The organism is Adhaeribacter terreus (assembly GCF_042657365.1).
In the GTDB taxonomy this organism is placed as follows: domain Bacteria; phylum Bacteroidota; class Bacteroidia; order Cytophagales; family Hymenobacteraceae; genus Adhaeribacter_A; species Adhaeribacter_A terreus.
Genome location: NZ_JBHSKT010000013.1, coordinates 1 through 57,671, shown reverse-complemented (window position 1 = coordinate 57,671; position 57,671 = coordinate 1). Strand labels below are relative to the sequence as shown.

Here is a 57,671-nt window from a genome sequence, read left to right as displayed (position 1 = left end):
CGGGCGTAACGCTCATTCACGTTATAACCCACCAAAGTAGTTAAACGCAGATCTTCGTTGATGTTGTTGTTTGCTGTTAAAATTAAGTTAGCATCCAAATCACGAGAGAAACGGTTTCTTTCAGTAACACGACCCGGGATGTCTGTGTTAGAAGAGTTAGGGCTGCCTGGTGTATAAGTACCTTTGGCAATCCAGTCCTGAATAACCGAATGCGCTACGTCACCACCACCACGTAAGGTAGCAGTTAACCAATCGGTAAAGTTATAGCTGAAGTCAACACCACCAAAAATACGGTTTTCGTCGAAATCGTTACCGTTCTGGGTTAAAGACCAGTAAGGGTTCTGCGCATAAGGGGTATAGAAATTATCCAGTGTGTTAAAAGGATTGTTTAAGTCCTTATAATCAACAATACTGTGGTCAACCGGAATCTGGATCATTTCCTGGAATAAGGTCTGGCCTTCGCCACCCTGACCGGTAGTTACTGCTTTCGCATCTTTTCTAACGTAGTTCAGGTTAGAAGAAATAGATAATTTATTTCCTCTGGTAGAACCACGTAATGCTAAAGTGTTACGTTTGTAAGAGTCTGCATCTGTTGGTACTACGCCGTTTTCGCTAACATTACCATAAGAAGCATAGAAGCTTGTCTTTTCTGAACCGCCAGATAAGGCAATGGTATTGATGAAAGATTTACCGGTTTCGTAGAAGTCTTTCAAATTGTCTTTCTGCGCTGAGAAAGGCTTAATTTGTTGTGAGTTGTTTACAATATTACCCCACAAACGATCTTTACCGTCCAGCATTGGTCCCCAGCTACCGTTTTCTTCAGAAGCGAAGTGACCGTTCCAGCCTTGACCGAAAACCTGTTGGGTTTGTGGCAAGCGCAACGGACGGGAGAAAGTAGCAGAAGTAGTATAATCTACACCGATCTTTTCAGAAGCTTTACCTTTTTTAGTTGTGATGATAATTACACCGCTGGCTGCACGTGAACCGTAAAGCGCAGTTGCCGAAGCACCTTTCAGGATCGAGATCGATTCGATATCGTCCGGGTTGATGTCGTTGGCACGGTTACCAAAGTCCTGCGTACGGTTTACCGTGTTGGTACCTTCGTTCAGGTTGGTAGCAGAGTTGTTCATCGGAATACCATCGATTACATAAAGCGGGTTGTTGTTACCTGTAATAGAGGAGTAACCACGAAGAATAACTTTAGTTGATGCACCAGGTGAACCGGAAGCAGCCGATACGTTCATACCGGCAACTTTACCCTGCAGGGCGTTCATCGGGCTCGAAGTACGTCCTTTTGTGATCTCTTCCGACTTTACTGAAGTGGTTGCATAACCTAAACCTCTTTCCTGGCGCTCAACACCCATTGCCGTTACTACAACTTCGCCTAATTGCTTGGCATCAGTATCCATAGTAACGCTGATGTTCGATTCCGTGCCAATGGTACGTTCCAGGGTTTTGTAACCAATAAAACGGAATTCGAGCGTGTTTGAACCTGCTGGCACACTTAACGTGTAGCCACCATTTACGTCCGTAGCAGTCCCGACACCAGTAAGGCCTTTAACAGAAACGGAAACGCCCGGTAAACCAGTGTTTGTCGCCTTGTCAATGACCGTACCCGAGATTGTTCTGTCCTGCGCCATTGCCTGATGCAGCAAGGTAAACACCAGGACCAAACTCATTAAGAGTAGTTTTTTCATTGTGTTTGTTTTAGGGTGAATAAATAAATTTAAAAAATTGAACAGTTTGTCAAGTCAATGTTAATTAAAAGTTTGAAATAAACAAAACGCTGCAAGCATAATTTTATCGCGCCTGTAATGCATTTTGAATAGATAAGATGAGTAGAGAATGGAAGGTTGGGGCCCGGCATTTTTACAGTTTCGGATAACGTATTCATATAGAATAAATTATATGTAGCTTGGGAATAATTCTGTACTTACAGAAACTTAAAAACCGGGTAATAATACGGGATAAAAAACTATAAAATTTTTGAAGATTTTTTGATTTTAGTGAGGTGAAAGGTACTTTCCTGTAAGCCATAAACGACGAAAAGCCCGGTGTATTGCCGGACTTTTCGCACTACGGAAAACGTAGATTTTAGTTTTGCATCAGGAAGCCTCTTATATACTCATCCAGGTCGCCATCCAGTACTTTCTGTACATCGGTACGTTCAATGCCGGTGCGCAGATCTTTAATGAGTTTATAAGGATGAAGCACATAATTCCGGATCTGCGAGCCAAAATCGATGCGTTTCTTAGTACTTTCAATTTTGTCGCGTTCTTCATTCCGTTTATCTACTTCAATCTGGTATAAACGGGAGCGGAGCATATTAATTGCGTGCTCCTTATTCATTAACTGAGAACGCTCGATCTGGCATTCGATCACAATGCCCGAAGGTTTGTGTTTTAAGCGAACAGCCGTTTCTACTTTGTTTACGTTCTGGCCACCTGCACCTCCGGCCCGGTAAGTGTCCCATTCAATATCGGCCGGGTTAATTTCTATGTTAATGGTATCATCTACCAGCGGGTAAGCAAAAACTGAAGCAAACGAAGTATGTCTGCGGCCACCGGAATCGAAAGGCGAAATACGGACCAGGCGGTGTACTCCAATTTCCGATTTCAGATATCCGTAAGCAAAGTCGCCCTTAATTTCCAGAGTAGCAGATTTAATTCCAGCTCCATCGCCGGGCTGGTAGTTTAGCTGGCGCACCTGGAAATTATGACTCTCGGCCCACATGATGTACATCCGCATCAGCATTTCGGCCCAATCCTGGCTTTCGGTGCCGCCGGCGCCCGGGTTTATTTCCACAATCGCGCTGAGCTGATCCTCTTCATTGCTGAGCATGCGTTTGAATTCAAGTTGCTCAACGGAAGTTTCGGTGGCTTTAAATTCAGCTTCAACTTCTTCAGCGCTGCCTTCGCCTTCTTTAAAGAATTCGTAAAGCGTTTCGAAATCTGCTAATTGGGTTTCTACGGCTTCGTAATCGTCAGTCCAAATCTTTACCGATTTTATTTCGCGCAGAATGGTTTCAGCTTTTTTAGAATCGTCCCAGAAGCCGGGTGCGGTAGTTTGTTTTTCGGTTTCTACTACCTGCGCTTTTTTGGCATCGTAGTCAAAGGTACCTCCTCAGGGCCTCTACGCGGCCTCTTAGATCTTTTACTTGTTCGTTGGTCATAATTTTATTTTAGCCGAAAGCAGGAACGGAAGTTTATTACTGCAATTAGTTTTGTTTAAATGCGAAATTAAAACGGTACGGTTTCAGGCTGAAAAAGTGTTTTGTACAGCGGATCTTTTAGCCTTACAAATTAAAAAACGGTAGCGTTTCCCGTCCTAAAAGCCAGATCTTTTACCCGGAAAACGCTACCGTTTTAAGCTTAAAAAGTCTTTCAGATCTTCATCATCCAGTTGTGCGTATCGGGCGCTTCGCCGGTTTTAATCTTGTCTAATTCTACCGAAACTTTATTGGAGAATTTGCGGGTTTCTACGGCCGGCAGCTCGTAATCTTTTCCTTCGTAGCCAATAGCAATGATCGGGGCGATTACCGCAGCGGTGCCGCAACCAAAAGCTTCTTCCAAAGTTCCGTTGGCGTGGGCTTCAATTATTTCATCGGCCGAAATTTTACGTTCTTCCACGGTCATTCCGAAGTCGCGGGCCAGTTGCAAAACGCTGTCGCGGGTAATGCCGGCTAGAATAGAAGTGCTTAATGCCGGTGTGATCAGTTTACCATCTATAACGAACATCAGGTTCATGGTGCCGCTTTCTTCCAGGAATTTATGTTCTTTGCCATCGGTCCAGATCAACTGGTGGTAGCCTTGCTGTTGCGCTAATTTAGAAGGCAACATGGAAGCTCCGTAATTTCCGGCTGCTTTTGCAAAACCGGCGCCACCTTCTACCGAACGGGTATATTCGGTTTCAATTTTCACGCGCAGCGGATTGGCGTAATAACCACCCACCGGGCAGCAGAAGATCATGAATTTATAGGTAGCCGAAGGACGTACGCCCACAAAAGCATCGGTCGCAAACATGAACGGACGAATGTATAAAGCGCAACCTTTGGTTGGCGGTACCCACTCAGCATCAAGTTTCAGTAATTCGGTAAGGCCTTGCATAAAAATCTCTTCCGGAATGGTTGGCATGCACATGCGTTCAGCCGAAAGGTTCAGGCGGCGGGCGTTATCCATTGGGCGGAACATCAACACTTCACCATCCGCATTTTTATAAGCTTTCATGCCTTCAAAAATAGCCTGGCCATAGTGCAGTGCAGAAGTTGCCGGGCTAAGCGAAAGATCGCCATAAGGCAAGATCTGGGGCGTTTGCCATTCACCATCCACAAAATCTACCATAAGCATGTGGTCGGCGAAGATTTTACCGAACTCAATATTATTGTAATCTAACTCCGAAATGCGCGATTGCGGGGTTTTGTTTATATTAATAAAGCAGGTCTCGATCATATAAATTAATTATTGAATTACTGAATTATAGAATGGTTGCTTTTCGGAAAAGATTTCCGGAATAGAAAGTGAAAACAACCGGTTCTTTAAGATCATAATTGAAATTAGCCAAAATTGTTTAAAACGGCAAATTCAGCACTGAAAACGCTATGGTTTTGGGCTTAAAAAGTCAGAGAAAGTAATTGAAATTCATAGCTTTGAAAAACTCATTAATTCTCTCATTCACTCAATCAATCATTCCCTCATTTCAAAACTACATCCGCGGTTTCCAGGGCACTTCTTCGGCGTTCAGTTCGTGGGCCATTTGGCGGCTTAATACAAACAGATAATCCGATAAGCGGTTCAGGTATTGAATAACCAGTTCGGCTACAAAGCTTTCTTCCTGCAAACCAATTACCAGACGTTCGGCCCGACGGCAAACGCAGCGCGCTAAATGACAAAACGAAACCGACTGATGGCCTCCCGGCAAAACGAAAACCCGCAAAGGCGGCAATTCGTCGTTCATCTTGTCAATTTCGTTTTCAAGCAAGGTAATATCTTCTGCGTGCAGGTCAGGAATTTTCATCTTCGATCTTTCCGGGTCGGAAGCCAGCGAAGAACCGATGGTAAAAAGCCGGTCCTGAATTTCTTTTAAAAGATCTTTGCGGTTGACGTTTACTTCCTGATCACGCACCAGTCCAATGTAAGAATTCAGTTCATCTACGGTACCGTAAGTTTCTATGCGCAGATGCGATTTTTTAACGCGGGTGCCGCCAATTAAAGATGTTTCGCCTTTATCGCCGGTTTTGGTATATACTTTCATTAGTGTTTCGGGGCAGTTTGTTGTAAATGCGTAGCTACTTCCAGGTTTTCAAGGTCACTTTCTATTAAACCATCGCGCAGACGTACAATACGGTGCGCGTATTTGGCTATGTCTTCTTCGTGGGTAACCATAATAATGGTATTGCCTTTTTCGTAAAGCTTCTCGAAAAGGTCCATAATTTCGTAGGAAGTTTTGGAATCGAGGTTACCAGTCGGTTCATCGGCCAGAATAATGCTGGGGTCGTTTATCAGCGCTCGCGCAATGGCAACCCGCTGTCTTTGCCCGCCGGAAAGTTCGTTGGGTTTGTGCTTGGCGCGATCGGCTAAACCTACGCTGGCAAGCGCCGCCATGGCTTTTTCATCGCGCACCGATTTTTTATAACCAGCATAAACCAACGGCAAAGCCACGTTATCCAAAGCAGAGGAACGGGGCAATAAGTTAAACGTCTGGAACACGAACCCGATCTCTTTATTCCGGACTTCGGCCAGTTCATTATCGGTCATATTGCTTACGTCTTTTCCGTTCAGAATATACTGGCCGGAAGTTGGCGTATCGAGGCAACCTACAATGTTCATTAAAGTAGATTTTCCCGAACCGGAAGGCCCCATAAAAGCTACGTATTCGCCTTTCTGAATATTGATGGAAATGGAACGGAGCGCGTGAATCGTTTCGCTACCCATCCGGTAAACCCGGGAAATTTCGTTCGTTTGAATAATGGTTTGTGCCATGGTTTCGCGTTTATTCCCAACCAGCGGATATTTCCTGAATTTTGGCCAGTTCTGCCTGGTAAAGCTGGTTAAAGGTAGCGTATTCTTCCGGGCTAAGCAACGGCGTTAACTGTTCCATGCCGGAGGCTGCGTAACTTTCGAAGCCGCTTTTTAAGCTTTGCAGCACATAAGCCTTATAAAGTGCCACCGAAAACGGATTGTACGTGATGCCGGTCATTAGAATATTGTAAGCCTGCATATCGTCTTTCTGCTGGTCGCGGTAAAATCTGGCCGCCGCCAACAGCGCATCTTCGTGGTAAGGCAGCACTTTTTCAACCTTATCGTATAGCGTTTTGGCTTCTTTCAGTTTGTTCGAATTTTCGGCTAACAGCGCTTTGTAATAAATTTTTTCACCCTGGAATTGTGGTTCGAAATAAAGTTTATTCAGGTTCTGCTGCAGCGCATTTACGTTTTTCAGTTTCGCCCAAACCAAAGCCTGCAAACGATTTCTATCCGATTGTTCCACGTTTTTCGCCGCAATGTCGGTTGGGTGCGCTTGCAGGAATTGCTGCGTGGCAACTGCATTATTTTGCTTCAGATAACGCGAAAGCAACACATTTTCAGCCGCAGTTTTCACGGTTTCGTTTTCAATGGAAGCAAGTAAACCCGTAAATTCAATTTGTTCCGAAAGCGGCTGCATCTGCATGAATTTTACCTTATCAGCTTCGTATTTAAAAGTAAAAGCTTTCGGCAGATCAGCTTCCAGAATTGCCAGCAAATGCGCCGCTTCTTTTACCGTTTCCGGGTTTTCGGCGGTTTGTAAATTGCGGGCAGCTTCCATGGCTTCAGATTTTTTTCCGGCAAATGCCAGAGCCCAGGCTTCATGAATTGGTGCTTCCGGGAAATTATTGCTTTTAGCTTTGGCAAAATAATCGGCGGCCGCTAAATAATTTTCCTGTTCCAGCATCCATTGCCCCAGAATATCCTGGTAATAACCTGTTCCGGCGGAAGTGGTGCGGCTCAGATTTTCCAGCGTTTCTTTGGCGCGTAGTGGTTGCGCATGATATTGTTCCAAAGCGCCTTTTAATAACGTGAAATCTTCGGCGTGCGGGGCGTTTTCTTTCGTCTGGATATAGCGTTTTAAATGCGTAATAGCGCTCGAATCGGTGTGTAGGCGGTTTAAAACGGTATGGTAAAGCAGCGTAAAAGTCGGAGTATCAAAAATGAAATCAGCAGCCGGATATTCTGGTTTTGGAGTTTCCTGGCCCAGCAAATGCTGCAATAAAACGGCGTTGCTTTTCAGCGGAACGTAGCCGGTTCCGGCGTTTTCTTTGGCTACTAGTTGCGCTTGTTCCGGTAAACCGTTTTTGATGTAGAAAGCCAGTTTATTGCTCGTAATTACTTCCTTTTCCTTGCTGAAATTTTCGGCCAGATCGTAGTAAAAATGCGTGGAATCGAGCAGAGCAGTTTTATTGAAATGCAGCGCCATATTGTTGTTTAACCGCGCACTTTCCGGGAATTTCTGGAGCGCTTCTTTCAGCACAAATTGCTGCTCAAAAAAGTATTGCTTGTCTTCAAAAAGCGCCGATAAACGGGCGTAAACTTTCTCGCTGGGCCGTTTGGTAAGCGCCTCTTTCAGGTACACAATTTCGGTATTCCGGAAATTCTTTTTGCGGCTGATGCCAGCCAGGCTGTAATTGGCTTTTACGTTGTGATGCTCCAGAATATCGCTTTCGCGATAAAAACGTTCAGCCAGCAATTCTTCACCCGAAACATTGTACAAGTCGCCGAGATAGTTGTAAAAACCGGCGCGCACCTGGCTGTAAGTAAACCACTGCGTTTTCGCAAAAAGGAACAGCATCGCAATACTGCCCATGGTAATTACGGTGAAAAACGGTAGCCTTTTCGGGTCGTAAACTACTTTGTAAACCTGCAGTTTCTGTCCCAGTAACCTTCCGAAATTCACCATTACATACAGGAAAAACATGAAGCCGTAACCCAGATGCGCGTAGATGATCAAAGACTTATAAGCAGCAATTAAAGGGTCGTTGGCGGTAGCAAACACGTAACCGATATTTAGGAACGTGATGCTGGCAAAGATCAGGAATAAAAATGCAGCGCCCGGCCAGAAAGTAACCATGCTGCCATAGATTTCTTCGCGTTTGCGCAAGCCCCAGAAACCTGCCAGCGCCGATAGAAACAATACCAGAAACGCGTTTACCTGCAGAATATCGATGTCGTAAACGCCTGCTTCGTTCAGAAAAAAGATGGTGAGGCTGGCCAGGTAAATAAGCGTGATGAACATGAACTGCCACATGCCGTGCCGCCGTTGCGGATTCTGCGCCTGCGTATTTACCCAAACCAGAAAGTGAATAATTTCATACGCCACCCAAACAATAAACAAAATAGAAGCAATGAGCAAAGCAGGTGCCGCATGGCTGATGATGTGCAGCGAAGTTATTTCAGGAGAATAAATGCTGGCGCTGAAAATAAAAATGCCCAGTAAACTCACCAGCAAAGCAAAAATACCCAGCCTTTTAGCAAAAGAAACGGTAGGGTAGAAGGCCTGAAAAGTATAAGCCGGCCCGGCCAGAAACAACATAACCGGCAGCAGAATAAATGTACGGCCGCCCGGAATCAATTCCAGCCCTTCGAGCGTGGCCGTTACCAGGAAAAACATGAGCAGCAGCATGGCTGTCAGAAACGGCCAACGTTTTAAGGTAGAAGCAACCGTAAGAAAATACACCAGCAACACGCCCAGAAAAGCCAGAAAAATATGCGCGGCGAAAACATTAATGTAAGGCAGGCTTGCATCGTAGCGTTCGGTTAGTAAATAGCCGTTGGCTTTGATCGTAAAATTTTGCTGCGCCTGCGTAAACTGGTTAATTAGGGCATCTACCGGCTCCAGTTGCGAAACAGTTTCCCAGCGGATCATGGCATTATCGGCAGTGAAATATGCGAAAATGCCCAACCCGGCAGCTGCAAGGCTTATGAAAAGCAGCACAAAGTACGGATACTTCAGGCCCGGCGATTGAATTTGTAGAAAATTGGTTGTTCGTTGTTGGGTATGGGAGGGTGGTGTTTTACTTTTCAGGGGTAAAAGCATAGCGTTTTTGGCAAAGAATCAAGTAAAATTTCATTCAGAAAGCCGGCCTTTTAATAACCAGCTTTCTGAACCTCGAAGTTTACGTAAATTTTTGTCCCCCTTTGGAGGGGGTAGGGGGATGATTTTTACTGTTTGTCATTTCGACGCAAGGAGAAATCTCTTGAGGAAGGTAGGGTAGCCAGAATAAATGCTACTACCAACCTGATGAGATTTCTCCTTGCGTCAAGATGACCTGATAACCTAAAAATCCTCCCCCAACCCCCTCCAAAGGGGGACTTTTCTTTTAATAACGTAAACTCCTTGAATAACAATTAACGAACAAGGGGCAATAAAATTATTCCAGCACTTTCGGCACCCGGAAGTAATCGGAGTCTTTTTTAGGTGCGTTGCGCAGCGCTTCATCGTGAGTAACAGTGTTTTGAGCTACGTCTTCGCGCATTACGTTCACTTCTTCGCTCATGTGAATAAGCGGCTCCACGTTGTCGGTATTCAGTTCGTTGAGTTGCTCCATCCAGTTCAGGATCTTGTTCAGATCCGAAAGCATTTCCTGCTCTTTGGTTTCGTTAAATTCAAGCCGCGCTAAGTGGGCCAGACTCCGGATGGTGTTTATGTCGGTCTTCATGGATATCGGTTACGAATTCGGTTTTTATAATGTGGTAAACTTTTTCTTTCAAAGCATCAAGATCGGCCAGCGTCATGTTGGTGGTATCTATAGGCTCGTGGAAAACGATCTTGAGCGGATGCCGGTTTACAATGAACTGGCCTTTTGCATCGGGTAGAAAAATGTGGTTGAATGGCATGGTAACCGGCACCAGTGGAATTTTACGTTCAATCGCCAACCGGAACGGACCATCTTTGAATTCAGCCAGTTCTTTGCCCACGTTCTCATCCGGAATTTTTCCTTCGGGGAAGATCACCAGGCTGCGGCCTTCGTCTAAGGTTTTGTTAGAATAAAGATACGTTTTAGCGCGGCTCATCCGGCTGTCGCGGTCCACGGAAATGTAAAGCGCTTTGAAAATTGGTCCCCAGAGCGGCACGCGCGTAAGCGAGGCTTTGCCCACAAAATTCAGGAAACCCGGCACGGTGCTGAGCAGCAGCGGAATATCAATATAAGACGAATGGTTGGGCGCGTAAATGTATTGCGTTTCGGGGTTGTAATTGCCTTTGCGCACCACTTCTACCCGCACGCCGTACATGCGCAGCTGCAGCCAGCTCCAGAAACGGTTCAAAAGGCCGGCATATTTATACCATTCCTTCCGAAGAATAAAAAGCCGGAAAAACGGCAACAAAATGATAAATGGCAACAGGAAACTGAATACGCACCAGGCCCTGTAAAGATTATAGCCGAACTTTTTTAAACCACGCATAAGCCCCAAATTTACAAATAAATTGGGGTTCTCTAATGCAATTCCATCGGCGTTATTGGTTTTTCCGGATTGAAAGGTAGATGTTTTCATAGCTCCCGCACTTTTTATGTTCCAAACCCTATCGTTTTTCTATATTTAAATATACTTTTTTAAAAGTAATTGGTTGAATTTCAGGAATGTGATTTTTTATAGTTTCCTGAAAATTTTGACCAATGAATAACGAAAAACGATAAGCGGTTTCTACAAGCCTAACAAACGGGCAGCCTTCAAAATTCCGGCAGCGCTGATGGCATCGGTAATTTCATCGCGCATCACCATTTCCACGGCTTCTTTTAGCGGTAATTTCCTAAGTTGCAGGTCTTCGGTTTCTTCAAATTCGGTTTCGCCGGCGGTTAATTCCTGGGCTAAAAAAACAAAACCTTCTTCGTCAGTAACGGAATTGGAAGTATGTAAACGGCTGATTTTGGTCCATTTGTCGGCGGTAAAACCGGTTTCTTCTTTCAGTTCGCGTTTGGCACTTTCCAGAATGTCGCGTTCCAGTAAACCGCCGCCCATCGGAATTTCCCAGCTGTATTCGTTCAGCGCGTAACGGTATTGGCCCACGAGCCAGGTATTCATTTCTTCATCTACCGGAATAATGCCGAGCGCCTTGTTTTTAAACGAAACCACACCGTAAATACCGTTGCCGCCTTTTGGGTTTATCACCTGGTCTTCGCGCACGCTGATCCAGGGGTTTTTGTATATTTCTTTGGTGGTAAGCGTTTGCCAAGGATTTTTAACCGTTTCATCCATAAGTTTCTGAGCTGTTTTTTTGCTACAAATAACGTAATTTCGGGCTGAATTATTTACCGGTTTATTTTGTCTGAAATACATGTTGCTGCCAAATTATAGCGGAAATTTGCTGGAAGCCGGCCTTGATGAAGCTGGCCGCGGTTGTTTAGCCGGTCCGGTAATGGCCGCTGCTGTAATCCTACCGCCAGATTATCACCATCCGCTGCTCAACGATTCCAAACAATTAAGCAAAAAAGACCGGGAATTATTGCGGGAAGAAATCTGCAAAGAAGCCGTGCAATGGGCTGTAGCCGAAGTTTCGCACACCGAAATTGACGAAATAAACATTCTGAACGCATCTTTTCTGGCCATGCACCGCGCCGTAGCGCAGTTCCAAACCCAACCTGAATTCTTAATTGTAGACGGCAACCGATTTAAACGATACCAGGAAGTTCCGCACGAATGCATCGTAAAAGGCGACGGAAAATATTTCTCCATTGCTGCTGCTTCGGTTCTGGCCAAAACCTTTCGGGATGATTTAATGGATAAACTGGCGCTGGAATTTCCGGCATACGGCTGGCACACGAATGCCGGTTACCCGACCATTAAACACCGGGAAGCTATTTCTAAATTCGGCACTACGCCGCACCACCGCCTTACTTTTAAATTACTAGCCGAAGTTCCGGAATTAACTCTCTGAAAACGGTAGTGTTTTAGACTAAAAAACTCACAACTTTTAAGCTGATCTCCGTCCGATTTTCAGACTGAAAACGGTATCATTTTCAGCCTGAAAACTCAGCTGTTTCATCCGGTAAATACTTCTGTAAATCTGCAGATCTACTACGGGTAGCGCGCAATTAGCAATTCTAATTAAAATTCCTCTATTTCTGAAAGCGGTTGTTTACTTACCTGCAGCCCGAAAAGCATGATGAGGCCCGTAAGAATAATTACGAAAAACAGGACGCCTTCAGAAAAATTCGGGATCAGGAATTTAGGCGGAATGCTGTAAAATAATAAAATGGTAATGAGGCCTTTGGGCGCCACAAATAATTCCGGAAAAAGGCTGGACCGTGAAATGAAGCGCAGGTAAAAAAAACGGATCAGGGTAAGTGTGGTAATAATCAAGCTGCCAATAAAGAGCATTTCCACATCCAGCAATTTAATTAATTCGAAAGAGAAACCGAACAGTAAAAAGAAGAACGTGCGTACCAGAAAAGCCGATTCGGCGGTAATGATCTTGAGCTGATTAACTTCTTCTTCCAACCGGTCGGTACTGATAAAATTGCGCAAACGTCGCTTTACAAAAACGTCAGTATTATTCAGAATGAGGCCAAATGCCAGCACCAGTAAAAGGGGCGACAAATGGAAGATCTTCGAAACCGAATAAATGAGCACCAGCATGGCCAGGATCAGGAAAAATTTAGTGTGGTGCGTGATCTGGTTGATAAAAAAGATCAGCAAAATGCAGCCAATTACCGAAACGATCAGAATCAGTAAGAGGTCCCAGAGAAAGGTGAAAATGGAAATAGTTTGGGCAAAATTATCCTGTATGGCAAAATTGAAGACCATAATGCCCAGAATATCCGAAAAGGTAGATTCGTAAATAATGAATTCTTTTTTGTCTTTGGTTAGGTTAGAAACGCTGGGAATGGCAATGGCGCTGCTGATCACGGCTAGCGGAATGGCATTTACGAGGCATTGCTGAAAAGGCAGATCGTTGTTGAACTGAATGATAAACGCTATGGAAACAGCCGATAAAACTAAAATAAGCAGTGCCGCTAAAAAAGATTTCCGCACAATAGGCAGTTTTTCGCGGGTAAGCTCCAGATCCAGCGAACCTTCCAGCACGATCAGGATCAGACCGATTATACCGAAAACTTCCAGTATTACGCGAGGCAAAATAAATTTAAACCCGAAATATTCGGCAGCATATTGCAGGCCGATACCACAAGCCAGCAGCATGAGTACACTCGGAACCTTGGTTTTTTTAGCTAGCAGATCGAACCCATAAGAAATAATAACCAGTAAGCTTAAAAAAATAAGGATCGAGTATGGATTCATAAAAGAGAATTAGGTAAAACGAATTTTAATTTTCCTTTTTGAAGGAAATTTAAAAAATAAAAACCTGTTCATCCAAGCCGCAGATCAGGAACATTTTCCCGGGCAGATCGGATAAACAGGTTTTAAAGATAGCTTTTTATTTCAAAAAGCCGGAGTGCAAGCCTGAAGTTTTATTTGATCTTCAGCAGATCGAGCATTAAACTGAAGCTATCGATTGTAGAATTTTCGCCGCCGAATTTATCGAAGGAAAGCGGTTTAACAATGTAGCCGGTAGCGTTCAGATTCTGCGCAGCCAGGCGGTCGCTTTCTTCGTTCGAAGTTGTCATAATAAAAACGTTCAGATCGCGGAATTCAGGATCTTTGCGCACTGCTTCCAAAAACTCGATACCGTTCATTTTAGGCATGTTTATATCCAGGAGCACCACGCTTGGTTTTGGCAGAATTTTAGTAGCTCCAGCTTCGCCGCGTAATAAGTTTAGCGCTTCGCGGCCGTTACGGGCTACGTGCAGGGGAAGATTTATATTAAGTTTCTTCAGCTCGCGTTCAACGTTCATGATGTCTAAATAATCATCTTCCACAAGCAGAATACTAACTTGGTTTTCGGTCATGTTGGTAGGGCAGTTAAAATTTTAAATTAAATACTCGAAATTATAGAATTGGTTTCCTGCGGCGCGGTTTTGGGCCAGTTAAATGTAAAAGTGGCGCCTTTACCTGGCTCAGAATCAACGGTTATCGTGCCGCCTTGCCGTTCTATAATTTTTTTCACAATGGCCAGTCCCACGCCGGTGCTTTCTAATGCGTCGCGTTCCTGCAGGGTCTGGAAGATCACGAATATCCGGTCGTGATATGCCGGGTCTATGCCTGGGCCATTGTCTGTAAAAGAGAACGAGTAGAACTGGCTCGTTTCCAGGCAGGAAATGGTTAACAGGCCTTCCGGTTTATCGTTATATTTTATGGCGTTGCTGATCAGGTTCGAGAAAACCTGCTCCAAATAGATCCGGACGGTGTAAATATGGGGCATTTTATCCGGAATTACTATTGAAAAGTTTTGGGGAACGCTGATAGAGTCTAAAATATCCAGCACTAATTGGCGTACATCTACCAGTTCTTCCATGCGTTTGGTCCGCCCGATCCGGGCCAGATCCAGAATGCCGTTGATCAGGTTTTCCATGCGGTGTACGCGCACACGCATCATCATTAAATATTCCTGGATCTTGGTAGGCAAAGAAGTACCCATATCTTCTTCGATCCACCGCGAAGCATTTTCAATGCCACGCAACGGCGCTTTCAGGTCATGCGAAATTACGTAGGCGTATTGATCAAGCTCTTTGTTTTTGCGTTCCAGTTCAGCAATGTTCCGGTCGATGGTGCCGGCCATTACGTTCAGCGATGCAGAAAGCTTACTGAGTTCATCGTGTTCCGTATCGTTGATTTTGGTCTTATAATCGCCTTTGGAAATTTTATCGGCCAGCCTAACCATAACCATAATGCGGTCGGAAATGATCTTGGTGATATAATAAGCCCAGGCCAGACCCAGAAGCACCGAAAAAATAGTGAGTGCGGTAGAAACGTTGCGGGTATAGTTAATGGTCTGGTTCAGGCGTTCGGTACGTTCTTCGCGAATCTGATATTCAATAGCATTGAAATTTTTGAATTGTTCCCGGATAGAATCGTTCAGGTCTTTACCGTATTTAGCTCGCAGTTTATCTGCACTTCTCAGCTCTGCCAGGCCGGAACGCGGTTCTTTTTCCATTTGTTCACGTTTCTCCGAGATCAGTTTTTCGGCAAATTCATTCAGCCACTGGTTGTGCAGCGTGCGGATTATCTGCAGATATTTCTGTTGTCCCGGAGAGTTTACCGTCATTTCCGCCAGGCTCTGAAAAAGGGGTTGTACCTGGTCTTTAGATTGTACATACGGTTCCAGAAACGCTTCCTGGCCGGTAAGCAGGTAACCGCGTAAACCAGATTCCATATCGGAAATATTGCGTTGCAGCGAAGCCGAATTCCGGGTTATAACCTGCGACTGCGAAACCCAGGAGCTACTGGCCAGTACATCCTGAGAGAGATTGTAGTTGATATAAGTTACCGCCAAAAAGATGAACGATACAATAGAAAAGCCGGCAAACAGCTTGGTAGATAACTTCATGGGGTAAAAGTATAAGAAACAAGTTAACTATGCAAACCTGTAAACGCTAGGGTTTTAGGCCAGAAAAGTGCTTCTTATTATTAAATTATAGGTTTAGGGTGGACTAGGTTTCGGGTTGAAGCGGTAAAAGAAAATGCAGTTCTATAAGGAATTCAGCACTTCATCCGGAGCTTTATGGGCCGTAATTTTATCCAGAAGCTGCAAGCCTTTTTCGGTGAGCAGGCCGCGCAGGTAATATTCAATAGCCAGCTTAAAAACTGCGTTGAAATTGTCTTCTTTATCGTTCAGTACATTGGTTTCTAATATGGCATAGGTTTGCGCAATAAGCAGTTGGCTAACCAAAGTGGTATTGATTTCCGGGTTAAAGAGTTGTTGCTTTTTGCCGGCACTAAACTGATTTTCTAAAGTATCCAGCAGGTAATTATTAGAAAATTCCTGCATTTTATCCCAACAGGCGGGGTAGGCCGTTTTCAGATCGGGCAGGAAAGCCGGATGATGGCCGGAAAGTGCTTTCAGGTTGGAGTGGAGTAATTGCATAATGGCTTCTACCTCATTGGTGGCAACTTCTACTAAGCCGGCAAAATGTGCCTGCCGGCTTGTTAAGGCTGCATCTACACATTGGTCCAATAACGCTTCCTTCGATTTGGCAATGCCCTGTAACGTACCTTTTGAAATATCGAGGTGGGCTAATATGGCCTCCATGGTCAGGTTTTTGATGCCGTGCCGCTGAAAAATATACATACCCTCTTCTAAAACCGTCTGCCTGAAATCCATAATTCAAAAAAAAATAATAAAACCTTAAAAGCGTATCCCGGAACCGGAATCAGCCCCGAGTTTTTCAGCATAAAACCCTGGCGTTTTGGCCTGAGAATCAGATCAATTTAAATGCATATGTTTGAATATATGCCGTAGTTGATATGATGGGACGCTTTTTTGCTCCTTTTTTTACGGGATTATTTGCACCGGGTTTTGCTGATTTTTTAAGAATAATTGTGCTGAAGCCCTAAAGCCCTGAGCAATAGCCGGAAAGCTTTTTATAGCAGATTCAGCGGAAGCCTGATATTTTTGTAGTGAATTGGAAGGTAATTGTATAAAATTCAGAAAGTAAGCGAATGCAGAAGGTTGAAAAATCGGGTTTCAGAAACAATTTTAAATCAGTACTTTTGCGCATAATTACTAAGCCCCTCTAAATCTCCTTGAACCATGGAATTGAAAAAAGTTGCTCTGAACGATGTGCACGAAGCGTTAGGCGCCAAAATGGTGCCCTTTGCCGGTTACAACATGCCGGTGCGTTACAGCTCCGATATTGAAGAACATAAAACGGTACGCGAAGCAGTTGGTGTTTTCGACGTATCGCACATGGGAGAATTTATGGTGAAAGGCCCGAAAGCATTGGATCTGATCCAGCGCGTAACTTCTAACGATGCTGCTAAACTGGTTCCCGGCAAAATTCAGTACTCTTGTTTGCCAAATGAAGACGGCGGAATTGTTGACGATCTGCTGGTTTATTGCATGGCCGAAAATGAATACATGCTGGTGGTAAACGCCTCCAATATTGATAAAGACTGGAACTGGATCTCTAAATTCAATACCGAAGGCGCGGAAATGGAAAACATTTCGGATGAGATGAGCTTGTTTGCGGTGCAGGGCCCGAAAACCGCCGATGCGCTGCAAAGCCTGACCAGTCTCGATCTGCATAATATGGTATATTATACCTTCGAGAAAGGCGAATTTGCCGGCGTACCGAACGTAATTGTTTCCGCTACGGGTTATACCGGCGCCGGTGGTTTTGAAATTTACGTACCGAACCAGAATGCCAAAGAAGTCTGGGATAAAATTATGGAAGCCGGAAAGGATTTCGGGATCAAGCCAATTGGTTTAGGCGCCCGTGATACTTTGCGCCTGGAAATGGGTTACTGCTTATACGGCAACGATATTTCAGACTCTACTTCGCCGCTAGAGGCCGGTTTAGGTTGGGTTACCAAATTCAACAAAAACTTTACTAACGCCGAAAACCTGAAAGCGCAGAAAGAAGCCGGCGTGAGCCGCAAGCTGGTTGGTTTCGAAATGGTGGAGCAAGGCATTCCGCGCGCGCATTACGAAATTGCTGATGCCGCCGGCGAAACGATTGGCGAAGTTACTTCCGGTACGCAAAGCCCGATGTTGAGCAAAGGCATTGGCCTGGGTTACGTGAAAACGGAATTTGCTGCGCCGGGCTCGGAAGTTTATATCAAGATCCGCAACAAAGCCGTGAAAGCCAACGTGGTAAAACTGCCATTCTACAAAGCATAACCTGATCTTATGGCCTCGCTTTGCGGGGCTGTTTTTTTTACCAGTATATCCGAATTCTTACTATTTAATTAAAATTTTATGTTAACGGTTGACGTTTGTTTCAGCCCCGAATTATTACACTTATATAATTTGCAGGGCCGTGTTGTTGTGGTGGTAGATATTCTGCGGGCTACATCCAGTATGGTTACGGCTTTTGCGCACGGCGTAGAAAAAATGGTGCCCGTAAGCAAACTGCAGGAATGCATGGCTTACCGCAAAAAAGGTTTTTTAACGGCCGCCGAACGCGACGGACAGAAAGCCGAAGGGTTTGATCTGGGCAATTCGCCGTTCAGCTACATGGAAGAAAGTATTAAAGGCAAAGCCGTGGCTATTACCACTACCAACGGTACGCAGGCCATTCGTCTTTCTATTTCTGCCGATACGGTGGTAATTGGTTCGTTCCTGAACATTGCTGCGGTGGCGAAGTTTGTGCAGATGCAGCAGAAAAGCGTGATTATTGTGTGCGCTGCCTGGAAAGGAAAATTCAACCTGGAAGATACGTTGTTTGCCGGCGCTTTAATTGAAAAACTGGGCAGCGAATTTGAACCGGAAAACGACTCAACTTTGGCCGCTACCGTTTTATGGGATTCCGCCAAAGCCGACCGCCGCACGTTCCTGAATAATAGCAGCCACGTGAAACGCCTGGCCCGCCTGGATATTACCAAAGACGTAGATTTCTGCCTGCAGGACGATGTGTATGACGTGGTTCCGGTTTGGCAGGGCGCTTATTTAACCAAAGCCGTTCCGGTGCTGGTAGATTAATCTTTGAGTTTTTAAGGCTGAAACCATAGCGTTTTGCCGGCAAACCTGTGAGGTTTTTAAAACCTCACAGGTTTTTTTATGCAAAAGCATACCGTTTTTAATCGCAGTTTCTGGGCAGGAACGGATAGCGTTTTTCGGCAGGAAGAAAGATTTTTGCTAAGGTAATTTTTGTTATTTTGCATCTTTTACAGCTTGCCTGACTGATATGGAAAAAGTTTACGCCCTTTTGCTGCTGGTTTTATGTTGCTTTTCCCCGGCAAAAGCCCAGCAATTAGAAGGCGCCAATTGGTTCTTTGGCGGTTGGGCACAAACAAGCATTCCAGGGGTGCATCTGGATTTTAAGGGGCAAAAGCCAGTAGCAGTGCCATATAATTCCGATTTTAGCCTTGGGGCAGGCGTCGCAACTATTAGTGATAAAAATGGACAGTTACTTTTCTTCAGCAATTCCGGAGTTGTATTTACCAGGCAAATCCAAAATAACAAATACCTGGAGATGCCTAATGGGAAGGTTTTTCAAACTGAAGATTTTACTACCTCCGAATTAATAACCCAAAGCCCGGTTGATCCGCAGGTGTATTACGTTTTTATTGTAAGGGGAAATTGGGCTCAGGGTAATAGAAAGCTTTATGTCGTTCAGATTGACATGCGTTTAAATAACGGGTTCGGGGATGTGGTTCCTAATTCGTTTCAATTATTAAAGCGGGAGGTTGGTCCCGGGCTGGCGGCCATGTTGCATGCAAATAATCGCGATACCTGGATCGTGAGTTATATCAATACCACCGATTCTGTTCAGGCTTATTTAGTGAACCCAACCGGAATTAGTCCGCCGGTTATTTCTACTACCGGTAAGGTGCTCAGTCATGAAGGCCGGATCAAAAGTTCTGCTAATAGTGCGTTGCTGGCCGCCGTTGGGCTGCAACAGATCGAGGTTTTTCAGTTTAACCGCAGTACCGGCGCGGTTTCCTCTTTGCATTCGCTTATCTTGCCCAACCCGACGAAACAAACGGGTTGGGCTTTTGCTTTTTCTCCGGATAACACCAAGCTTTATGCCGGTACCAGAAAGCCAAGTCCTTCGCCTTCTAATGCTATGTATTCCATTGTGCAATATGATCTGGCTGCCGGAAATACCGCACAAATTCAGCTATCGCTCAATACAATCTACAATCCGGGAAGTAGTGAAAATGGAAGTATAATCATGGATATGCAATTGGCGATAGACGGGAAAATTTATGTTTCAAGGTTGGATAGCCTCCGGCATTTAAGCATTTTAACCTGCCCGGATAATTACGGTACAGCTTCAAATTTTATCTTGCGCGGGGTAGATGCTTTACAAAAATATTTTGGTAATGGTACAACCCTTCCTGCCCTCAACCAAACCATCTTCCGCAATGCGGGCATTTTGCAGGCGCAGGCTTTTAGAGATACCATTTGCTACGGCGATTCGGTGCAGCTTTCAGCCTATGGAGCAGGGGCAGAGCATTTTCAGTGGCAGGTTGCTAATGGCTTAACTGCAGTATGATACTTTAGCTAATCTTTTTGTGAAACCTACGCAAACTACCACTTACACAGTAACCGGTTCGAGCGTTTGCAGCCAAAGCACGGCTTCGGTAACGGTGGTGGTTTTGCCTAAGCCGGTGGTTACAATCAGCGGTTCGGCCTCGGTTTGTCCGCAGGTGCAGGGTGTTTGGTACAAGGTGCAAAACCCGCAAAGGCAGCAAGTAAACTGGGGTGTTAAAGGCGGTACAATTTCAACTTCATCCAACGACAGCATTTCCGTGAACTGGGGCAGCGCCAGCAATACCGCGCAGGTCTGGGCTTTACCAAAGAATAGTTTAGGTTGCCCCGGCGATACGGTTTTCTTCCCGGTAAGCATTAACGTAATTTTAGCCACCGAAAAACCGAAAGGAGCCGATACGCTTTGCTTGAACGAAGCTAAAAATATAAGTTACCGCATTAATAAAACTACCGGTTCTGTTTACACCTGGGGCATAAAAGGCGGAACCATTGTAAGCGGGCAAAACACGAATGCCATAAAAGTAAACTGGCTGCAAACCGGAAACGGTAAACTTTGGGTGCAGGAAGAAAGCCATACCAGCACCTCGCACTGCTTTGGCGTTTCCGATACCATACGCGTGATCATTCACCCTGCACCCGATTCTGTTGAGAAAATTTCTGGTCCAATGCAGGTTTTTACTTTAGCCGAAAATCAGGGTTATGCAGTAGAGGATCCGCAGTTGGGTTTGGTTTACAACTGGCGGGTAAGCGGCGGAGAAATTGTTTCCGGGCAAGGCAACAGCAGCATAAAGGTAAACTGGGAAAATGCAGGAGCGGGCCTGGTAGAAGTTCTAGCTGTAAACGGGCAAGGCTGCCAAAGCAAGAAAACGGCATTAGAAGTACAGATTTCCGGTGCACCGCAACCTGTTTTCTACAATATTTTCACGCCAAACGCTGACCATAAAAACGATGCTTTTGTAATAGAAAACCTGCAATGGTATGCAGAAAATGAACTGGTAATTTATAACCGCTGGGGCGTAGAAGTTTTCCGGAAGCGGAATTATAAAAACGGATGGAAAGCTGAAAACCTAAGCAGCGGCACTTATTTCTATCGGTTTCAATCCGGCAAGCAGGCCTGGAAAGGCTGGCTGGAAGTGGCGTATTAAATTGTTGAATGGTTAAATTGTTGATCGCAAAACGGTAGGTTTTAATCGTGAAAAACTGCTTCACGCCTTAAAAGTCGTGGCAATTAAACTATAGTGCCGGGTCGGCCTGAGAGTATAAATAAACAATTTAACAATTTAACCATTTAACCATTAAATTACTGCAGCTTCTCGTTATTCTTATGCCGTTCGGCGTCGCGGGTGGTTTTCTTTTCGAGGTTTTTTTGCAGGGCTTCGGTTAAATTTATGCCGGTTTGGTTAGCCAGACAAATCACTACAAAAAGCACATCGGCCAGTTCATCAGCCAGGTTTTTGTCTTTATCCGAAGGTTTGAACGATTGTTCGCCGTATTGCCGGGAAATGATGCGCGCCACTTCGCCCACTTCTTCCGTAAGCATCGCCATGTTGGTGAGTTCGTTAAAATAGCGAACTCCGGTAGTTTTGATCCAGTTATCTACAGTTTGCTGCGCTTCTTCTATGGTCATGTTAAATTGTTTAATTGCTTAATGGTTAATTTATTTAATGGTTAATTTGGCTAAATAGTCTAATTATTTTTTTTACTCTCAGACCGACCCGGCCCTACAGTTTAATTGCCACGCCTTTTAAGGCGTGGAGCACTACAGTAAACCCTACCATTTCGAGATCAACAATTTAATCATTTAGCAATTTAACCATTTAATCATTTAATCATTCCCGCTGCTGCGAATCGATGATGATCGTAACCGGGCCATCGTTTACCAGCGAAACTTTCATGTCGGCGCCAAATTCTCCGGTCTGAATAGGTTTGCCCAGATCAGTTTCAAGTTGCTTTATGAATTGCTCGTAGAGCGGAATAGCAATGGTTGGCGGCGCGGCATTTATGTAAGATGGGCGGTTTCCTTTTTTGGTATTGGCAAAGAGCGTGAACTGGCTGATAAGCAAAATTTCGCCGCCAACGTCTTGCACGCTCAGGTTCATTTTATCGTCAGCGTCGCTGAAAATGCGCAACTGCACCAGCTTTTTCGAGATCCAGAGCAGATCTTCGGCCGTATCGGAAGCGCTGAAGCCTGCCAGTACCAGCAAGCCTTGGCCGATCGCGCCTTTTAGTTGTCCGTTAATTTTTACCGATGCTTCGCTTACGCGCTGAATAACTACCCGCATTAGTGTGCTGCTTTCTGAATGTAAATTAAGATATCCGGCAATGAACTGGCAATTTAGAACCAAAAAGTTATAAAAAAAGCCAGCCTGAAATGCAGACTGACTTTTTTCATATAAAACGATACCGTTTTTTAAAGGCCCATTGGCTGATAATCGTTTACGTTCACTTCCGGGATCTTCGTGCCAAAACCACTGAACTGAGGGATTTTCGGCAATACTTCCTGGTTCATGGCCTGAATGATCTTGTTGGCAACAATGGCCTGGCCGCGCGGCGTCAGGGTGAAATTATCGAGGGAGAAAACGCCGCCTTTTACTGGAGCAAGGTCATATTTTACCCCGTTGTAGATCACGCCGTTACGAAGGGTACCAAAAAGCTGCTTCATATCAGCTACAATTACCTGATTAGCATAAGCAGGATTTTTTACAATGTCGGTGATCTTTACATTGTAACGGTTCATGCGGGCGCTCAAATGTTGAATTTCCTTGTAATTCAGCACCTCGTCGGAATGCAGCGGATCCTGTTTGCTGAAGCCGTGAGCTTGCACACCTAAGGTAGCTTTACCTTTCGGAGTTAAAATATCTTTGGATACGACGGCTACAGTATCTTCGCCCTGGCTAGGAACGTTCATGTTTTTCAGCACTTTCACCCAAATGGTTAAATTACTGTTACCGGTTTGCGTGCGCAGATCGGCCTGAACTTTTACCAGATCGGTAACATAAGCGATAGGGAAATCGTCGTAAGAAGGCAGGTTTAGAATTACCCCTTTTCGTTCTGCTTTGCCGTTTGGCTGCCGTTTGGTCAGGTTGTCGAGCAGGGTGTTCATTTCCGTTGTAAATTCAGCTTCTTCAGGAAGAGTGCCGCAAGTGCCGCCACTCATAATATACGTGATCACATCGCTCATGCCAAACCACGTAGTAAAGAAAGTAGGATTGCTGGCTGAGGCCACTTCCAGGTAACTGCGGTTATCGCCGGTTGGTAAAATGCGCTCAAAATAAGGGTTAAAACCTGTAGTATTCTGATTGCCTGAATTGCCAAGGCCCGGAGTTTTAAGCTGCTTTATTTTAATTGCCGGAACACCAAAATTCTGCAACGTAGTAAGATCGCCGCCATACGGTTTGTTGAGGCTTGGCAAGCCCGCGCAGTCTGCCAGTGTAAGTTTTACGAATTCTTCCGCATTACGAATAACCGGTACGCCGTTTTCAGAAGCAAGCGACATCATAGGAGTGCCTTCGCCAGAAAAATACGGTTGTTCGAACGTGGTATTTGCTCCGAACAAAGCAAATTGTTTAGCCAGAATGGCTGGATATGCGGTTTGCTGGCTTTCGCGGGAAAGGCCGCCGTTCATAAAGCCAGCCGTAGCATAATCGCCGAACGCTACGTATCTGCTCAGGTTCAGGTCTGCGGCACTGGCCGTGGGCTCTTCTATATTAGGCTGGCAGGAAACCGTCAGAACCGATAATGCAAGGCCGGGAATTAGATATAAAAAACGTTTCATCTTCAGAATTAAAACTTATAATTAAGGCCTAAACCTACGCCATTTACCAACGTGCGGTATTTACCGGCCACATTAGAAACATCGGTTTTAGTAAAATCAGCTACGGAGTTGCGTTCGGCAACTTTCTCGAACAGATAAGCCGCATCGAGCTCAAAACGTTCCGAAAGTTTATAAGAAAGCCCGGCGGTTAAACCAATGCGGCTGCCGTCCGGAAGTTCCGGCGAAATATATTCGTCGCGCACCGGAGTTTCGTCGTAGAAAAGGCCGCCCCGGAAAGTCAGGTTGTCGTTATGCGTGTATTCGGCTCCCACCCGGAAAGCCATGGCATCTTCGTATTTGCTGCCGGCTTTGCTGTCAGGCGTTGAAGCATTTTCGAAATTGAAGTTCAGTGAATCGTAGCTCGACCAGCCGGTGAGGTTAAATTCGAAAGCCACTAAAACTTTCTGATTAATACGATTCGTAAAACCAACTGATAAGGTAGAAGGCAGCTCGAGTGTAGATTTGAAATTCTGAGCCGGGAACTGGCTGCTTAAGCTGGCCGGCACGTTCGTGAAACTGGCTTTGCCGTTATCCAGGTCGAATTTTACGTTGGAGCGGTAGGTAATGCCGAACGAAAGTTCATCCTGAATTTTACCAAAAACGCCGGCGTTAAAACCAAAGCCAGAAGCAGAGCCAGTTAATTTGGCGTTGCTGTTAATTTCCCCAACCTGGCGGCGCACCAAAACATCGCCGTAAGCATAAACAAAACCGGCGCCGGCGCTGAAATTATCGGTAATGCGGTAAGAAAGCGTAGGTTGTACATAAAACGTTTTCAGGTTCACTTCCTGGCTTACCGAACGGCCTTCCCAGTTATCATCCCATTTGGTACCCAAACCGTAAGGGCTATTCACGCTTAAACCCGCTGTAAATCTTTCGCTTACCGGAATAGCAGCGTACAGATAAGAAGGGAAAAATGGTTGGCTTTCCATTTCAAAAGTAGTGGCCGTATTGGTAGAAAGGAAAGTGGTTTTGGGCATCAGGAACGTGGAACCAATGCTGATGTAACGGCCCGAATCGAGCATGGCTAAAGCGCCCGGGTTGTAAAAGGCGGCGGAAGCATCTTTGTTGTAAGCGCTGAACGCACCGCCCATGCCGAGGGCTTTCTGCCCCTGCGTATTTACCTGGAAACCACCGGCCTGAGCCAGCATAGTGGTCGAAAACAGGTAAACTGCTAATAAAATTTTCTTCATTTGTTGGAATAAACGCAATTTGGCGCAAAGTTACGAAACCCTGCGCGAAACCTTTGCACTTTCCGGTATTTTATTGTTATTTGATTGGTTCGTTTCTGAAAACCTTTATAAATGAAGAAGGAGATAACGCATTTTGATGAAAGCCGGAAGTAAGAGCTTTCAGCATTGCAAAGCACTTTTTCCGGTCAAAACCCTACCGTTTTCAATCTTAAAACGCTATGGTTTTGGGCTGAAAAAGTGGTGAAATTTATCTTTACCGGAAACTAAATAGTAAATCAGAAATCACTTTTATCGTACCAGGAGCGCATTTTCCAGTTGTCCTGACGGGTTTTGCGGGTAAGTACCACGCGGGCTGAACCTACGCCGCGGTAAATGGTGGCGTCGTCCTGGTTTATGGTGAGGTTAAAGGCGCGTTCGGCAATGGCTACGGTATCGGAAATGGCAGTATCGGCGAGTATGTATTGGTTCCATTGCAGCGAAGTGGCGCGCACGCCCCGGAAAAGCTTGTAAGTAGTATTCATTTCCACGTCGCGGGGCCAGCTCACTTCAGTATTGTTGGTAAAATCGAAATACGTGAACCGGAAATCGGGCGCAACGATCTGGCCATATAAAGTAGAGTCGCGGAGCTGGTAGGAATTCCGCCACCATTCGAAAAAGCCGTTCACGGTTTTGCGGTCGCCGAGTAATTTGTTCGGGTCGGTTACGGCGTCATCGAGTTCCGGGGCAAAGGGGTTACAGGCTGCCAGCGAGGCTACCAGAACCAACGGCAAAAACCGGGTCAGCGTGCAATAAAATGTTTTTTCAGATCGCTCCAGCATGCCTGGTTTTCCCGGTTATCTTCCCATTTGGCAATAAGCCACTCGTTATTTTTTCGCGTAAGTACCAGCCGCATCGTGCCCGTAAAATCGTGGGGCTTGAGGGTGGTATCGGTGTGAGAAGTACGTAATTTATAAGAAAAAAATTGTTCCAGCGAATCGGCCCGGAAAAAATTCTCGCGCGTTTTGGTCAGGTCCAGCAAGTTGAGGGCATTAGTCGCGCTTTTATTTTTCAGGCTGTTAAAGTAATCGCGTTCTTCGGCAGCGGTCCAGTTCTCGAATAAAGCAGTATTGGCTCCAGCCGTGGCGGGATCGGCTTTGAACCGGAAACCGGGCGTAAAGCAGCGGCTGTAAACGGCAATATTCAGGGTGCGGACGGCTTTGGTAAAATTATCGGTTAAAATGGAAGGTTGGGTAGGAGGGGTCCATTCGCTTACGGCATCGGGTTTTTCGGGCTCGCGCACGTTAAAGCAGCCGCTGCAAAGCAACGCAAACAGCAATAAACCAAGCACAGACCGCATTTGCATATAAAGATAATTTCTATAAAAATAAGAAGAATTCCTGAATCGGCCAAGCCACTTTTTTAGCCCCAAACCCTACCGTTTTTAGGCCGTTTCTAGTTTATTGCGTAATAGGGGAGCAGGCATTTATGCTGGCTAAAAACTTTGCGGCGGAGAAAATTTAGCTATTTTTGCCCTTCAACTTTTTGCGCATGCCGAAGAAATATATTCTTTATTTGGTGGGATTGTTGGTGCTGGCCGGGCTTGGTTATTACGGTTTCAGCAAATGGACAGAGGCCCGCGAAAAAGTAGACCTCTGGACGCTGGTACCCGACGATGCCGTTTTTGTAATTGAAAGCGGTAATCACGCCGATATGATTGACCGCCTGAAACGCACCCAAGTCTGGGAATCGTTGTCGGAAGTTACGTATCTGCGCCGCCTGGAAGAGAATATGGTGCTGATAGATAGCCTGGCCGATAACCGCGAAACACTTTTTAAATTTCTGGCTAGCAAAAGGGTGTTGAGTTCGGTGCACGTTACCAGTAAGAACGATTTTGAGCTGGTTTTTTACCTCCCCATCAGTACCGTAAAAGAGCACCGCTACATGCGTACGCTCGTAGAAAACCTGGAAAAGAACGGGGAATTCGAGCATAGCACGCATCAGTACCAGGGCACTACCATTACTGAATTCAGAAACCCGGCGACCCGGCAAAGCCTTTCGTATTTTACATATCGCAACAACCTGATCATGAGCCCTTCGGCGGTATTGCTGGAAGGTATTATACGGAGGATCAAGCGCAAGCAATTCGTTTCAGTGGCTGCGGATTATAAGAATATCAATTACCTGAACCAGGAGAAAGTTTACGCCAACGTATTCATTAATTACCGCAACCTGCCGGCTTTCCTGAATATTTTTGTGAAGCAGGAACTGCAGCCGGACATGGAATATTTGTGTGGCCTGAGCCGCAACAGCATGCTGGAATTCAAGCTGGAAAACAACAAACTTTTCCTAAATGGTTTTTCGAACCCCGAAACGCTGAGCCAGACTTTTTACAATCATCTTTCCGGCCAAAAGCCCAGACCTATGGAGCTGGAGCAACTTTTATCCAACCGGATTGCTTTATTCCTGCATTTCGGGCTCGATAAAGCGCGGCGGCTTCGCCAGTATAACGGAGCCAAACTACCTGAACTACGGCCGGAATTTAAAGCCCAAACCGATACTCTTTCGCAATTGTTTGGCGGCGAATTAGGGTTAGCTTATATGCAAACCTATAACCCTAATGCGTCGCCGGAGAAAGTTGTTTTTGCGGAGGCTAAAGTGCCGGACAATGCCATAAAACGCCTGAATACGCTGGCTTTAGAAATTAACCTGCTGAACAAAACAGTACCTTATAAAGAGCAAAAAGGTAATTATACGATCCGGATGGTGCCGGTTAAAGAATTTCCGCAACGGCTATTTGGCAAGTTATTCCGCGGGTTTGAGCAATGCTATTTTGTGGCCATGCAGCAATACGTGGTTTTTGCCGATAACCCGGCCACGCTGCGTAGCGTGATAAACGATTTTGAAGCCGAAAATGTGTGGGGAAAATCGGTGGCACAAAAAGCATTTCTGGAAGAGACCCAGCACGAAGCTAATTTCAGCGTTTTTCTGAATTCAGAAAATGCCTGGCAAATGCTGAGCCGCTATGTGAACAACGAAAAACGCGAAAGCCTGCTGCGCAACGAAAGCCTGATCAAAGATTTCAACCAGATCAGTTGGCAGTTCAGCCAGGTAGAAAAGCAATATTATACCAGCATTTTACTTCGTCAGCAAGATGCGCAGGCTACGGAAGATCTGCCTTCTGATACCTTGGAAGTTGAGAAAACAACGCCTTTCCCGAGCAAACTCACCGCCGGGCCGTTTGCCGCCCGAAGCCCTTTAAACCGGGGCCTGGAAATGCTGGTGCAGGATTCGAATTTTGTATTGCACAATATTTCCTACGAAGGCCGCATTACCTGGTCCGATTCGCTGAACGAAGCTGTGAAAGGCGAAATCTTACAGGCACCATTTGGTTCGGATGGAAAAACAAAATATCTGTTTGCTACTTCGCACAGAATCCATTGTCTGGACCGGAGCGGAAAAGAAGTTGAAAGCTTCCCGTATTATCTGCCCGATTCGTTGCGGTTACAGCGCCTCACCATTTTAGATTTTAATAAGAACGGCGACCATAAGTTGCTGGTAGATGATGATCTGGGCAATCTGTTTATGTTCAACGAAGCAGGGGATTTGATGCCGGGGTGGGAGCCACTAAGCCTCGAAAGCCGCGTGGCGATTGCACCACAACATTTCCGGGTGGGTAGTAAAAATGTAATTGTAGTGGTGCTGGAAAACGGGCTGGTTTATGCTTTAGATGAAGAAGGCGAAACATATCCGGGATTCCCTTTCAGCATTCGGGCAAGTGTCCGTTCCGGCATGTTCGGGAAGGCAGGTAGTAATCTGCGTAAATCGGAAGTTACGCTGGTAACCTTGCGCGGCGAAGTGATTACGTTTAACCTGGCCGGTGAAATTCTGAAACGTCACCAATTGGTACGGCCCGAACGCAACGCAACGTTCGAACTGATTCCGGAAAACAGCGGAAAATCGTACCTGATCGCGCGGCAAAGCCTGGGCCGGGTAACGTTGCTAAGTCCCGATTTTAAATTGTTGCTGGAGCGGAATTTCTTTACTTCTTCGCGAAAAATTGTGCAGTATTTTCTGTTTGGCGGCGATAATGTGATATACGTGATTACGGAAACCGGCCCGCAGAAAACCTATCTGTTCGATGTGAAAGCGCAACCAGTGGGCAATCGCGTGATCGAAAATCGTAACCCGGTAAAGTTGGTTTACAACGATATTACCCGCGAGTTTCAGCTCTATAAAATATTCGGCAGTGAACTGAAAAAAATAACGTTCGAACGTAAGAATTAAACGCGGGTTTTTCAGGTGAAAAACATACCGTTTTTTGCTTTTTTCAGGCAGATAAAATTAATATAGTAATTAGAAATAAAGACTTGCTGATTCGATAAAATGCTATGCTTTCAGGTTAAAAAACTAATGAGCAAGCGCTATTTGAACCAGCCTTTCCGGTAGAAAAAATAAATCTGACCTATCACCAAAACACCCATCAGAAATAACAGCACCACGTAGCCGTAAGGTTGGTAAAGCTCCGGCATGTTGAGGTAATTAATGCTGCCATCCGGGTTTTCGCGGGAAAAGTTCATGCCGTAAATGCCCACAATAAAGCTGAGCGGAATGAAAATACTGGAAATAATGGTGAGCACTTTCATGATCTCGTTCATGCGGTTATTTATGTTCGATAGATAAAGCTCCACCAAACTGCCCGACATCTCTTTGTAGTTTTCTACCAGGTCTATTATTTGTACCGAATGGTCGTAGGTGTCACGGAAATAGATCTTCAGGTCATCCGGAACTATTTCGGTTGGGAAGCGCAATAACTCGTTTATTTTGTCGCGTTCGGGCCATATTATGCGCCGCAGCTTCACAATTTCGCGTTTTACCGACAAAATTCTGCTGAGTATTTCTTTTTTTGGTTGCTTGAACAGGCAATCTTCCAGTTCTTCGAGGTAGTCGCTCATTTCAGCTAAAACCGGGAAATAATGGTCCAGCACTACGTCCATGATCGCGTAAGCCATATAAACTACCGGCCTTTTCCTTATAATGCCTTTTCCGCCCCGGATCCGCAGGCGCAGCGGGTTCAGGCAATCGTCGTAATCGCTCTGAAAAGTGAGCACGTAGTTTGGGCCGGTAAAAATGCTGAGCTGATCGTCGTCTATTAATTTTTCGGCGGTAAAAGAAACCATGCGCGAGATCATGAAAAGCGAACCGCTTTCTTCTTCCACTTTTGGCCGCTGGTAATCGCTGATCACGTCTTCGAGCTGGAGCGGATGAATGTTGAAATCGCGGGCAATATTCTCCAGAATTTCCAGGTTTCCGTAGCCGCGCACATCGACCCAGTGGCGCTGGTGCGGCCGCTGCTGCATATAGGCAAAAAGTTCGTCGTAGTTTTCGTATTCTTTTTCTACCAGCTCAAACTCATCGAAAGAAACCAGGAACATGCGGGTATCGAACGCGTTTTCGGGCCGGAAAAGGAAGCCGGGTTTTTGCCCGACTTTGGTACTGACTTTGTTTTGCTGCAGAATGCGCGGTTTTACCATAAAAAAGGATACCGTTTTTAAAAAGCAAACGTCCGGAAAAGCCAGCCGTTCTTAGTTTTTGCGTTTAGAAAGATAGCGTTTTTAGCAAAATTAAGTTACAAATTATTCCATAATGGCGGCCCGGACATTATCCAGTTTTTCGAGACGCGCCATTATTTTTTCGCTCAGCTGTTTTCTTACTTCCACCGTTATTTCGCAACTTATTTCAAAATGCTGGCTGGCCATCTGCAGATCAAATTCCTTTATCAGGCTCATCACATCGTTCATTTGCGGGTACGAAAATTCGATCTTTATAAAAGCCGTTTCGTGTTTTTCTACGGTTCTTGCCTGGTTCAGGGCTTCGGCGGTGGCCGTTTTATACGCATGGATCAAACCGCCTACGCCCAGCTTGGTTCCACCAAAATAACGCACCACAATTACTAAAACGTTGCTCAGGCCCGAAGACCGGATCTGCCCTAAGATCGGATCGCCGGCAGAGTGGTTCGGTTCGCCATCGTCGTTGGCGCGGTACACTTTTTTAGCAGCGCCCAATAAATACGCATAGCAATGGTGGCGCGCATCGAAATAAGTTTTGCGCACTTCGACTAGTTTTTCTTTTATGTCGTTTTCGGTGAAAACCGGAAAAGCGAGCGCAATAAATTTGCTGCCTTTTTCTTTGTAAAGCCCTTCGGCCGGTTCGGCTAGCGTGGTATAAGTATCAGGATTTTCGGCAACAGTCAAAGCAATAATTTTTTAGGAAGAAGAAAACCACCGCAAATTTGCGTTTATTTACGCGTTTTCCGGTTATTTATGCTTAATTTCGTTAGTCAGGCACGTTCAAAAACTTTATCCGAAGCTGTTTCGGAAACGCAGAACAATGATTTTCCGGTTTTAATACCCATGCAGCTGCAAAATAACCGCTATTTAATTTCTATTGCTTCTGAAGGCCTGCCCCAGGAATTTGCGTTCGATCCGTTCCTGTTTTTGCGGCAAGAGCATTTGCAAACGCAAGCCGAAGATGAACGGATAATTTTTCAGCTACTCGACCATAAATCTAATAAAATTGCGGCGCACCTGCCTTTTTTTCTCGACGGAAAAGGGTTGGCTTACAGCCCCGGAAAAGCGCCTTTCGGTTCGGTGCAGTTTAAGAAGCGGCTGCCTGAAGATGTGCTGGCGGAATTTCTGTTGCAGACAAAACGGTATCTTTCAGCGCAAAAAAACTGCCATACCATTCGCATAAAAAGTTACCCGTTTGCCTACGCACCCCAGGAAAGCGCGGTGCTCACTGACCTACTCTTAAAGCAACATTTCCGGCTCAGCCATTCCGAGATCAACCATCATATTACCGTAAGTGAAGCGCCTTTCGAAACGAAATTGCATCCTTCGGCGCGGCGGCGTTTGCATAAATGTCTGAAGCATGGTTTTACGTTTCAGGAAGAAGAAGTAAACTTGTTGCCGGAAGTCTTTCATTTTATCCGGGATTGTCGGCTGGAAAGACATTACGAAGCGCCCATGCCTTTGGAAAAACTGGCCGGCTTGTTTCATGATTTTCCGCAGGATTTCCGAATTTTTTCGGTGCGGCAGCAACATGAACTGGCGGCTGCAACCGTTGCAGTGCGCATAAACGGGCAAACGCTTTATAATTTTTATCCAGCCAATCCGCTCCGTTTTAACGCTTTCAGCCCGGTGGTTTATTTAACTGAAGGCTTATACGAGGTTTGCCAGCGCGAAAATTTTAAAACGCTGGATCTGGGAACTTCCAACCTGCCGGCCGGCCCGAATTTTCCGCTCATTACTTTTAAAAAACACCTGGGCGGCGAACCTACTTTAAAACTCAGTTTTGAATTTAACGCTTAACGGAAATTTTGTAAGTAAGCCCTTCTGAATTGCCTATGCAGCCTCTCGTTTCGGTTATTTGCCTTTGCTACAACCACGCCCGTTTTTTAAAAGAAGCGCTCGATTCGGTTTTGAATCAGACTTACCAGAACCTTGAGATAATAGTAGTTGATGACCGGAGCACCGACAACAGCCGGGCAATAATTGAAGATTACGCAGCGCGTTTTCCGCAGATAAAATACCTGCCAAACGAGCACAATCTGGGCAATTGTGCGGCTTTTAACCGGGCCTACCGGCTTTCGAAAGGGAAATACCTGATCGATTTTGCGACCGACGATGTGTTGATGCCCAACCGGATAGAAGAACAGGTAAAAGCGTTTGAAAAGCTGGACGAAAGCTACGGCATTTTATTTACCGACGCCGAATTCATAGACGACTTCGGCAACCATTTGCATAATTTTTATAAGCGCGACAAGAACGGAAACCTGGCGGAAAATGTACCCGATGGAGAAGTATTTGCCGACGTAATTGCCCGCCATTACATTTGTTCACCCACCATGATGATGCGCCGCACGGTTTTCGATAAACTGAACGGCTACGACGAAACGCTTGCGTATGAAGATTTTGATCTGTGGGTAAGGTCCGCGCCGGATTTTAAATATTTTTTCCTCGATAAAGTTCTCACCAAAAGGCGCATACATGCGGCTCAGATGTCGCAGCAGCAATATAAGCCCAACGATAAGCAGATCTTTTCTACCATAACGGTATGCAAAAAGGCGCAAAAACTGCTTCGAACCGAAAACGAAAATCAAGCCCTGAAAAAGCGCGTGCAGCATGAATTGATCCAAGCTGTTTTTACCCGCAATTTTGAAGCTACGCGCCAGCTAAGTAAACTGCTGTCGGAATTAGGGCCGGTCCCGGTAAAAATAAAAGCTTTGCTTGCCGTTTGTAAATGGCCGCTTCCTTTTGAGCAAACCCGTCAACTTTACTACAAACTTCGGTTCGGGTTATAAAGGCTTATTTTGTTGATTTCAGTAAGGTGTTACTTACGTTTTTGTATAAAAATTCTAATATTAAAGCTTGCTTTGAAACCCGACACTTTAAAAATCAGTTAGAAAACAGTATCTTTGGAGTTTACACAGCTTTATTAATATGATTGCTACGGCCATTTCGCGCGGCGAGGTTTTAACATACCTTGAAAAATTTCTTGACTATAACTTTGAATCTTTGTTAAAAACGGTGGAAGATAGCTGGCAGCCCGCTGACCTGCTTCCCGATTCCCGTTTCGATAATTTTCTGGATGAAGTAAAGCAACTCCGTGAAAGAGCTAAAGATCTTTCTTACGACCTGATGGCGGTTCTGATCGGCGATACCATTACCGAAGAAGCTCTTCCAACTTACGAAAGCTGGTTGATGAGTACCGAAGGCCTGACCAAAGACCCGAATAGCGGCTGGATGAAATGGATCCGCGCCTGGACGGCTGAGGAAAACCGCCACGGCGACTTGCTGAACCGTTATTTATATCTTTCCGGCCGCGTAAACATGCGCGAAATGGAAGCTTCTACCCAGTATTTAATTGCCGACGGTTTCGACCTGCAAACCGGTACTGATCCGTATCGTGCTTTTGTATATACTTCTTTTCAGGAAACGGCTACCAATATTTCGCACCGCCGCGTAGCTGCACTAGCTAAAAAATCGGGCGATTTGATGCTGGCTAAACTTTGCGGCAACATTGCTTCCGACGAAGCCCGCCATGCCAAAGCTTACAAAGGTTTCGTAGAGAAAATTTTTGAAGTAGATCCGAACGGCATGATGATGGCATTTGAAGACATGATGCGGAAAAAGATCGTGATGCCGGCCCATTATCTGCGGGAGTTAGGCGTAAATATCGGCCAGACTTTTGGCCATTTTACCGACGCTGCTCAACGTATTGGCGTTTATACTTCTGCCGATTATACCGATATTCTGGAAGACCTGATAAAAGACTGGAAAATTGAAGGCATGACCGGCCTGAACGATAGTAGTGAAAAAGCCCGCGATTATGTAATGGCACTGCCAGCCCGTTTACGCCGCGTGGCCGAACGGATGCGCGTACCTGAACTGCAATATAAATTCCGCTGGATCGAAGGTTAATCCGGTTCAGAAAATAATATTAAAGCAAGGACAGTTCGAAAGGGCTGTCCTTACTTTTTTGTGCCAAAACCATAGCGTTTTTAGCCGGCCAGCCATTGCATGGCAGCAGCTTTTTCTTCCCGGTTATAAATTCTTATTTCGGCAGGCACCAGCGGCGAAACCAGTTTGGTAATAGCAGCCAGCCTTTCCGGTTCGCCCACAACTGCTATTTGGCTGAAATCGTTGTAGTGCTTTATATCCATTTTCAGGTCTTCCCACAATGCTTGCAACGTGGGCATTCCCAGGTGCTCGATCTCGCCGTAAAGTTTTATTTTGCCAAATTGCCTGATCTTCGTTTCCAGCGTTGGAACAATGCCGTCATAATCGGCTTTGGTTAGCGAGCCGCTGATCTTCAGGGCCACAACATTTTCTTTCGGGCTTGGTAGTAATTCGATCATAATGCAGTTTTTTAAGTGAAAAGCTTACCGTTTTTGTACGGAAAAAACCGGACAGGTTCTAATCTTTTACCAGTTTCGGATTCGCTTTTTCTTCTTTCATTTCCAGCGCCAGGAAATAATTCAGGCCGGTCCGGAGCACGGCAATGGCCGCCAGTTTACCAATATCGTCCCAGGTTGGAGCAACAGCCGTTTGCAGAATATCGGCACCCAGTAAAAATTCCAGCGCCAGGGCCAGCGATCTGCCTAAATTCTGCCTGATCTCGCTGCGCGGTAAGCAAGGAGATTTGTTCAGGATAAGATCACGGATATAAAGATAGAAGGCTTTTATAGTTGCAAATCCGATTATCATAGCCGCTCCAACTTCCACGAGGCGCGCCAGGTAAACGGTTATCATTTTAATAATCTCTTCCATGCAGACTCAGTAATTTTAAATGAAAATTTCCGGAAGTTTTAATACGGGAAAGTACGTAAGCAACGCAAAAACGACTGTTTCTGGCGAAAGTTTAGTATCGAGATTCTGGAATCAGGACGGAATTTATCAATTTATTCTGGCTTAAATGCTGCCGAATTTTCGTAAATTGGAATTTTATTTTTGCAGCCGCAGATCAAAAAATAAGCCTGCTGCGTTTAACCTTTACCTATGAATACTACCCTGAGATCCGCTTCGCTAATCGTTTTTTTCTACCTGCTAACCATATCGGCCACTTTCGCTCAAAACCTGAAACTGGATGAAATAGCAACCTGTATCACCTCCAAAAATTACCCTGATTGTTTATTTGAAATGGTAGAAGCCAAAGGGTTTTACCGCATCGATAAACAATACCTGCCTTATTGCGACCGCGTAATTTATGTTCTTCAAAAAGCCGATAAGCCGGTTATGTTCGTAAACCCGGTAATTTGCCCGAAACCACAACGTAGCGAAATTTACCCGGTAAGAGTTAAAACCGAATTGGAATTGCAGTTTCAAAAAGGCGGGCAGGCTCAATTCGAAAGCATGAGTGCGCAGATCCGGAAAATAGCAAAGCTAATCCAGCCGGAAAACGGTATGGTTTCGGAGCCAAAAAGTAACGAAACCAAACGCGTTTACCGCCACGAAGCCACCGGCATTACTTATGTGATCATTAAATCATCGCCGGCTTCCTTCATTTATTTGCTGAAATAAGCTGTTACCGTTCTTTGGGTTTTACGTATGGCAGAAAGAATATTTTTTTGTCAGCATGAGCCTCGAAACCTACAACCAGAAACGCGATTTTAAGCAAACGCCCGAACCTAAAACCAACGGAAAACCAACCAAAGGCACCCTGCGCTTCGTTGTGCAGCGGCACGATGCTTCGAGCCTGCATTACGATTTCCGACTCGAAATGGAAGGCGTGCTTAAAAGTTGGGCTGTGCCGAAGGGCCCGAGTATGAACCCTGCCGACAAGCGTTTGGCCGTGGAAGTAGAAGACCATCCATACAGTTACCGCACTTTCGAAGGTGATATTCCGGCGGGTAATTACGGAGCAGGCCACGTAGATATCTGGGATGAAGGTACTTATCACCACACCGAAAATATGGACGAATCGGAAGGCGAAAAAACGCTATTGGCGGAGCTCGAAAAAGGCCGGATTCATTTTGTTTTGGAAGGCCGGAAACTACAGGGTGCTTTTACTTTAATGAAGATGAAAGGCCGCGGCGAAAATAACTGGCTGCTGCTGAAAAAAGACGATGAATATGCCGTGCACGAAAGCTATGATGCAGAAGAACATTTGGGAAAAACGGTAGCGAAAAGTAAAAAAAAAAGTCCAGCCCAAAGCCGGAAATCTAGCTAAAACCTCCAAAGTTGCAAAAGCAGCAAAGCCTGAAAAAGCCGAAATACCTCACCGCATCGTACCCATGATGGCGCGCCTCACCGACAAACCTTTCGACCACCCGGACTGGATATTTGAAAATAAATGGGACGGTTTCCGGGCGATTGCCGAAGTGGAAAACGGAAAAACGGAGCTTTATTCGCGCAGCGGCAATTCTTTTAAATCGCAATATCCACAACTGGTAAAAGCCCTGGAGAAACTAAAAGCAGATAAAGCAATTCTGGACGGCGAAATTGTAGTGCAGGATAAAAAAGGCCGCGTCATTTTCCAGGATCTGCAGAACTTTCAGAATACGCCTACCGAACATTTATACTATTACGTTTTCGATATTCTTTATCTGAACGGCGAAGATCTGCGGCAACTGCCTTTGCTGGAACGGAAAAAACGCCTTGAAGAGCTGCTGCAAAACACAGATCCGATCCGTTACAGCGAGCACCGGGTTGAAAAAGGTATTGCGTTTTTTAAAGAAGCTGAAAAATTGCAGACCGAAGGCATTATGGCCAAAAAAGCCGACAGCAAATATTTAACCGGCAAACGTTCCGACGATTGGCTGAAAGTAAAAACGCATTTGCGGCAGGAAGTGGTAATTGGTGGCTACACCGAACCCAAAGGCAGTCGTATCCATATCGGGACATTATTATTAGGAGTTTACGAAGGCGGTAAATTGCAATATATTGGCCAGAGCGGCAGTGGCTTCAACCGCGAAAGCCTGGAAATCCTGATCAGCAAATTGAAACCGCTGGAACAGGAGGAATCGCCGTTTGCCGGTAAAGTGAAAGTTAGCCGCACGGTAACCTGGGTAAAACCGGAATTGGTTTGCGAGATTTCTTTTGCCGAATGGACCTCTGCAGGACTGGTGCGGCAGGCCATTTTTGAAGGTTTACGGGAAGATAAAAAAGCCACCGAAGTAAGCCGGGAAAAAGAAATTTCGGCGAAGAAAGTAGTAACTGAAAAAGATAATAAACGCTAGGAATTCAGCCCTAAAAACTAACGTTTAGTTTTCCGGGTAGTGGAACAGTTCTACGCCGTATCGTTTCAGATCATAAATTTCGAGCACACTTTCACAGATCTTTTCCCGGATCACCAGGATCAGATTCAGGTGCGGAGGCAGGTTTGAAAAAATTATTTCCAGCGCCGGATTAAGGCCTTTTCCCTGTAGTTCCAGTGGACCAATTTCATCAACAACCAGCCATTTAATGCCTGGTAAGCGGCTGGTTTGCAGCAAAACATGGTTGGCCCAGGCAAATGTTCTCTCTGAAAATGTATAGCGGCCAACCTGTTGCACCTCGGCTTCATCCAGTTCAGCTTCCATAGCCAGCCATTCCTGCGTGCGGATATTCTGGAAACAGCGTTTATTAAATACGATCGGTGAAAGCAGGCCACCCACATCGGTCCGGCCGCTGCACCAATGGGTCAGGCGGGTGGTCTTGCGACTTTGCGTAGGTCCGGTTATGAGAAAGATCTTGGCCAATTGCGTATGAAAACGGTATTATTTTTCAGGAGAAAACAGGACCGGCGTTTCGGAAGGTAGTACAAATAATTGCCCGAAAGCAAGTTTCAGGAACGTACGCAGTCTTTTTATTCCCGTAAGGTTTGCGCTTTGCAGCCAGCTTTTTTTCAGAAGCGCACCCATTTCCGGAAGCAAGTTTAAAATGGCTTCGAGCTCCGTTTGCAGTGCACTTTTTTTGCCAGCCAGCCACTTTTTCAGCAACTGTAAAAGCAACGGCGAAATCACAAAATACCAAACCGAAACGATCAGAACGGAACGGATCAAAATCTGAAAGATCTTATGCTTTGGTAAAAATACCGGACCAATGCCGAAATAAGATTGCAGAAAAACCGCCAGCAAAACCAGCCAGATAACCACCAGACTGAATTGCAGCTTGAATCTTTTCCTTTTGGGTTTCGGTTCAATTTTACTTTGCAGCAACTCTTCTGGCAAGGAAAATTCAGCCGCTATTCCGGAAGTTTTGGGTAAACGGGAAGGTAAATTTGCGGCCACAAAACCAATAAAAATACCTGCCAGAACGTGTACACCAACATAAATTACCGCCAGGTAAACCGTAAATGGTCCGTTCTGCAGCCCAAGGCTTTGCGCAATTTTACCCAGATATTCATCCATCGCAACCCAGATATCAATTCCGAAAACCAACACCAGTTTACCTATATGCAATAAAGCCGATTGCAATTGCGTGAAAAATCCGAATAAAATGCCGTTCAGTTTGAAGTTTTTGCCGGAAAGGAAGAAAAGTTCGGCTAGCAAACCCTGGCTCAAAACGGCAATGTAAGCGGCCAAAGGCGCATGCGGACTTAGCATGGCTTTTACCAGCAAAACAAGTATGGTAGCTTTTAGAAGGTCGCCTCGCCGCCGCCGGAAACGTGCCAGCAGACTTAAACAGCAAACCGCAATACTGCCTACCACCAGACCTGTAAGGGGTATATGTAAAGCGTGTAAAATGCCGCCCAAAACGCCTTCCGCCAGCGCCCAAACAGCAATTAGCCGGTGCTGTAAACGTAACGAAACGGTATGGGAAAGGGTAGAAAAATTCGGAGCGGCAGTCATAACTGAAACCGGAATACAAAATCTGAAGCCGGTTATGTAAAAATAAGCAAAATTTCAGGAATAACGGTTTTGAAATTTTTATCCTGAAAATAGTGCCGCAGCCTAGTCGATGATTTCCAGTTGCTGGCCTGTTTTCAGAGTGGTACCCAAACCGTTATGGATCAGGTTCTGGCCAAAATTCACTTTATTGTTTTGCGTGCGATATGTTGCCAGCGTTTTTAAAGGTTCTGCAGATTGCTCGGCCGTTTCCTGGTTTATGGTAGTTACTAAGCAGCGTGCGCAGGGTTTTACCGGAAAAAAAGTGGTGTCGCCAATGGTAAATTCGGTCCAGGTATCTTCGTCGAAAGCGGAGCCGCCGGTAAAGACCAGATTCGGCCGGAAACGGTTCATTGGCAATTGTTCCGCCAGTCGGCTGTTCAGATCATTCAAACTTTCCTGCCCGATCATCATGAATGGATACGCATCTGCAAAACTAACCAGGTCATTCGGGCGGGCATATTCCGGATCTACGTGGCGCATGGCGTTATCGGGCATGTGCACCAGTTTACACGGCATTCCCAAGGCTTCCGAAAACCAGGCGTTCGCTTCAGCAGTTACTTCAAAGGCAAAAGATACGTCGTTCCAGATGCTTACCAGTTTGGTTTTTTCGTCGTTGGCCTCAAAAGGAATTTGCAGCGGCGCCATTTTTTGCTGATTATGGGAAACCAGGAAACCGGTATCCGTTAATTCAACCTGCAGCAAAGCCATGTGCGCAAATTTGCGTTGCGTCAGAAAATTGCCTTTTTCGTCTACCAACATCCAGCGACGGTCGTATTGCAACCCCCGTTTTTCAACCAGCGTCTCGTTCACCCGAATTCCGCCTAAAGATTTGATAGGGTAAATGTAAATGTCGGAAAGGGTATAAATTGCCATAGAAAATTCTGGATATGAGACCGCGAAACTACTTAAATTCCGGCATATTAAGCACAAATATACCCGCCTGTGATGGCATTATCAGATGGCATAGCTCTGAGCCTGCATGGATTTCAGCCATTGTTTTGCTTTCTCCACATCACCGAAAAGCTGCATGTTGAAAATGCCGTTCGCCCGGCGGTGAAGATCCTGGGCCGATAAAGCACCAGCTACATTTGGAGCCAGCACATGCGCAAAATATTGCAGCCCGGCTTCTTTCATTTGAGATATCCAATTGCACTCGAGGTAATCGTTGGAGCTATCCCAGGGGCCACACAGTTCCCGGTTATCGTTTAGAATATAGGCGTAATGATTTTTTTGAATTATTTCCAACACCAGGTCGGCACCTTTTATCAGGTTGTCTTTAGTAACAAAACTTATCCAGTTCAGGTAGAGCCAGTTATTTTCTTTATCGTACTCCCAACGCAGAAAAGGTTTATTGAGGTTATTTAAGAGTTCATGCTGCATGCCAAAGAGTCTAAAAGGTGAGAATTAAGGGCAAGTTATATGCTAAAAAATTTACTTAGTGTATTCATACTGATTTTATTAGAAAAAGTATTGTGTTTCTTGTTTATATTTTATAAACATTAAATGAACTGGTTTTTTTGCGTTGAAATATTTCTGTTTTAGGAATAGGAAAATTGTGCGGTGCAATTCCCGTACATCTTACCGGAAAAACCTATATTTACATAGTTCCGCCGTTTAAAAAGAACCCGATGACCCGATTTATATTGAACCAGCAAAGCATCAGCACCGATCAGCCGCCCGGTTTGCCTTTGCTCGATTTTATCCGCTATCAGCAACACCTGAAAGGCACCAAAATTGGCTGCCGTGAAGGTGATTGCGGCGCTTGTACTATTCTGGTCGGATCTTTGGAAAACGGGCAGGTCCATTACCGGTCCGTTACTTCCTGTTTAATGCCGCTGGCAAACGCCGAAGGAAAGCACATTGTAACGATAGAAGGCCTGAATTTAGATGAACTAAGCCCGGTACAAAAAGCCATTGTGGAAGAAAACGGTACGCAATGTGGTTTCTGTACGGTCGGTTTTGTGGTGTCGCTTTCCGGGTTTTGCCTTTCTGAAAAAGAACCGACTTACCCAAAAGCATTGGCAGCCATGGATGGAAATATTTGCCGCTGCACCGGTTATAAATCATTGGAACGCGCCGCCAAAAAACTGGTAATTAATTTGAAAGAAAAAACGACGGAAAACGGTATGGATTGGCTCGTAAAAAGTCAGTTTATACCAGCGTATTTCCCGGAAATTCCGCAACGTTTGCAGGCTTTACAAACCCAGGAAGCTAAAAAAACGGTAGGGTTTCCGGAGGAAAAAGTCGAATATCTGATTGGAGGCGGAACGGATCTGTTGGTGCAAAAGCCGGAAGCAGTGCAACTTTCAACCGTTAGAACGCTGGCCCAGGATTCTGGTTTAAAAGGCATTACAAATGATTTGGGGCAAATAACCATTGGCGGTAATACCACGGTAGAAGAATTGCGGCAAAGTGAAGCCATGCAGGCAGCGTTTCCGGAACTACATCAGTATTTGAAACTGGTTTCTTCCACGCAGATCCGCAACATGGGCACCGTTGCCGGAAACTTTGCCAATGCTTCGCCGATCGGGGATCTGACCATCTTTTTTCTGGCGCTAAACGCTACCATTTTCCTGCAAAAAAGTGGTAATCACCGCGAACTTCCGTTAAAAGAATTTTACCTCGGTTATAAAAAACTGGCGAAAGAACCCGACGAAATAATTGAAAAAATCACGTTCGATATTCCGGATAAAAACACGCATTTCAATTTTGAGAAAGTATCGAAACGCACCCATCTCGATATTGCCAGCGTAAATTCGGCCATCATGCTTAAAGCGGAAAGCAACGTAATTTATGAAGCGCATCTTTCCGCCGGCGGCATTGGCCCCATTCCGCAGTATTTTATGCAGACATCGGCTTTCCTGATTGGTAAAGAAATTGCTCCGGAAACGCTGAAAGAAGCCGCTACATTGCTACAAACTGAAATTGCCCCAATCAGCGATGCGCGCGGTTCCGAAACGTATAAACGCCTCTTGCTGCGCCAGCTTTTCTTTGCGCATTTCCTGAAACTGTTCCCCAACACCTTAACCGCCGAAAACCTGCTATGAGAAACATCGATGCTTTTAACCACGTGCGCGGCGAATCGGTTTACCTCGACGATATTCCGGTGCGGCAGGGAACGCTTTACGCCTGGGTTTTCAGCTCGCCGGTAGCGCACGGTAAAATTCTGAACCTCGATTTTTCGGAAGCGCAAAACATGCCCGGCGTGGTGAAAATTTTTACTGCCAACGATGTTCCCGGTCAAAACCAGATCGGGGGTATTATTGCCGATGAACCGCTTTTAGCCGACGGCGAAGTGCATTTCTGGGGCCAGCCCATTGCCGTGGTTTTAGCTGAAACGGAATTGCAGGCACAACTTGCTTCCCACAAAATTCAGATCGAAATTGAAAAACTGCCGGTAATTACGGACCCGCGGGAAGCGCATAAAGTCGGGAAATTAATTATGCCGCCCCGAACCTTTGCCCTTGGAAATACCGAAACCGCTTTTGCTGCCTGCGAACACGTTTTTGAAGGCATGGCGGAAAGCGGCGGGCAGGAACATTTATACATCGAAACGCAGGGCGCTTATGCTTTTATAAAAGAAAACGGCAGCTTTTACGTAGCTACTTCCACGCAAGGACCAACGGCCGTGCAACGCCACGGCGCAGCGGTTTTGGGTATTGGCATGTCCAGAATTGAAGTGGATGTGATGCGTTTGGGAGGCGGTTTTGGCGGGAAAGAAGATCAGGCAACGCCCTGGGCCGTTATGGCTTTACTGGGTGCAGCTTTAACCAAACGGCCGGTGAAATTATCGCTACACCGCCTGGAAGACATGCGCATGACCGGCAAACGCCATCCGTATTCTTCTGATTTTAAAATTGGCTTCGATAAAGATCTTAAAATTCAGGCTTACGAAGTTACGTTTTATCAGAATGCCGGTGCTGCTGCCGATCTTTCGCCGGCGGTGCTGGAGCGCACCTTGTTTCACTGCACCAATTCCTACTTTATTCCGAACGTAAAGGCTACTGCTTTCAGTTGCAAAACCAATTTGCCACCTAATACAGCTTTCCGGGGTTTTGGCGGTCCGCAGGGCATGTTTGTGATTGAAGCTGCTTTGGCGCACGCCGCCGAAAAATTAGGCATGGAAGCTTCGGTTTTGCAGGAAATGAATTTGCTGAAAGAAGGCGATGAATTCCCGTACGGGCAAATTACCGAAAACTGCGAAGCGCAAAATTGCTGGCAAACCGCTTTCGGAAAATACGATCTGCCGAAACTGCGCGACGAGATCACCATTTTCAACAGCCAGAATAAATTCCTAAAAAAAGGCATGGCTTTAATGCCGATCTGCTTCGGAATTTCTTTTACTAAAACGGCCATGAACCAGTCGCGGGCATTGGTGCATATTTACCAGGACGGCAGCGTAGGCGTAAGTACCGGCGCCGTAGAAATGGGGCAGGGCGTGAACACCAAAATGCTGCAGGTTGCGGCGCGGGTTTTAGGCATTGATCCCAAACGCATCCGCATAGAAACCACCAACACCACGCGCGTAGCCAACACGTCGCCATCGGCTGCTTCTGCCACCGCCGACCTGAACGGGAAAGCGGTGCAAATGGCCTGCGAAACGCTGAAAGAAAGATTGAAAACGCATATTGCCATTCAGTTAAATTTGCCGGAAAATACACCGATCGAAATTCAGGAAGAACAGGTTTGGGTGAACGGAAAAACGGTAGACCTTTCGTGGGAAAAACTCGTGTTCTCTGCTTTCTGGAGCAGAATTAGTTTAAGTGAAAATGCCCATTACGCCACGCCGGAAATTCATTTTAACCCGGAGATTGAAAAAGGCCATCCGTTTGCGTACCATGTTTACGGCACCGCCATTATAACTACCACGGTAGATTGCCTGCGCGGCACCTACGAAATCGATAGCGTGAAAATTGCCCATGATTTTGGTTCCAGCCTGAATACAAACGTGGACCTGGGGCAAATTGAAGGCGGTTTGGTGCAGGGAATTGGCTGGATGACGCTGGAGGAATTACTCTATAACCAGGAAGGCCGGTTGCTTTCCAATGCGCTTTCTACCTATAAAGTACCCGATATTTATTCTGTTCCGAAGGAAATTGAGGTGCATTTTATGGATACCAAAGGCAGTAAACTGGCCATTTTCGGTTCCAAAGCCGTGGGTGAACCGCCGCTTATGTATGGCATTGGTGCTTATTTTGCCTTGCGCAACGCCATAAAAGCTTTCCGGCCGGCGGCTGAACCAAAATTTTCTGCCCCAATGACGCCTGAAAAAGTATTGCTAACTTTGTATCCGGATTTCGGAAGCCAGCCTTGAGATTTTTGCCCGGAAACCCTACCGTTTATACTGTTTAATTTCCATTTTTTGAATTTCGTTTACACCCGTTCTAATATCTTCAGAGGTTTCCTGATCTATGCTTCCGGCGATACGGCGGCGGCACTGCTGCAAAATCAGTTCACCGTTACCCGCATGCTCGGCATGATGGTTTTGGGCGCCACGCTTTATGCCTTCGAGATCCCGAATTATTTCCGGTGGCTCGATGGCAAACTGGTGAAAACCAATTCCTTAAAAAATGCCTTGCAACGCACCTTGCTTTCGCTGGCCTATTTCAGCCCTTTATGGATTGCTCGGCACATGTTTTTTATCAAGCTTTTTTCTGGTAATTTTCATGAAATATCCTGGGACCTTTTCCGGATCGCAGCAATTTCTTTTGTAGTGAATCTGCCGGTTTCTTTATCGGCCAATTACCTGATCCAGAATAAAGTACCGTACCGGCACCGGTTTATGGCTAGCGCGCTTTTTTCGGCAATAATGGCGGTTTATTTTGCGCTGGCGGCGACTTGGTTTAAATAGCGATCAGGGAGTATTTTGAGCGAATAGGGGATAAGGGTTAATGAATAATTCTTCGGTTGTATATTTGAACTGATAAACTTTACGGAATACCAATTACTGAATAATGAAAGATCTACAGGTTTGGGAATTTGTGCGGAAGCGTTTGCAGCGGGGTGCGCCGGTAGCTTTACTGGCAGTTTTGCACCACGAAGGAAGCAGCCCGGGGCGGCAGGGTTTTAAAATGGCCGTGCGCATTTCCGGCGAAATGTGCGGTTCAGTAGGCGGCGGAATTATGGAACATAAACTCGTAGAACTGGCTAAAAAAATGCTGGCCGACAACCAGACCAAACCCATTCTGAAACACCAGATCCATTCAAAACTGGCGGCGCAAAACCAATCGGGCATGATCTGTTCGGGGCACCAGTCGGTGGGTATTTATCCGTTGCAGGTAACTGATCTTCCGGAAGTTGAAAAAATAATTACGGCCATTAAGAACCGGAAAAAAGGCGTGCTCCAGCTTATTGAAAAAGGCATAAGTTTTTTCCCGGATATGCACCAGCCGGTGCGTTATGGTTTTTCATCGCAAAAGCCTACCGTTTGGCAATATACAGAAGTGCTGCCGGAAAACGATTCGGTGTATATTGTTGGTGGAGGTCACGTAGCACTTGCTTTTTCTAAAGTAATGAGCCTGCTTGGTTTCGACCTGCATTTATTCGATGACCGGGAGGGGCTGGATACTTTTGAGCAGAACCAGATCGTACATTTCAAAACGATCACGCCCTTTTCGAAGCTCGCAGAATTTATTCCGGAAGGCGATCAAAGTTACGTGGTGATCATGACCTTCGGTTACCGTTCTGACAAAGAAGCCCTGAAACAACTGGCCGGTAAAAAATTTAAATACCTCGGCCTGATGGGCAGCAAAACCAAAGTAGACCAACTGTTTAACGAGTTGCTCGAAGAAGGTTTTTCGGAAGAAACGCTGCAAAAAATATATTCCCCGATAGGGCTTCAGATAAAAAGCGAAACGCCGGAAGAAATTGCCATCAGCGTAGCCGCCCAGATCATTCAGGTTCGAAATCGTTAAATTATTAAATTGTCTAATTGTTAAATTGTTTTTACGAGTTAGAAAGGTTTTTTTAAGTTCAGGGCTGTTTCATTCTAAGTAAAAAAACTGCTCTTCCGAATCTATAGATCCGGAAGTTATCTGTGGCAGGTCTATTAACCCGCATTTACTGCCTTGCAGACCTTCATATGCGGATTGATAAATCCGTAACAGGTGGTTTTCGGATAAAAATATCCGAAAAAGCAATTGTGATCAGAAATGCATGGTCATCCCCTGCCCCCATCAAAGGGGGACTTTATCTTTAAAACGCTATCCTTTTTCACTAGAAAACTGCCACATAAAAAAATGCCTCGACTTTCGCCGGGGCATTTTTTTTTATCAATCAACAATTAACAATCAACAATTAACAATCAACAATTAACAATCAACAATTAAACTGCTTTCTGTTTGGTCAGTTTTTTCCATTGGGTAATGTAGCGCTGGTTTAGCTTTACGTAATCTTCGTTACGCGCTTTTTTAGCCAGGAAAACAGATTCATTGGCCGCGGCAATGGCTTGGTCGTATCGCTTTTGTTTCGCCAGAATTTTCGCTTTTAAGTGCACTGTCCAGTATTTTGGATCGATGGAAATGGATTTATTGATCCATTCCAGAGCCTGCGTCAGGTTCTTATCGTTGTTGTAAAGGTAACCGGCAGCCAGGTAATATAAACTGTAATCGGGTTCTTTCTGGTTTTTAATCCGTTCCTCGATTTCGGCCATTACTTTGGCATCTACTTCAGTTTCGATCCGGAATTTAACGGCTGTTTTGGCCCATAGCAATTCTACGTCGGCGGAGTTCTGGGTGTAGTTGGTCAGGTCTATGGTGAAGGCTTCTACGTTGTTGGCGTTTTTCTGGGCCGGCACGTTAAAGCGCAGCAGATCGTTGCCCTGGTTGTATTTATCGGAGCCCCAAAGCGTCGGATCTTTGTAAATGATGATCGTCCACTGGTCTTCGCCGGGAATGGTGTAAAGGGCGTAAGTGCCGGCTGGAACGCGGTTGCCTTCTAAAGTAACATTATCGGCAAAGGTTATTTTGGTAGATTCGTTCGCGCCGGTGCGCCAAACTTTGCCATACGGTACCAGGTCGCCGAAAATTTTACGGCCCTGCACGCTCGGGCGCGAATAATCGAAGGTTACATCGGTGAGGCCAACTTTCTGCGTGATCTTCGCGCGCGGGCTGATGGGAGGTAATTCGATTTGCGCAAAGGCAAGGCCGGAGAATAAAAACGTGAAGCTGAAAAAGAGGGTGAATAAAAGGTAAGAATTTCGCTTGTGCATACAAATGAATTTAGGTTATCAATCGGTAATTTTCCGAAACTGAAAAATGCCGTAAAAGGTTGTGAATGGACTTGACAAAACTTTACCAAACATCTGCTGCATAAAAAAGGCTGTCTGCATAAGACAGTTAAGATTTTGAAGGTAGAGACGGAATACTTTACGTCTCCAATCGGGGTACCAGTAGTAGTTTTAAGATGTAAATGCAATTACAAGGCTGAAACAAAACGCAAAAAATTGTTGCAATATATTGTCGCAATGCTGTGAAAGACGCAAAGTATTGCGTCTCTACAGTGGCTCCCGAAATTAGCCTGACGGCTATAGTGAAAACACCAACAACGGCACAAAAAAAAGGCCACCTTATTGAGGCAGCCTTTTGCGTTTTTGAGCTTAAAAGCATAGCATTTTAGTGTTGCTGTAGTTGGAGTTTTAAAAGGTTGGCATACAAGCCGTTATCTTCTGAAAGTGCTTCGTGTGAACCTTCTTCGGCAATTTGACCACCATCGATCACTAAAATTTTATCGGCTTTGCGGATGGTGCTTAAACGGTGGGCAATTATAATGCTGGTGCGGCCTTTCATCAGTTCATCCATGGCATCCTGCACCAGTTTTTCGGATTCGGAGTCTAAGGAGCTGGTTGCTTCGTCGAGAACCAAAATAGCAGGGTTTTTCAGGATGGCGCGGGCAATGGCAATGCGCTGGCGCTGGCCGCCGGAAAGCTTGATGCCGCGTTCGCCGACCACCGTTTCAAAACCTTCGGGGAAAGAAGAAATGAACTGGTAGGCGTTGGCTTTTTTCGCAGCTTCGGTAATTTCTTCCAAAGTTGCGTTCGGTTTTCCGTAGGCAATGTTTTCACGAATGCTGCCGCCAAATAAAATGGTTTCCTGCGGCACAATGCCGATGTTGTGGCGCAGCTGCGTTAAATTGTAAGCGTTAATATCCTGCCCGTCGATGCTGATGGAGCCCCTTTGCAGGTCGTAGAATTTCATGAGCAGCTGCACAATGGTAGATTTACCGGCTCCGCTCGGTCCCACTAACGCTATTTTTTCGCCGCTGTTAATGTTGAAGCTGATGTTTTTAAGCACCTGCACATCGGTGCGGGTTGGGTAGGAGAAGGCTACGTTTTTGTAGGCAATATTACCTGTTACCCGCGAAGCTGCATTGTTGAAAGGTTCGCTTTCCTGCACCGGTTCGGCTTGTTCATCCAGAATTTCCAGCACGCGTTCCGAAGCGCCTAAAGACACCTGCAGCTTGCTGTAAAGATCGCCTAAACCGCCAACCGAAGCGCCGATAAAAGTGGTGTACATTACGAAAGAAAGCAGTTCGCCAATGGTAATATCGCCGTGTTGCACGAGCGTAGCGCCGTACCAGATAATAGCAATGATGCCGCCGAAAATACCGATGATGATAAAGGAAACGAACGCGCCGCGGTAATACGAAGCCTGTAAAGCCGTGCGCACCGTTTTATTCAGGGCAGTATTATAGCGTTTTATTTCGAAAAATTCGTTGGTGAAGGCTTTTACGGCGTTTATGGCTTGCAGTGTTTCTTCAACAATTACGTTCGTTTTGGCGAGTTCGTCCTGGGTGCTGCGGCTCAGTTTTTTAATTCTTTTTCCGAAAACCATGGCCAGCACAATGATGAACGGGAAGGTTGCCAGCATGAAAAGCGACAGCTTCACCGACATGATCATGATAAAAATAACGCCGCCTACCAGCGTAATGACCTGCCGGAAAAGTTCAGCCAGGGTAATAGAAAGCGTATCCTGCAATTGGCCAACGTCGGAAGTGATGCGGCTGGTGATTTCGCCTACACGCCGTTTTTCGTAGAAATGGATGGGCAGCGTCATGAATTTCTGGTACAGGCTGCGGCGGATGTCGGCAACTGCGTTTTCGGAAACCTGCGCAAAGAAATAGATGCGGAAGAAAGAGAAAATGCCCTGCAACAGAATTACACCAAAAAGTCCGAGCGCAATAAGGTTGATGTCGTTTACAAACCAGTCGGTTTTGCCCATGGCCGAATCGACGAGCTTGCCGGTTACGAGCGGGAAAACCATGAAGGTGGAGCTTGAAAGCGCTAAAAAGAAAAGCCCGATAATGAATTTGGCTTTGTAGGGCAATACGTAATGAAATATCCGTAGGCCTTTTTTGAGGTTCTCTTTGGTAAGAGGTTTTTTGTTTTCTTTATCGTCAGCGCTTCCGTTTCTGGAAGGTCCGAATCCGCGTTTTGCCATTCTTTGCTTTTGTAATAGTTTTTCTCCCTTTAAGCATAGCGTTTTTGCAGGCTTTTTCAGGGGAAAATCGGGCAAAGATACGGAAATTTAAGGAGTTTTGCTTGGGAAGCGATTGGCCGGAGTTTTTTAGCTGGAAAGGATAGCGTTTTTGGAGGTTGATGAGCTTTGAAGTTAAAAATTACAGAGGCACTATTAGTATGAAACTTCTATCCAGCCTTTGGTAGTTTTTCCATACTCAGGTAGATTAAGAAAGTAATAATAAGTACCAGGAGTTATTTTCTCTTCTGGCCAATTATTATCGTACGCATCGTTTTGGTAAATTAAGCCACCCCAGCGATTATAAATTTTAAGATTACCTTGTTTTGGTAAAATACCTTGAATCACGAATTTATCATTTTTGTCGTCGCTGTTTGGCGTGATAATGTTTGGAATCCGGAAATTTTCGGAACAGAAATCGGCTTTTACTGTTACGCTCGCAGATGTAAAACAACTGCCGTTGCCTACCTTAAGTGTATAGGTTCCGGGTTGCGTTACATTTAGAGTAGCAGTTGTATCCCCGGTACTCCAACTGTAGGTTTGGCCGGGTTGTGAGGCGGCTAAATTAGTTAACTGAAGCGTAGACCCGGCGCAGAAAGTTTGTTCTTTTCCCAGATCAACCACCGGAATTTCATTTATGATCAAAAGGCTGGTATAAATAGATTCTATACCTTTTTCATAAACAGTTAGTGTAATGTTGTAAGGGCCGGGGCCGGTAAAGTTATGATAAGGAGAATTTTCGTTGCTTGAATTAGAAGCACCGGATGGAGGATCGTCGAAATTCCAGCTTACTGAATCTGCGTTTGAAGTGAAAGGGCTCGTGAAGTTAATATATGTTCCGGCACAATCGTTTTCGAAGTTTGGTCTGATCGGGCCCAGGTTACTTATTTTAGGTTCGGCACTCAGTTTTACTACCCAGTAATCGCTTTCTCCATAGCCTGCATGAGTTTTGTCGGCGGAAACGCCGGTAAGTGAGTTGCCGAGTAAAACAAAGGTTCCATCTGTGGTTTGGATCATCCCTTCACAATTGTCAGACTTTTTACTACCAATAATTTTGTCCCATACTTTGTTGCCAAAAGAGTCTAACCTGAAAATCCGGAGATCATATTCACCTTTCCCTTGCGCTTTTGAAATTATTGGATTGAAGGTGGAACCTAACAGAAAGCCATGATCATTGGCGGAAATTAAGCGGTAACTAAAAACAGAGAAATCTTCTAAACTTTTATCCCATATCTTATTACCGTTCTGATCCAGTTTCAGCAGCCAATAGTGCGGAAAGTGGTATTGGTATGGAGTATTGGTTTTCTCGCCGCTAACCGGAGAATTACTATGCCCACCAATTATAAAATTCCCATCGGGAAGCAAAAGGAGGTTCTCTATTCCTTCATTAGCATCTCCGCCATAGGTTTTATCCCAAAGCTTGTTGCCATTGGCATCCAGTTTTACAAGCCAGTAATCTTCTTCACCAACTTTACCTCGCGTTGGCGAGCTTTTGTCTCCGCTTACCTCTGAATTGGAAGTTCCTACTGCCAAGTAACCGCCATCTGGGGTTTGTTTAATTACTTTTAATTCGTCATTTTGCGTTCCGCCAAAAGTGGAATCCCATCGTTTATTGCCTTTCGAATCAATTTTAATTATCCAGAAATCTGTCAAGCCTTTTGAGCTCTGGCTTTTATCAAAACCTGCAGGTGAGTTAGATATTCCTCCCAAAATATATCCGCTATCGGCAGTTTCTTGAAAAGAATTTAATTTATCTAAATGATTTCCACCATAGGTTTTGTCCCAGATTTTATTCCCATTTGTATCCAGTTTAATAATCCAGAAGTCACTCGCACCTCTAGAAGATTCAGATTTATCTTCGTTGGTTGGGCCTGAACCAGCTGAAGTACCGCCAATGAGATAACCTCCATCAGTAGTTTCAATTATATCTGCAAGTAATTCGTTATTAGCTGAACCGAAAGTTTTATCCCAGATTTTAATACCATTCTGGTCAGTTTTTATGATCCAGTAATCCAAAATGCCTTTACCAGATTCGCTCTTTACGCTATTTTTATCTGACCATGAATTTCCGCCAATGATATAAGAACCATCGGAAGTTTGTTTGATGTTGATAGCTTCATCCCTAGTTGTTCCGCCATATGTCTTATCCCATAATACCGTAGGCAGAGTTTGAGCTAAAACATGACCAGTGCTTTCTAATAAGGCAAAAAGAAATAACACGTAAGCAAATAGCTTTTTGGTTAATTTTTGCTGTTGTATGAAAGAAGAAGTATATAGTTTCATAAACCTTGTTAAAGGTATCTTTAACAAAGAAAAGAAAATGTATATAAATATAAAATGTTACAGGTTGAATTACTTAAGAAAGGAACACTTTTTAACATCAAAACCCTATTGTTTTAAGAAGCCACCGGCATTAACGCCACTACATCTTCCGGGTGTTTTTTGGAAATGAACCACAAGCCCATAAAGGTCAGGAAGCCGTTGAGCATCAGAATTTCGAAGCCGAATTCGTAGCCGAAAAGCCATTCTTTGGAGTTTGCATTGGTAATGTAGGTAAGAATAGGGCAGACCACGCAGATAAGCGGTACCCATTTGTCGCGGAGGTGGCGTTTGGTGAAAAGGCCGAAAGCGTATAAACCGAGTAATGGCCCGTAAGTATAACCGGCAACTTTAAAAACGGCGGCAATTACGCTCTGGTCGTTTATGGCCCGGAAGATCATGATCACCAACATCAGCATAAAAGAGAAGCCCAAGTGCACCATGTAGCGTAAACGCACGCGCTGGTGTTCGTCGCGGTGGGCAAAATCGAGAAAATCTACGCAGAAAGAAGTGGTAAGCGCCGTTAAAGCCGAATCGGCGGAAGCGTAGGTAATGGCTACAATGCCCACAATAAAGGTTACGCTGGCCAGAATATTAAAGTGTTTCAGGGCCAGGAATGGGAAAACATCGTCGCCTTTGGCGGGCAGCTGTATGCCTTTGGTATCGGCGTAAATGTAAAGCAGCGCGCCTAAGGCCAGGAAGAAAACGTTTACTAAAACCAGGATCACGCTGAACCAGAACATATTTTTCTGCGCTTCGCCAATGTTTTTGCAACTCAGGTTTTTCTGCATCATATCCTGATCTAAACCAGTCATTACAATGGTAATAAATGCGCCGGAAAAGAACTGTTTCAGGAAGTATTTGCTGTCTTTGGCGTCCCAGAAAAAGGTTTGCGAATATTTACTTTCCGTAATGGTGTTCACCATGCCATCGAAACTCAGGTTCAGTTCGCTGGAAATTAAAACGATGCTAGTGCCTACGCAGATCAGCATGGCTAAAGTCTGGAAAGTATCGGTCCAGATAATGGTTTTCATACCGCCGCGGAATGTGTACACCCAGATGAGCAGCACCGTAATTAAAACGGAAAGCCAGAACGGTACACCTAAAGCATCGAAAACTGCTAATTGCAACACGCCGGCCACCACGTAAAGCCGAAGCGCGGCGCCGATGGTGCGGGAAAGAATAAAGAAAAAAGCGCCGGTTTTGTAGCTCCAGTAACCAAACCGTTTCTCCAGATAGGTATAGATCGAAACCAGGTTCAGCTTATAATAAAGCGGCATTAAAATGGTGGCAATTACCAGGTAACCCAGTAAATAACCTAAAACCAGCTGCAAATACGAAAAACTGTTGGTTGCCACGGTTCCGGGAATAGAAATGAAGGTAACGCCGGAAAGTGACGTGCCGATCATACCAAAAGCCACAATGTACCACGGCGATTGCTTGTTGGCCAGGAAAAAGGTTTGCGAATCGGTATTCCTGCCGGTGAGGAAAGAAATAAAGATCAGGATGCAGAAATAAGCGGCAATAATGCCGATAATAAGCGTTGGCGACATGAAATTTCCTTAAATGCTTTGAGCAAAGATAAGGAAATCAATGATTTTTGCCTGCGGTTTATATTCTAAAATCCGAAGGGTTGCGCCGGGCTGAAACCAGAATTAAAGGAATTGTAATTGTTGAAAAAAGGCGAACCGTACGGATTTCCGTGGGAAGTACGGATGCTGCCATGCACGGAGAAATTTTTGTTGAATTTGTAACTCGCGTTGAATTCGGTGCCGTAGCTGGCTGGCATTTTAAAACCGTTCATCATTTCGGGTTGGCCGGAAATACCGGAAAAATCCCGCCAAACGCTGCCCGATAAACGCAATTTCTCTGAAACATCGTAAGCGCCGCCCACGTGAACGAGATAATGTTTGGTAGCCATCGGCTGGCGGTTTTCCGAAGCGAAAGATGTGAAATTGTTATTCAGATAGGTAACGCTGGAAAACACGCTGAATTTATTGTTCAGGCGGTAATACATGGCTGGCGATAGATACGAGGCATGTCCGTAATTGCTGAACATGGTGCCCGCCGATAAACTGAACGATACTTTTTGAGGAATTTGCACTACCGTTTTTGCATCTGCATTCGGATTTGTTTTCGCAACAGAATCGGAAGAAACGGTTGCGGCAACTTCCGGAACAGTATTGGTTAAAGCCGCTTTTTCAGTTTGCTGCGCGAAAGCAGAAAAGCCAACGGTAGCAAAAAAGGCAAGAAAAGTAAGTTTCAGTTTCATAAGCAATTGCATTTGCTGTGCGAAAGCAAGTTACAAAATTCTGCGGTTCTTTCCTTTAACGGAATTTTGGTTGGAAAAGTATGCCAGAAAATTGGTTCTAAGGTACACAGTATTTAAGTTCTAACCGTATGCAAACGTTTCAACGTAAAAGTCCCCCTTTGGAGGGGGTAGGGGGAGGAATTTTACGATTTCTGATACTCTCCCCTTGAGGGGAGCCGGTGGGGTGTAATCGCATGTAGAAAAACACCCCTCTATGAGCTCCGCTCGCAAGCTCAAACTCGCGTTTGGCTTGTCCTCAAGGGGAGAATCACCGTGTTTCGTATCTTCGCAATATGAGTTTTCAATAATGTTGTCCTCCCCCAACCCCCTCCAAAGGGGGACTTGAAGACATTACTTCAACCAGCTGTCTCTGAGTTTTTTAGTCGAATCGGATAGCGTTTTGCCGGTTTTTTCAATGGTTACTACTTCCATATCCGGATTTTCAATTAAAGTAACGGTGGTTTTTTTTACCTGGCCGCGCTGCTCAAATTCTAAGATCACGTTATCGCCGGGTTTATGTTTTTTCAGGATATTCTCTAGCGATTTAGCGCTGGTTATTTTTTTGCCGTTAAGCTTTAAAAGTATGTCTTCATTTTCTACACCGGCTTTATAAAGCGGACTTCCTGATAAACTGCCGATCTGCATGGTGGCGCGGTTGTTGGCAAAAGCAAGCGGCGCGAAACCGAGTGATGCCTGTTTTGCTTTTTCGGGGCGGAGTTCCATGCCAACGTTTTGCAGGAGCGTTTTAAATTCTACCGGAGCGTGGCCGTAAATGTATTTCTGGAAAAATTCGCTGGCGAAAGGTTCGTTTTTGGTTACTTCGGCTAAGGTCAGTTCCAGGTCTTTCAGCACGTAAGGTTTTTGGGTTTTGCCGTATTTCTGCCATACAGCACGCATAAAATCGTCCAGACTTAAACCCGCAAATTCGCTTCGCAACGTAAGGTCCAGCGCCAACGCCAACACATCGCCGTGCGTGTAATACGAAACATAGGTATTCAGGCGGTTGGTATTATCTACGGAACGGGCCGCATCTACAAAAGGCGCCAGCCGACTCATTTCGGCCGGCGAATAAAGATCTTTTCCGGGCAGCAGCAGGAAATTATCGAGGTTGCTGCTGAGTTGTTTGGCATATTCATCTACAGAAATTGCGCCGCTGCGGCAAAGCAAAAGATCGCCGTAATAATTCGTGAAACCTTCGGCAAACCAGAGTGCATCGCTTGAATTGGCATCGGCAAAATTGAAAGGTTCCAGGTTTTGCGGACGGATGCGTTCTACGTTCCAGGCATGAAAAAACTCGTGCGAAACGGTGCCTAAATTATCTTTGGCGTGGGTTTTTAATGGTCTTGGCGAGGTTAACGTGGTAGAGTTTCGGTGTTCCATGCCATCGCCGGCCGCATGTGGTACGTAGCAGCCAATAAACGTGTAAGTGCCAAAATCGAAATCGGGTAATTCACCGAAAACCTGTTGCGACTTCTGTACTACTTTCTTCGTTTCTTCTGCGTATTTATCGAATTCGGCAGCGGTTCCGTTGTGATGCAGGGCGAAGCGAATGGTTTTGTTTTTTCCCTGATCCTGCACCGGCCATTCGCGCCACATAAAATCAGCGAGCTCGGTTGGGGAATCCATTAAATACTGGAAATTCGGGGCAGAAAACGTGTTCTTTCCGGTTTCCGGTTTTAACTGCGTGGCAATGGTCCAGTTCTTTCCGGCCGGAATATCAAACGTTACAAAACTAGGTTTCTGGTCGAACACCGGGGCATACATGAACGTAGCCGGGGCGTTTAAATGCGCGTGCGTTTCATCAACGCCGGCATACGTTCCGTCAACGCGGTCCGCAAATAAGGTGTAAGTAACTTTTACGGTGCCGTCGTGGCCCGAAATATTCCATTGGTGCAGATTCGGGCGGGTAATTTTCAGCGTTTCGCCTTTGGAATTGGTTGCTTTTACGGCGTACACATTTTTAGCGAACTCGTGCAGCGCGTACCGCCCCGGCGAGCTTCGCGCCATGCGTACTTCTAACGTTTCCGAAGGTACGCCGGTAAATTCAGCGGTTATTTCGGCTTCGTGATGCACTAAATTCGGGAAGGAAATTTTGTAATTGGTTTGCGTTTGTGCCAGCAAAAGGGTAGGGAAAAGCAGCAAAAAACTGCCGGTAAAACGCAGGAATGTCTTTTTCATAGTTCGGGAAATCTTGGAACAGGGAAGATAAGGAAAAGCGGCGGAATCTTATTCTTCAGATGCAAGGTTTATGGGTTTTTTAACACAAAACCCTACCGTTTCCGGTAAGTTGCCGCGAAGATCAGGTTATGATAAAACAGGTGTTTGTTTAATTGCTCCAGCGGAAAATTCTCTAAGGCTTTCTCAATTTCTGGTAGTGTGTTGGCTTGCAGGTTGGCGGTAAGTTTGAAGAACAGCACCATGGTTTTAAGCAGACTTTTTTGCCAGAAATAGGTAGCGTTTTGCGGCGCAAAATCGGCCACAAGCCAAAGCCCATTTGGTTTTAAATGCCCGTGAAGTTTTTGCATGAGCTTTTGCAGATTTTCCGGCTGAAAAAGATCGAGCAGAAAACCGGTGAAAATTACATCGAACGTTTCTTCAGGTTGTAAAGTTTGTTCGGTTCCCAGGCGGAATTCAACTTTAGTTTCGGAGTTTTGGGACAGTTTTGCATAGCGTTTTTTGCTTTGTGCCAGCATTTTCTCTGAAACTTCGAGGTAGAGAATTTTGCTTGTTTTGTTTTGTTTCAGCATTTCTTCCAGAATCCAACCGGTGCCGCCGCCAATAATTAAAACAGTAACATTTTCGGGGATAAAAGGCAGCAAACTGAGCTGGGAATTTTTTATGCTTTGGCCGAAAATGAGTTTGGAAAGCGGGTCGTAAAATGGGGCTACAAAGTTGAAATTGTTTTGCAATGGGGGTTTGAGGTTTGGGAGTAGGAGTGAAGGTAAGTTTTTTAGTTTAAAAGGTATAGCGTTTTTGCGGTCATCTCGACGATAGGAGAGATCTCTTCAAGTTGGTAGTGTGGTTTGCAATTGACTTTTTCTGCTTGAAAAGATACTGTTTTTTACTGTCATCCTGAGAAACTGTTTTAAAAGCCATTAGCAACGTTTAAGCATTACTGAGATCATTGCTATATATACCATCGATTGGCTGTTCATTCTGTTCTTCTCATAATCTTTATTCAGACGCCTTGCATGCATCATCC

At 45.3% G+C, this 57,671-nt stretch carries 50 protein-coding genes (1 of these 50 running past the window's edge); 16 read left to right on the top strand and 34 right to left on the bottom strand.

Features of this window, described 5'->3' with window-relative positions; translation table 11 throughout:
• The 9 genes from ACFPIB_RS16570 to ACFPIB_RS16530 all read right to left on the bottom strand — a co-directional run.
• Window positions 1–1,697, bottom strand: partial view of a SusC/RagA family TonB-linked outer membrane protein gene (locus ACFPIB_RS16570; protein ID WP_378018589.1) — the 5' portion only. 1,474 nt of this gene lie to the left of the window's left edge; the window shows 1,697 of its 3,171 coding nt (coding positions 1–1,697); it begins with the start codon at window positions 1,695–1,697; the stop codon falls past the left edge of the window.
• A gap of 397 nt (window positions 1,698–2,094) precedes the next feature.
• Window positions 2,095–3,172, bottom strand: a protein-coding gene (gene prfB, locus ACFPIB_RS16565) for a peptide chain release factor 2 (protein WP_378018588.1) whose coding sequence is annotated in 2 segments (ribosomal slippage) — window positions 2,095–3,120 and window positions 3,122–3,172 — 1,077 coding nt in all. Because the reading frame shifts where the segments join, the coding sequence is not laid out codon by codon here.
• A gap of 211 nt (window positions 3,173–3,383) precedes the next feature.
• Window positions 3,384–4,448: a branched-chain amino acid aminotransferase gene (locus ACFPIB_RS16560; RefSeq protein WP_378018587.1), complete on the bottom strand. Its 1,065-nt coding sequence runs from the start codon at window positions 4,446–4,448 to the stop codon at window positions 3,384–3,386.
• A gap of 253 nt (window positions 4,449–4,701) precedes the next feature.
• A complete protein-coding gene (locus tag ACFPIB_RS16555; protein WP_378018586.1) occupies window positions 4,702–5,250 on the bottom strand; it encodes a cob(I)yrinic acid a,c-diamide adenosyltransferase in 549 nt (182 codons plus the stop codon).
• Window positions 5,250–5,978, bottom strand: coding sequence for an ABC transporter ATP-binding protein (locus ACFPIB_RS16550; RefSeq protein WP_378018585.1), 729 nt, complete (start codon window positions 5,976–5,978; stop codon window positions 5,250–5,252). The genes ACFPIB_RS16555 and ACFPIB_RS16550 overlap by 1 nt, the downstream gene beginning before the upstream one ends.
• 10 nt (window positions 5,979–5,988) lie before the next feature.
• On the bottom strand, window positions 5,989–9,063 hold the full coding sequence (locus ACFPIB_RS16545) for a hypothetical protein (RefSeq protein ID WP_378018584.1): 3,075 nt from the start codon (window positions 9,061–9,063) through the stop codon (window positions 5,989–5,991).
• A gap of 334 nt (window positions 9,064–9,397) precedes the next feature.
• A complete protein-coding gene (gene gatC / locus ACFPIB_RS16540; RefSeq protein WP_378018583.1) occupies window positions 9,398–9,685 on the bottom strand; it encodes an Asp-tRNA(Asn)/Glu-tRNA(Gln) amidotransferase subunit GatC in 288 nt (95 codons plus the stop codon).
• Complete coding sequence (locus tag ACFPIB_RS16535) at window positions 9,633–10,520, bottom strand: lysophospholipid acyltransferase family protein (protein ID WP_378018582.1); 888 nt, start codon at window positions 10,518–10,520, stop codon at window positions 9,633–9,635. The genes gatC and ACFPIB_RS16535 overlap by 53 nt, the downstream gene beginning before the upstream one ends.
• Window positions 10,521–10,670: 150 nt before the next feature.
• Window positions 10,671–11,222, bottom strand: coding sequence for an NUDIX domain-containing protein (locus ACFPIB_RS16530; protein ID WP_378018581.1), 552 nt, complete (start codon window positions 11,220–11,222; stop codon window positions 10,671–10,673).
• A gap of 79 nt (window positions 11,223–11,301) precedes the next feature.
• On the opposite strand from ACFPIB_RS16530, the gene ACFPIB_RS16525 reads away from it, so the two are divergent.
• A complete protein-coding gene (locus tag ACFPIB_RS16525) occupies window positions 11,302–11,901 on the top strand; it encodes a ribonuclease HII (protein WP_378018580.1) in 600 nt (199 codons plus the stop codon).
• A gap of 170 nt (window positions 11,902–12,071) precedes the next feature.
• On the opposite strand, the gene ACFPIB_RS16520 is transcribed toward ACFPIB_RS16525, so the two are convergent.
• The 4 genes from ACFPIB_RS16520 to ACFPIB_RS16505 all read right to left on the bottom strand — a co-directional run bounded on the left by ACFPIB_RS16520 (window position 12,072) and on the right by ACFPIB_RS16505 (window position 16,182).
• Window positions 12,072–13,262: a cation:proton antiporter domain-containing protein gene (locus ACFPIB_RS16520; RefSeq protein WP_378018579.1), complete on the bottom strand. Its 1,191-nt coding sequence runs from the start codon at window positions 13,260–13,262 to the stop codon at window positions 12,072–12,074.
• A gap of 170 nt (window positions 13,263–13,432) precedes the next feature.
• Entirely contained in the window at window positions 13,433–13,870 is a 438-nt protein-coding gene (locus tag ACFPIB_RS16515; protein WP_378018578.1) for a response regulator, read from the bottom strand.
• A gap of 26 nt (window positions 13,871–13,896) precedes the next feature.
• The gene (locus ACFPIB_RS16510; RefSeq protein ID WP_378018577.1) at window positions 13,897–15,408 is read right to left on the bottom strand and encodes a sensor histidine kinase; all 1,512 of its coding nucleotides are present in this window, start codon (window positions 15,406–15,408) and stop codon (window positions 13,897–13,899) included.
• A gap of 141 nt (window positions 15,409–15,549) precedes the next feature.
• A complete protein-coding gene (locus ACFPIB_RS16505) occupies window positions 15,550–16,182 on the bottom strand; it encodes a TetR/AcrR family transcriptional regulator (protein WP_378018576.1) in 633 nt (210 codons plus the stop codon).
• A 429-nt stretch (window positions 16,183–16,611) separates the two neighbouring features.
• Here ACFPIB_RS16505 and gcvT point away from each other — a divergent pair, with 429 nt between their 5' ends.
• From gcvT to ACFPIB_RS16485, 4 genes are all read left to right on the top strand, one after another.
• Complete coding sequence (gcvT, locus tag ACFPIB_RS16500; protein WP_378018575.1) at window positions 16,612–17,700, top strand: glycine cleavage system aminomethyltransferase GcvT; 1,089 nt, start codon at window positions 16,612–16,614, stop codon at window positions 17,698–17,700.
• A gap of 78 nt (window positions 17,701–17,778) precedes the next feature.
• On the top strand, window positions 17,779–18,501 hold the full coding sequence (locus ACFPIB_RS16495) for a 2-phosphosulfolactate phosphatase (RefSeq protein WP_378018574.1): 723 nt from the start codon (window positions 17,779–17,781) through the stop codon (window positions 18,499–18,501).
• Between the two features lie 205 nt (window positions 18,502–18,706).
• The gene (locus tag ACFPIB_RS16490) at window positions 18,707–20,020 is read left to right on the top strand and encodes a hypothetical protein (RefSeq protein ID WP_378018573.1); all 1,314 of its coding nucleotides are present in this window, start codon (window positions 18,707–18,709) and stop codon (window positions 20,018–20,020) included.
• 19 nt (window positions 20,021–20,039) lie between these two features.
• Window positions 20,040–21,161 (top strand): T9SS type B sorting domain-containing protein, encoded by a 1,122-nt coding sequence (locus tag ACFPIB_RS16485; RefSeq protein WP_378018572.1) that lies wholly within the window; start codon window positions 20,040–20,042, stop codon window positions 21,159–21,161.
• A 155-nt stretch (window positions 21,162–21,316) separates the two neighbouring features.
• Here ACFPIB_RS16485 and ACFPIB_RS16480 read toward each other — a convergent pair whose 3' ends face one another.
• The 6 genes from ACFPIB_RS16480 to ACFPIB_RS16455 all read right to left on the bottom strand — a co-directional run bounded on the left by ACFPIB_RS16480 (window position 21,317) and on the right by ACFPIB_RS16455 (window position 26,362).
• Window positions 21,317–21,643: a nucleotide pyrophosphohydrolase gene (locus ACFPIB_RS16480; RefSeq protein WP_378018571.1), complete on the bottom strand. Its 327-nt coding sequence runs from the start codon at window positions 21,641–21,643 to the stop codon at window positions 21,317–21,319.
• A gap of 202 nt (window positions 21,644–21,845) precedes the next feature.
• A complete protein-coding gene (dtd, locus tag ACFPIB_RS16475) occupies window positions 21,846–22,298 on the bottom strand; it encodes a D-aminoacyl-tRNA deacylase (protein ID WP_378018570.1) in 453 nt (150 codons plus the stop codon).
• A gap of 128 nt (window positions 22,299–22,426) precedes the next feature.
• Window positions 22,427–23,791, bottom strand: a complete 1,365-nt coding sequence (locus tag ACFPIB_RS16470; RefSeq protein WP_378018569.1) for a hypothetical protein — start codon at window positions 23,789–23,791, stop codon at window positions 22,427–22,429.
• Window positions 23,792–23,799: 8 nt separating this feature from the next.
• Window positions 23,800–25,020, bottom strand: a complete 1,221-nt coding sequence (locus ACFPIB_RS16465; RefSeq protein ID WP_378018568.1) for an OmpP1/FadL family transporter — start codon at window positions 25,018–25,020, stop codon at window positions 23,800–23,802.
• Between the two features lie 275 nt (window positions 25,021–25,295).
• Window positions 25,296–25,838, bottom strand: a complete 543-nt coding sequence (locus ACFPIB_RS16460; protein WP_378018567.1) for a hypothetical protein — start codon at window positions 25,836–25,838, stop codon at window positions 25,296–25,298.
• Complete coding sequence (locus ACFPIB_RS16455) at window positions 25,799–26,362, bottom strand: hypothetical protein (RefSeq protein ID WP_378018566.1); 564 nt, start codon at window positions 26,360–26,362, stop codon at window positions 25,799–25,801. The genes ACFPIB_RS16460 and ACFPIB_RS16455 overlap by 40 nt, the downstream gene beginning before the upstream one ends.
• 185 nt (window positions 26,363–26,547) lie before the next feature.
• Here ACFPIB_RS16455 and ACFPIB_RS16450 point away from each other — a divergent pair, with 185 nt between their 5' ends.
• Window positions 26,548–29,283: a hypothetical protein gene (locus ACFPIB_RS16450; RefSeq protein WP_378018565.1), complete on the top strand. Its 2,736-nt coding sequence runs from the start codon at window positions 26,548–26,550 to the stop codon at window positions 29,281–29,283.
• Between the two features lie 137 nt (window positions 29,284–29,420).
• On the opposite strand, the gene corA is transcribed toward ACFPIB_RS16450, so the two are convergent.
• A complete protein-coding gene (corA, locus tag ACFPIB_RS16445) occupies window positions 29,421–30,530 on the bottom strand; it encodes a magnesium/cobalt transporter CorA (protein ID WP_378018564.1) in 1,110 nt (369 codons plus the stop codon).
• A 102-nt stretch (window positions 30,531–30,632) separates the two neighbouring features.
• On the bottom strand, window positions 30,633–31,250 hold the full coding sequence (locus tag ACFPIB_RS16440) for an IMPACT family protein (protein WP_378018563.1): 618 nt from the start codon (window positions 31,248–31,250) through the stop codon (window positions 30,633–30,635).
• A gap of 159 nt (window positions 31,251–31,409) precedes the next feature.
• On the opposite strand from ACFPIB_RS16440, the gene ACFPIB_RS16435 reads away from it, so the two are divergent.
• The 3 genes from ACFPIB_RS16435 (at window position 31,410) to ACFPIB_RS16425 (ending at window position 34,478) form a co-directional block, all read left to right on the top strand.
• Complete coding sequence (locus ACFPIB_RS16435) at window positions 31,410–32,366, top strand: GNAT family N-acetyltransferase (protein WP_378018562.1); 957 nt, start codon at window positions 31,410–31,412, stop codon at window positions 32,364–32,366.
• Window positions 32,367–32,401: 35 nt separating this feature from the next.
• On the top strand, window positions 32,402–33,358 hold the full coding sequence (locus ACFPIB_RS16430) for a glycosyltransferase family 2 protein (protein WP_378018561.1): 957 nt from the start codon (window positions 32,402–32,404) through the stop codon (window positions 33,356–33,358).
• Window positions 33,359–33,497: 139 nt separating this feature from the next.
• Window positions 33,498–34,478, top strand: a complete 981-nt coding sequence (locus ACFPIB_RS16425; RefSeq protein ID WP_378018560.1) for an acyl-ACP desaturase — start codon at window positions 33,498–33,500, stop codon at window positions 34,476–34,478.
• Window positions 34,479–34,558: 80 nt separating this feature from the next.
• Here the strand turns inward: ACFPIB_RS16425 and ACFPIB_RS16420 are convergent, their stop codons facing one another.
• Together ACFPIB_RS16420 and ACFPIB_RS16415 are read right to left on the bottom strand one after the other, a co-directional pair.
• The gene (locus ACFPIB_RS16420) at window positions 34,559–34,915 is read right to left on the bottom strand and encodes a SpoIIAA family protein (RefSeq protein WP_378018559.1); all 357 of its coding nucleotides are present in this window, start codon (window positions 34,913–34,915) and stop codon (window positions 34,559–34,561) included.
• Between the two features lie 58 nt (window positions 34,916–34,973).
• On the bottom strand, window positions 34,974–35,327 hold the full coding sequence (locus ACFPIB_RS16415) for a DUF1622 domain-containing protein (RefSeq protein ID WP_378018558.1): 354 nt from the start codon (window positions 35,325–35,327) through the stop codon (window positions 34,974–34,976).
• Window positions 35,328–35,555: 228 nt separating this feature from the next.
• Between ACFPIB_RS16415 and ACFPIB_RS16410 the strand changes: the two genes are divergently transcribed.
• From ACFPIB_RS16410 to ligD, 3 genes are all read left to right on the top strand, one after another.
• Window positions 35,556–36,077 (top strand): hypothetical protein, encoded by a 522-nt coding sequence (locus ACFPIB_RS16410; protein WP_378018557.1) that lies wholly within the window; start codon window positions 35,556–35,558, stop codon window positions 36,075–36,077.
• A 55-nt stretch (window positions 36,078–36,132) separates the two neighbouring features.
• Window positions 36,133–36,726 (top strand): DNA polymerase ligase N-terminal domain-containing protein, encoded by a 594-nt coding sequence (locus ACFPIB_RS16405; RefSeq protein ID WP_378018556.1) that lies wholly within the window; start codon window positions 36,133–36,135, stop codon window positions 36,724–36,726.
• Window positions 36,727–36,790: 64 nt separating this feature from the next.
• Window positions 36,791–37,735 (top strand): non-homologous end-joining DNA ligase, encoded by a 945-nt coding sequence (gene ligD / locus ACFPIB_RS16400; protein WP_378018555.1) that lies wholly within the window; start codon window positions 36,791–36,793, stop codon window positions 37,733–37,735.
• A gap of 24 nt (window positions 37,736–37,759) precedes the next feature.
• Here the strand turns inward: ligD and ACFPIB_RS16395 are convergent, their stop codons facing one another.
• From ACFPIB_RS16395 to ACFPIB_RS16380, 4 genes are all read right to left on the bottom strand, one after another.
• Entirely contained in the window at window positions 37,760–38,236 is a 477-nt protein-coding gene (locus tag ACFPIB_RS16395) for a nucleoside-triphosphatase (RefSeq protein ID WP_378018554.1), read from the bottom strand.
• Between the two features lie 18 nt (window positions 38,237–38,254).
• Entirely contained in the window at window positions 38,255–39,328 is a 1,074-nt protein-coding gene (locus ACFPIB_RS16390; protein WP_378018553.1) for a hypothetical protein, read from the bottom strand.
• Window positions 39,329–39,430: 102 nt separating this feature from the next.
• The gene (locus ACFPIB_RS16385; protein ID WP_378018552.1) at window positions 39,431–40,240 is read right to left on the bottom strand and encodes an MOSC domain-containing protein; all 810 of its coding nucleotides are present in this window, start codon (window positions 40,238–40,240) and stop codon (window positions 39,431–39,433) included.
• Between the two features lie 81 nt (window positions 40,241–40,321).
• Window positions 40,322–40,747: a hypothetical protein gene (locus tag ACFPIB_RS16380; RefSeq protein WP_378018551.1), complete on the bottom strand. Its 426-nt coding sequence runs from the start codon at window positions 40,745–40,747 to the stop codon at window positions 40,322–40,324.
• Between the two features lie 248 nt (window positions 40,748–40,995).
• Here ACFPIB_RS16380 and ACFPIB_RS16375 point away from each other — a divergent pair, with 248 nt between their 5' ends.
• The 4 genes from ACFPIB_RS16375 (at window position 40,996) to ACFPIB_RS16360 (ending at window position 46,281) form a co-directional block, all read left to right on the top strand.
• Window positions 40,996–42,414, top strand: coding sequence for an FAD binding domain-containing protein (locus ACFPIB_RS16375; protein ID WP_378018550.1), 1,419 nt, complete (start codon window positions 40,996–40,998; stop codon window positions 42,412–42,414).
• Window positions 42,411–44,681, top strand: a complete 2,271-nt coding sequence (locus tag ACFPIB_RS16370; protein WP_378018549.1) for a xanthine dehydrogenase molybdopterin binding subunit — start codon at window positions 42,411–42,413, stop codon at window positions 44,679–44,681. Before ACFPIB_RS16375 ends, ACFPIB_RS16370 begins: the two co-directional genes overlap by 4 nt.
• Window positions 44,682–44,729: 48 nt before the next feature.
• Entirely contained in the window at window positions 44,730–45,218 is a 489-nt protein-coding gene (locus tag ACFPIB_RS16365) for a hypothetical protein (RefSeq protein ID WP_378018548.1), read from the top strand.
• A gap of 103 nt (window positions 45,219–45,321) precedes the next feature.
• Window positions 45,322–46,281 carry an XdhC family protein gene (locus ACFPIB_RS16360; RefSeq protein ID WP_378018547.1) on the top strand — a complete coding sequence of 320 codons (960 nt, stop codon included), beginning with the start codon at window positions 45,322–45,324 and terminating at the stop codon, window positions 46,279–46,281.
• A gap of 410 nt (window positions 46,282–46,691) precedes the next feature.
• Here the strand turns inward: ACFPIB_RS16360 and ACFPIB_RS16355 are convergent, their stop codons facing one another.
• The 7 genes from ACFPIB_RS16355 to ACFPIB_RS16325 all read right to left on the bottom strand — a co-directional run bounded on the left by ACFPIB_RS16355 (window position 46,692) and on the right by ACFPIB_RS16325 (window position 57,378).
• A complete protein-coding gene (locus tag ACFPIB_RS16355; RefSeq protein ID WP_378018546.1) occupies window positions 46,692–47,576 on the bottom strand; it encodes a DUF2911 domain-containing protein in 885 nt (294 codons plus the stop codon).
• A 403-nt stretch (window positions 47,577–47,979) separates the two neighbouring features.
• Entirely contained in the window at window positions 47,980–49,803 is a 1,824-nt protein-coding gene (locus tag ACFPIB_RS16350; protein ID WP_378018545.1) for an ABC transporter ATP-binding protein, read from the bottom strand.
• Between the two features lie 192 nt (window positions 49,804–49,995).
• Complete coding sequence (locus tag ACFPIB_RS16345) at window positions 49,996–52,149, bottom strand: T9SS type B sorting domain-containing protein (RefSeq protein WP_378018544.1); 2,154 nt, start codon at window positions 52,147–52,149, stop codon at window positions 49,996–49,998.
• A gap of 86 nt (window positions 52,150–52,235) precedes the next feature.
• Complete coding sequence (locus ACFPIB_RS16340) at window positions 52,236–53,711, bottom strand: sodium:solute symporter (RefSeq protein WP_378018543.1); 1,476 nt, start codon at window positions 53,709–53,711, stop codon at window positions 52,236–52,238.
• A gap of 65 nt (window positions 53,712–53,776) precedes the next feature.
• Window positions 53,777–54,430 (bottom strand): hypothetical protein, encoded by a 654-nt coding sequence (locus tag ACFPIB_RS16335; RefSeq protein WP_378018542.1) that lies wholly within the window; start codon window positions 54,428–54,430, stop codon window positions 53,777–53,779.
• A gap of 390 nt (window positions 54,431–54,820) precedes the next feature.
• Window positions 54,821–56,647 (bottom strand): M61 family metallopeptidase, encoded by a 1,827-nt coding sequence (locus ACFPIB_RS16330; protein ID WP_378018541.1) that lies wholly within the window; start codon window positions 56,645–56,647, stop codon window positions 54,821–54,823.
• A gap of 92 nt (window positions 56,648–56,739) precedes the next feature.
• The gene (locus tag ACFPIB_RS16325) at window positions 56,740–57,378 is read right to left on the bottom strand and encodes a class I SAM-dependent methyltransferase (RefSeq protein WP_378018540.1); all 639 of its coding nucleotides are present in this window, start codon (window positions 57,376–57,378) and stop codon (window positions 56,740–56,742) included.
• Between the last annotated feature and the right edge of the window lie 293 nt (window positions 57,379–57,671).

Excerpts from the sequence above, each read along its gene's own strand:
- ACFPIB_RS16560 (WP_378018587.1), bottom strand. The coding sequence starts at position 4,448 with ATGATCGAGACCTGCTTTATTAATATAAACAAAACCCCGCAATCGCGC.
- ACFPIB_RS16555 (WP_378018586.1), bottom strand. The coding sequence starts at position 5,250 with ATGAAAGTATATACCAAAACCGGCGATAAAGGCGAAACATCTTTAATT.
- ACFPIB_RS16550 (WP_378018585.1), bottom strand. The coding sequence starts at position 5,978 with ATGGCACAAACCATTATTCAAACGAACGAAATTTCCCGGGTTTACCGG.
- ACFPIB_RS16545 (WP_378018584.1), bottom strand. The coding sequence starts at position 9,063 with ATGCTTTTACCCCTGAAAAGTAAAACACCACCCTCCCATACCCAACAA.
- gatC (WP_378018583.1), bottom strand. The coding sequence starts at position 9,685 with ATGAAGACCGACATAAACACCATCCGGAGTCTGGCCCACTTAGCGCGG.
- ACFPIB_RS16535 (WP_378018582.1), bottom strand. The coding sequence starts at position 10,520 with ATGAAAACATCTACCTTTCAATCCGGAAAAACCAATAACGCCGATGGA.
- ACFPIB_RS16530 (WP_378018581.1), bottom strand. The coding sequence starts at position 11,222 with ATGGATGAAACGGTTAAAAATCCTTGGCAAACGCTTACCACCAAAGAA.
- ACFPIB_RS16525 (WP_378018580.1), top strand. The coding sequence starts at position 11,302 with ATGTTGCTGCCAAATTATAGCGGAAATTTGCTGGAAGCCGGCCTTGAT.
- ACFPIB_RS16520 (WP_378018579.1), bottom strand. The coding sequence starts at position 13,262 with ATGAATCCATACTCGATCCTTATTTTTTTAAGCTTACTGGTTATTATT.
- ACFPIB_RS16515 (WP_378018578.1), bottom strand. The coding sequence starts at position 13,870 with ATGACCGAAAACCAAGTTAGTATTCTGCTTGTGGAAGATGATTATTTA.
- ACFPIB_RS16510 (WP_378018577.1), bottom strand. The coding sequence starts at position 15,408 with ATGAAGTTATCTACCAAGCTGTTTGCCGGCTTTTCTATTGTATCGTTC.
- ACFPIB_RS16505 (WP_378018576.1), bottom strand. The coding sequence starts at position 16,182 with ATGGATTTCAGGCAGACGGTTTTAGAAGAGGGTATGTATATTTTTCAG.
- gcvT (WP_378018575.1), top strand. The coding sequence starts at position 16,612 with ATGGAATTGAAAAAAGTTGCTCTGAACGATGTGCACGAAGCGTTAGGC.
- ACFPIB_RS16495 (WP_378018574.1), top strand. The coding sequence starts at position 17,779 with ATGTTAACGGTTGACGTTTGTTTCAGCCCCGAATTATTACACTTATAT.
- ACFPIB_RS16490 (WP_378018573.1), top strand. The coding sequence starts at position 18,707 with ATGGAAAAAGTTTACGCCCTTTTGCTGCTGGTTTTATGTTGCTTTTCC.
- ACFPIB_RS16480 (WP_378018571.1), bottom strand. The coding sequence starts at position 21,643 with ATGACCATAGAAGAAGCGCAGCAAACTGTAGATAACTGGATCAAAACT.
- dtd (WP_378018570.1), bottom strand. The coding sequence starts at position 22,298 with ATGCGGGTAGTTATTCAGCGCGTAAGCGAAGCATCGGTAAAAATTAAC.
- ACFPIB_RS16470 (WP_378018569.1), bottom strand. The coding sequence starts at position 23,791 with ATGAAACGTTTTTTATATCTAATTCCCGGCCTTGCATTATCGGTTCTG.
- ACFPIB_RS16465 (WP_378018568.1), bottom strand. The coding sequence starts at position 25,020 with ATGAAGAAAATTTTATTAGCAGTTTACCTGTTTTCGACCACTATGCTG.
- ACFPIB_RS16460 (WP_378018567.1), bottom strand. The coding sequence starts at position 25,838 with ATGCTGGAGCGATCTGAAAAAACATTTTATTGCACGCTGACCCGGTTT.
- ACFPIB_RS16455 (WP_378018566.1), bottom strand. The coding sequence starts at position 26,362 with ATGCAAATGCGGTCTGTGCTTGGTTTATTGCTGTTTGCGTTGCTTTGC.
- ACFPIB_RS16450 (WP_378018565.1), top strand. The coding sequence starts at position 26,548 with ATGCCGAAGAAATATATTCTTTATTTGGTGGGATTGTTGGTGCTGGCC.
- corA (WP_378018564.1), bottom strand. The coding sequence starts at position 30,530 with ATGGTAAAACCGCGCATTCTGCAGCAAAACAAAGTCAGTACCAAAGTC.
- ACFPIB_RS16435 (WP_378018562.1), top strand. The coding sequence starts at position 31,410 with ATGCAGCTGCAAAATAACCGCTATTTAATTTCTATTGCTTCTGAAGGC.
- ACFPIB_RS16430 (WP_378018561.1), top strand. The coding sequence starts at position 32,402 with ATGCAGCCTCTCGTTTCGGTTATTTGCCTTTGCTACAACCACGCCCGT.
- ACFPIB_RS16425 (WP_378018560.1), top strand. The coding sequence starts at position 33,498 with ATGATTGCTACGGCCATTTCGCGCGGCGAGGTTTTAACATACCTTGAA.
- ACFPIB_RS16420 (WP_378018559.1), bottom strand. The coding sequence starts at position 34,915 with ATGATCGAATTACTACCAAGCCCGAAAGAAAATGTTGTGGCCCTGAAG.
- ACFPIB_RS16415 (WP_378018558.1), bottom strand. The coding sequence starts at position 35,327 with ATGGAAGAGATTATTAAAATGATAACCGTTTACCTGGCGCGCCTCGTG.
- ACFPIB_RS16410 (WP_378018557.1), top strand. The coding sequence starts at position 35,556 with ATGAATACTACCCTGAGATCCGCTTCGCTAATCGTTTTTTTCTACCTG.
- ACFPIB_RS16405 (WP_378018556.1), top strand. The coding sequence starts at position 36,133 with ATGAGCCTCGAAACCTACAACCAGAAACGCGATTTTAAGCAAACGCCC.
- ligD (WP_378018555.1), top strand. The coding sequence starts at position 36,791 with ATGATGGCGCGCCTCACCGACAAACCTTTCGACCACCCGGACTGGATA.
- ACFPIB_RS16390 (WP_378018553.1), bottom strand. The coding sequence starts at position 39,328 with ATGACTGCCGCTCCGAATTTTTCTACCCTTTCCCATACCGTTTCGTTA.
- ACFPIB_RS16385 (WP_378018552.1), bottom strand. The coding sequence starts at position 40,240 with ATGGCAATTTATACCCTTTCCGACATTTACATTTACCCTATCAAATCT.
- ACFPIB_RS16380 (WP_378018551.1), bottom strand. The coding sequence starts at position 40,747 with ATGCAGCATGAACTCTTAAATAACCTCAATAAACCTTTTCTGCGTTGG.
- ACFPIB_RS16375 (WP_378018550.1), top strand. The coding sequence starts at position 40,996 with ATGACCCGATTTATATTGAACCAGCAAAGCATCAGCACCGATCAGCCG.
- ACFPIB_RS16370 (WP_378018549.1), top strand. The coding sequence starts at position 42,411 with ATGAGAAACATCGATGCTTTTAACCACGTGCGCGGCGAATCGGTTTAC.
- ACFPIB_RS16360 (WP_378018547.1), top strand. The coding sequence starts at position 45,322 with ATGAAAGATCTACAGGTTTGGGAATTTGTGCGGAAGCGTTTGCAGCGG.
- ACFPIB_RS16355 (WP_378018546.1), bottom strand. The coding sequence starts at position 47,576 with ATGCACAAGCGAAATTCTTACCTTTTATTCACCCTCTTTTTCAGCTTC.
- ACFPIB_RS16350 (WP_378018545.1), bottom strand. The coding sequence starts at position 49,803 with ATGGCAAAACGCGGATTCGGACCTTCCAGAAACGGAAGCGCTGACGAT.
- ACFPIB_RS16340 (WP_378018543.1), bottom strand. The coding sequence starts at position 53,711 with ATGTCGCCAACGCTTATTATCGGCATTATTGCCGCTTATTTCTGCATC.
- ACFPIB_RS16335 (WP_378018542.1), bottom strand. The coding sequence starts at position 54,430 with ATGAAACTGAAACTTACTTTTCTTGCCTTTTTTGCTACCGTTGGCTTT.
- ACFPIB_RS16330 (WP_378018541.1), bottom strand. The coding sequence starts at position 56,647 with ATGAAAAAGACATTCCTGCGTTTTACCGGCAGTTTTTTGCTGCTTTTC.